The organism is Haloterrigena salifodinae, assembly GCF_003977755.1.
In the GTDB taxonomy this organism is placed as follows: Archaea; Halobacteriota; Halobacteria; order Halobacteriales; family Natrialbaceae; genus Haloterrigena; species Haloterrigena salifodinae.
The window spans coordinates 173,015-230,685 of record NZ_RQWN01000006.1; the positions used below are offsets into that span (position 1 = coordinate 173,015).

The window sequence follows — 57,671 nt, forward strand, 5'->3', positions numbered from 1 at the left end:
GAGGAAATCGACGACCGGTGGGGCGAAGCAGACGGTTTTCCCGCGCAATGTTCGCTGAATTCAGCGGGAGATCGGGTTCGCCTCTGGGGAACAGACTTATATAGCTAAAACCCGCTATGTCTTGATATGGCAAACACCCCCCAGGAACGAACCGAATCCCGGATCAAATCAGTCGAGATTGCCTTTACCGTTCTCGATACCGTGCGGAAAAACGACCGACCCAGCATAACCGAACTCGCTAACGAGCTCGGCCATTCGAAGAGCACGATTCACAATCACCTCCGGACCCTCGAGAGCGAAGAGATCATCGTCCGTGAGGACGACGGCTACCGGCTGAGTCTCCAGGTGCTGGACATGGCCAACGACGTCCGAAATCAGGTCGCCAACTACGACGTGATCGTCGACGCGGTCGACGAACTGGCGAACGAAACAGGGGAGATTGCACAGTTCGGAATCGAGGAACACGGGCAGGTGTCGTATCTCTACAAGGCGATGGGGAACCAGGCTGTCGAAACGGCCTCGCGCGCCGGCGGGAAACAACCGATCTACTCAACCTCGCTCGGGAAGTCCATCCTCGCGTTTCTCCCCTCAGATAGACAAGAAGAAATCGTCAGCGAAACGGCTTTCGAGCGGAAGACGCCGAAAACGATCACGGATCAGGCCAGTCTCTACACGGAACTCGAGGAGATCGCCGAGCGGGGGTACGCGATCGACGACGAGGAGAACATCGAGGGACTCCGCTGTGTCGCCGCGCCCGTCCGAAACGGAACGTCGGTCGTCGGCGCCGTTAGCGTTAGCGGTCCGGCTAGTCGGATCACGGACGACTATCTCTACGGTGAACTCGCCGAGAGCGTCCAGCGCGCGGCCAACGTCATCGAACTCAACACCAAATTCTCGTAACCCGCCACGGGGGTGTCAACTCACGTCCTTGCGTTCGCGAGAGATGAGAAGCCACATCTATCATACAGGCTAAATCCATACGTTCATTTTCGATAATAGTTGCCGATAGACCTTAGGGAGTGTACGTTCAGCGAAGAAAGATATATCACTGGAGATATTGTCACCTTGATTGGTGTAATACCATGACACACAAGCGACGATCCTTCCTGCGAGCGATCGGTGCAGGGGGTCTTGGACTGACGGCAGCAGCGTTTACCAGCGGCACGGCCGCGGCAGCGACCAGCGTTACGATTCGCGGCGGTGGTGCGGACATCTGGAGTACGGCGGACGCGTTCCACTACTACTACGATACCGTTAGCGGAGACGTCGACGTACAGGTACGAAACACCGCGCTCGAGAACAGTGACCCCAATGCGAAGACCGGCATCATGATCCGGGAGTCGCTGGATCCCGCGGCGAAGAACGTGATGCTCCGGCGGACGCCCGACGGCGAGGCGTCGCTCCAGTGGCGGCCGGAAGCGGGCGTCGATACGCTCAGCACGACGTCGGGCGGCGAAAACGAGAGCGAGGTCGAGGGCGGAAGCCTCGAGGCCGAGTGGCTGCGCCTGCGGCGGAGCGGCGACGTCTTCGAGGCGTACGGCTCGAACGACGGGGAGAACTGGACGCTGATCGCCGACGTCGACGCGGAACACGTCGAGTTGAGCGACGACGCGTACGTTGGCCTCCCCGTGACGAGCCACAACGTCGGCACGCTCTGTACGGCCGAACTGCGCGATCTGACGGGACTCGAACCGACCGCTAACCGCGATATCGGCGACGTCGACGTCGCCGGAAGCGTCGACGTCGAAGAAGGCGTTCCGTTCGTCTCGACCGGCGACGTGACCGACGTGACGGCCACGGGGGCGACGGTACGCGGCGAACTGACCGATCTGGGCGGCGCCGAGTCGGCCGACGGCTACGTCGAGTATCGGAAGGTACCGACCGAGTCCTGGACGGCGACAGCCGCGCGAACGCTCGAGGAATCGGGGGCGTTCAGCGTCCGCCTCGACGGTCTCACGAGCAGGCGGTACTACCAGTACCGCGCGGTCGTCGAGACGAGCGACGGCGATCGGGCGACCGGGTCGACCAGAACGGTCGGGACGTCCGGTCGGTCGAACGGCCGGACGGTCCGGAACGGGCCGCGAAGCGCGTCGCACGTCGATCTCGCCGACGGGTTCGCGGATCCGGCGCCGTGGCTGGACGACGACACGCCCGTCATCGAGATCACCGAGCCGACGCGGCGCCAGCTGTCGGCCGCGGTCGGGGTCGACGGGCCGCGCCTGGTCGTCTTCGAGACCAGCGGCGTGATCGATCTCGCGGAGCAGCGCCTGACAGTGGTCAACGACGAACTCTACCTCGCGGGACAGACGGCCCCCTCGCCGGGCATCACGCTCACGCACGGCGATCTCTGGATCGACGCGGACGATTGCGTCGTCCAGCACCTGCGGGTCCGGCCGGGTGACGCCAACCTGAACGAGGAGAGCGACTGGGAGCCCGACGGGATCAGAACGGGGGACCGAACCGAGAACAACGTCATCGACCACTGCACGACGACGTGGGCGGTCGACGAGAACCTCTCGGTCGGCTACGACACCGAGAACACGACGGTCTCGAACTGCCTGATCGCCGAGCCGCTGCAGGACGCGACCCACCACAAGGGGGACCACGGCTACGGCTCGCTGATCGGTAACAACGCGGAGAACGTCGCGCTCGCGGGCAACGTCTGGGCGCACAACTACGATCGGAATCCGCGCCTCAAGGAGGGGACCCGAACCGTCGTCGCGAACAACGTCATGTACCACTACCGGGACGGCGCGTGGATGGATCCCGACACGAAAGCGAGCATCGAAGGTAACGTCTTCCGGCGGCCGGTCAGCGACCAACCCAACGTCTTCGGCGACGGCGACGCGTACGTCGCCGACAACGTCCTCGAGGGCAGCGACAACCCGATGGTCGGCGACGGGATCACGCGACTCGACTCGCGGCCGCTCTGGACCGAGGACCTCGAGGTCCTCGATTCGGAAGACGTCGGCGCACACAATCTCGAGAACGTCGGCGCGCGGCCGGCCGATCGCACCGCCCACGACGAGCGCGTTCTCGAGCAACTCCGTTCCGGCGACGGCTCGTACATCGATAGTCAGGAGGAGGTCGGCGGTTACCCCGATCTCGAGGTCAATCGGCAGCGGCTGGACGTTCCACAGAACGGGACGCATGCCTGGCTGCGCGCAAAAGCACGCGACGTCGAATAGTCGACTCCCAATTACACGGGCGAGGAGTCGCAACGCGATTGGAGTCGGGTGCGGCCCGACCGATCTGCGCGCGAGGAATCGTTCGGCTGCGGACGATCGGTCTTTTTTCGGTGACTCGAGATCCGTCATCGAATCGGGCCGGGACAAGAAACGGGAAAGAACACATCATTTATCCCTTCGTGACCTATGGCTTCAGTTACCACACAATGACGGACCAACCCCGATACGAACCGCGGATCGACGACGGGACGCTCTACCTGGAGCGAGACGACCACAGCCTCGAGATCGGATCCATGGACCACATCGTCGAGTTGGCCGGCGGGGAGACGTACACCATCGAGTACACCGACGAACAGAGCGCGGCCGCGTGGCTCGATACGGACGACGAGAACGCGATCACGTTCGAGGTCCGCGAGGTCGTCGGGAGACTTCCCCACACCCCGGATCTAGTGACGAACCTCGAGAACGCGCCGCTTGAGGAGACGACCGACGACGGCTATCCGAAGCGGACGTCGCTGTTCGTCGACCTCTTCACCGAGATTCTGGACTCGAAGGGGAACCTCGAGGCGTAGTCAACGCTGAACGACGGGATCGTCGTCGACAGACTGAGCGGTTCGCCCACCTTTACTTCGGCAATGCGGACGGAAACAGCTATGATAACGAAGAACAGTTCAGTCGAGCCTTCGGCGGCTACGGCTCTGACTACCGCTTGGCGAGCCGCGGGTTTACGTGGCGAGACACGAAGTTCGACGAAGCGATTAAACGGTTCTTCGAAATTTATAGTAAACGTTGTTCTCGACGAGCTAATCTATCGATTCTCGGTATCTCGGGCCGAATGACTGATATCATTCCGCCATCGACGATGGTCAGTAGCGGAAGTGGACGGGATACCGTGAGGCCTATCGCAATCGAACCGCTGAAAGCGTCGGTTTCGTCCCCAATAACAGTAAACTGCCTGGTGGGATCGGAGCGTACACCGATAGAAAGTGGTGCGGAAACTTCTACGAGGGTCGTGGAACGACTGACACTATGCCGGCATCAAACCGACGCTACTGCGGAGAACGTTGTTCTTCTTAAGCGTGTTTCGAGTCCCAGATGTCCGGCAAATGGACTAATTCAGAACGGAACTAAAGTAGACAGGAATTTCGTCCGCAGCACGCGTGCACCACAAGTACGACGATGCGAGCAACTGCCACATCGATATCTCGGGCTGCTCCCGGCTGTCTGAGTCCGGGCCGAGAGGGTGAGACACATCTCCTCCAACCCGCTTGGACATGGGCTCGACGCGTTCGCTTTCCAGTCATCACCTCAATCTACTGTGCGTCCTCGAGAGATTGTTTCGTCTCCGTTTACGTCGTCCACTCCAATCAGGCCGATACCAGTGGGCGGTTCTCGCTGAATTGTAGCGAGAATCCGATCCAGCCAAGTCCACGATCAGTTCTCCTACACGGGACGTTTACAGTAGTATGTCTGTAATTAGTTTCGGGAGGAAAATGCGAATAGAACCCAACCAATCCAATCCGAGTATGAACCGCGCCGCGATATGATATAGATCAACAATAATTTGACCGAAATATGGTCGAGGGACGACTGAAGCTGACGATTCCTGATGGCCGAACGCGAGATGTCGAAAAAGCCACTTCAAAGTGACAATGACAAACGACAAGGATCAATTCCGATAGTTTAGACACTAATCACTACCCGTCCAGCGGAGAATTAGGAGGAAACACGGGATAAGCGGTCTCCAGCGTCGTATCACAAGCTGTAGAGCAACCGCCGTGTGAACTCAATCGGCGTCCATTTCGTTGATTGCGGCTGAAACCGTTCCTCCCTGAGGAACGAAATAGTGGTGATCGCGTGCCGTCGTACGGATCGAACCCGAACGTGCTAGCGAGTAGCAGCTACGAGACGTGAGCAGTTCTGCACAGCGACAAGAGTGGCTCGCCCTCGTCTCGTAACGAACTCACACTGGCTGCAAAACGGAGGCGCTTAGAAACACTCTGCTATCGGCCCTGTTTGCTTCGGGTATCACTCTCGAGTTAGTTGATGAGGGATTCGATCTCGTCGTCAAGTTGATCGTACAGCCGTTCGGCCTTCCGTTCCTCTTCGGGCTGGAGCGTGCGGATCGGTTCGCGGACGTTGCCGCCGTGGAGACCGGCGAGTTCGAGCCCTTTCTTGACCGCCGAGACGCTGATCGCGCCGGCGATTGCGTTATCCTGCCCGGTTTCGTCCCGGAAGTTCTGGTAGGGCAGGCAGATATTCCGGAGTTCGCAGGCGCGCTCCCAGTCGCCCTCGGAGAGCGCGTCGAACAGTTCGAGCCCGACCTCTGGGCGGAAGTTGCTGACGCCCGCGGAGAAGCCCTCCGCCCCCTCCGCCCAGTACGAGACAGCGTAGGGTTCCGCGAGCCCGTCGACCCAGACAACGTCGTCGGCACCGGCCTCGACGGCCGCGCCGAGCTTGACCGGATCCTTCAGCGCGTACTTGATCCCGACGACGCCGTCGACGCGGGTGAGGCTGGTGAGGTAGTCGACGGACGGGTCGAAGCCGCGGACGTAGGGAACGAGCGGCGTCTCAGTCGACGAGGCGAGGTTACGATAGTACTCCAGCAGTCCCTGTTCGTGAAGATATGTGTGGTCCGGCGGCATGATCATCATCGCGTCGACGTCGATACGATCGTACGCCGCAATCAGTTCCGTGGCGTTGTGCGTGCTGCCGCCGACGCCCGCGAGGACGCAGGCGTCCGACGGGAGCGCGTCGACGCTCGTCTCGGCGACGTCGACGCGCTCGCTCGCCGACAGCGAGTGGTACTCGCTGATGTTCGCGGTCGCAAGGAACGTCCGAATCCCGGCGTCGTACAACTCCTGTGCGTTTTCCGCGATTTTCTCGTGTTCGATCTCGAGGTCGTCATCAAATGGTGTCAACAGACCGACAGCAACGCCACGGAGACGGCTCCGTACCTGCTCGACTGGCAATGACATAATAGCAGGAAGTATTGCGCCCAACATAAACCCATCGGCTAAAACTGACCCCGCACGGCACAGGTATCTCGAAGTCAGTGGATCTTGGCGTCGTTTTGCCGACAAAAACCGGCGATCGATCGTTTCGCGTGACGATACAAAGCCAGCGATAGACGAGCCCTCGATCAACCGGCGTCGAATACTGACATCTGCACCGAAGACAGTCCGTGAGGAAAGGGGATCGGGTAAGGGCCATCCCATACTCGTCAGTACATTTGGTGCACCAGGAACGAGAAAATCGCCGCCCGTTCCGGGACGGGACCCTTGAGGGACCGGTTAACCGATACCGAACGGTGCTGGCGTCGGATCGAACAGCGAATCGACCGCCGAGAAGAATTGAACTCGAACTGCGCGCTACGGGAAGGGGCGACGGCGGATCAGTAGTTCATGTAAACCGTCTTCGTCGACGTGAAGAAGTCCAGTCCGGCGTCGCCCTGTTCGCGGTAGGTGTCCGTCGAGGACTCCTTATAGCCGCCGAAGGGCACGTGGAGCTCGAGGCCGGTGGTCTTCTCGTTGACCTTCGCGACGCCCGACTCGACGTTCTCGGCGAACTGGTTCGCTTCGGTGAGGTCGTCCGTAACGATGCTCGCCGAGAGGCCGTAGTCGACGTCGTTGGCGAGCTCGAGGCCTTCCTCGAAGCTGCTGACCTTCAGTACGGCCAGCACCGGCCCGAAGACCTCCTCCTGGGCGATGCGCATGTCGTTGTCCACGTCCGAGAAGACGGCCGGCTCGACGTAGTAGCCGTCGGCGTACTCGTCGCCGGTGAGCCGCTCGCCGCCGGTCTCGAGGGTCGCGCCCTCGTCTTCGGCGATTCCGACGTACTCGAGCGTGCCCTCCAGTTCGCTGTTCGTGACGTGGGGGCCCATGTCGACGTCCTCGTCGCCGGGACCGATCTCGATGGTCTCGGCGTACTCGGTGACGCCCTCGACGAACTCGTCGTAGACGTCCTCGTGGACGATCGCGCGGGAGCAGGCGGTACAGGCCTGCCCGGTGACGCCGAACGCGCCGGCACCGACGATGTCGACGGCCTCGTCGACGTCGGCGCTGGGCATGACGACCGTCGGGTTCTTCCCGCCCATCTCACACTGGACGCGTTTGAGGTCGTCCGCGGCGGCCTGGGCGACGGCGGTTCCGACCTGCGTGCTCCCGGTAAAGGAGACGCCGTCGACGCCCTCGTGGTCGGTCAGCATGCCGCCCACCTCGCTCCCGGAGCCAGTGACATAGTTTGCGACGCCGTCGGGCAGTCCCGCTTCGTCGAGCGCCTCGAGGAGTTTCCAGGAGACGGTCGGCGCCGCCGAGGCGGGTTTGAGGACGGCCGTGTTGCCCGCGGCCAGCGCGGGGGCGAGCTTCCAGGCTGGGATCGCGATGGGGTAGTTCCACGGCGTGATCAGGGCGACAGTGCCGAGCGGCTCTTTCTTGGTATAGAGCTCCGTGTCCGTGCTGCTGGATGACTTGACGGTGCCGCCGAGGTCGCTGGCCTTCTGTGCGTAGTAGTAGAAGATGTCGATCGCACGTTGGACCTCGCCACCGGCTTCGCTGAGCGTCTTCCCCTCCTCCTGGGTCAGCGTCTCGGTCAGGTCCTCCTTCTGGTCCTCGAGGATCTGGGCGGTTTCCTTGAGGATCGCTCCTCGTTCCGGGCCGGGCATCGACGCCCACTCATCCTCGGCGGTGACTGCGGCCTCGACCGCCTCTTCGGCGTCTTCGGACGTCGACGACTGGAACTCGCCGACGACCTCGGTCGTGTTTGCGGGGTTCAGTACCTCGAACGTCTCTCCGGAACGCGATTCGACCCACTCACCATCGACGTAGTTACGATGCGTTGTCGGCATTCGGGCTAGTCGTTTCGTCGTCCACTATACGAAGGTTTCTTTCCCGGCAATACTATCACTGCCAATGACGACAGTCTCATCGGCAGGGGCCCACCATGACGAGTCCTCAGTAATATAGAAAAGAAACCGATGCGATATCGGTTCCGCCATCGCTAGGGATTGGGAACTCATATTGGTAGATCGGCGACTTCCTTCCGAGAACGTTGTCGCCGGGTCGGTTCGCCGATCGACGGATGGCTGATACGGCAGTTAAGTGGCACCGCCGCAGCGCTACTACGGGAACCACTAGTACGGCGAGCGTGACCCCAGCAGCAACGTCTTCACGAAGCAGGCGATCCGCTTGGTCTATCCAGTCACTGACTAACAGAATTGAGTGAAGGTCGTCGCACGATCTGTGAAACCACAACTCGATCGTCAGCGGTCAGGACGCCCGCGACGTCGACGCAGTCGTCCTTGCCGCCGATATCCAGGCAATCCTCGATCGGCTCGTAGACATCAGCGTATGTGTGGCCTGCAGAACACACGTGACAAGACGGAGTCCATCTGGCAACCATCATTCGAAAGGCAGTCGCGGAGCAAGGCGAGATAATGGCAACACACTGACCCGGAACATGCCACATAGACCGATGTCAGTACGGCAGAGTCCACGATGGTCAAGGAGGCTGGACTCGTCGATCGAGAAGTTCGCGATTGAGTTTCCGTGTTGTTGGCAGGCAAGTGGTGTCTCTCGCCGGGAGTGAACACAACTCGGGACGTCATGCGTGCGCGCTGGTTATATTTTAAGCTGGCCTGTCATCGAATTGTCCGCAAAGACAGCGACGCTATTGTGATACCGACTGAGGGCGTACACTCACCGATCAGACAGATATATTGGTTCAAATGGCTGTTAATAATGATTAGATTTATACCCCTCCATTACAATGGGTTGAGTATGTCTGGCAAACAGACAGCTGGGAATGAGAGCTGTTTAGATAGTGTGACGCGTCGTCAAGCCGTCAAGATGGGAATTGGTGCATCTGGGCTAGCGACTCTCGCTGGGTGTATGGGCGGAGACAGCGGTGGAACGACTATCACCATGGCAAGCGTAATGGAGGAAGGTACCTCTCTGGTCTACGCAGGGCAACAATTCAAAGAACGCATCGAAGAGGAATCGGACGGAGACATCAGCGTCGAGTTCTCCTACGGCGGTTCGTACGGATCAGAGACCGAGACGTTCGACCTGATGAATCAAGGCGCAGTTGATATGTACACCGGAGGGTCAGACGCGTACGACATGCACGCACCCAAGTACTACTTCTTCAACTCGCCGTACGTCCTCGAGAGTTTCGAACACCAGCAGAAGATTATGGAGTCGGACGAGTTCCAAGAAGAAGTGTACCCGGCTCTCGAGGAAGCAGGGATCAAGGTCACCGGTCCCCGGGTCTACCGAGGAATGCGACATTACACGTCGAACAAGCCAGTTCGGACTCCCGAGGACGTTCAAGGGATGGACCTACGGCTTCCGAGTCACGATTCGTGGGTAAAAGCGTGGGAAAGCGTTGGTGCGAGTCCATCGCCCGTCTCACTCGACGAACTCTATTCGGGTCTTCAGCAGGGCGTCGTTGAGGCGTCCGAAGGCCCACCAGCCCAGATCGCCTCGCTTAGCCTTTGGGAGGTGCAGGACTACTATAGTATGACTAGTCATCTCCCGCAGAGCGGGCAGATGTACGTGAGTACCAGTTTCTACGAGGGACTGGACGAGTCTCAGCAGGATATGATCGACGAAATCGTCAACGAAGTTGCCGAAGAGGCAACGCAGTGGGCTCGAGATTCGGAAGAAGAACTAATCACGGAGGCCGAAGAAAACGGCATGGAAATCATTGAAGACGTTGATACAGACGCGTTCTACGAGGCAGCAGCCCCCGCTGTCGAACAGTTATTCGAAGAGACGTATGCGGGTTCGTGGGAGAAGTGGCGCGACATGGCGTGACACTAAATCAGCATAATAGTTGAGTGGTACAGCTACACCGAACCGGTGCTATTATACTATAGCGACCATTATTATTGTATATGGATATCGACCAGTCGCTAGGGTTAAAAAGAGATACATGGTACGATTGGATCGTGCTAAACGTGGCAACATTCATTTTTATTCTAATGTTGCTTCTGACGGTGTTTCAGATAACCGTCCGTGTACTCGATCTCCCGGTCAGCGGGGGTGCGTGGTGGACGGAACCGCTCGCACGGTATTTGCTCATCGTCGGGACCTACGGAGGGGCTGCAGTCGCCTCCAGAAACGGAGAGCACATCAAAATGACAATCGTCTCTACCCAGCTCGAAAAACGATCTCCGCTGATCGGGTCGATCGTCGATATCCTTGCACAGGTTTTGACGATCGTCTTCCTGATCATGTTGGGGTATGCCGGCTTACGTGCAACGCTTCAGAACTGGGATACGCCGATGATGGCAGTAGGGCAGGTACGACAGGGATGGATATACGGGTCGATAACGGTATTCATCGGGATGATGGTGTTCTATGAACTGGTCAACCTGCGCGCTCTACTAACGACGACCGACTTCAGTCAACAACTCATGAACAAAGAAAACCGCGCGAATAAGGAGGGAGAATAGGATGGAGCTATTACTGATTGGACTCATCTTTCTCGGCGGATTGCTTCTCCTCTACGCACTCGGCATGCCCGTCGCGGTCGCGATCGGATCAGCATGCGTCCTCATCATGCTCTCTCCGTTCGGCCCGTCCCTCAATTTCGGCTTGATGTCGAATCAGTTGATGCACGGCCTGAACTCGTTTACGCTGCTCGCAGTTCCGTTCTATCTCATGTTAGGTCGATTGATGAATAGGACGGATATGACCTCGGAAGTCTTCGACTTCGCGAACGCGATATTCGGTCGGATTCGAGGCGGAATTGCACAGGTCAATATCGGTGCGAGCGTCATTTTCTCCGGGATGTCCGGACTGGCGGTTGCTGACGCCGCGGGGCTCGGCCGAGTCGAGTACAACGCGATGCGCGACCAGGGATACGATAAAAAGACGGCAATCGGTGTCACTGGCGCGTCGTCGATCATCGGGCCGATTATTCCGCCGAGTGTGCCGATCATTCTGTACGGCGTATTGGCCGAAGAGTCCATCGGGGCGCTGTTCCTCGCCGGAATTGTACCTGGACTGCTACTTGCGGGGGTCCTTTCCATATTCACGTATCTCGTCGTCCGGTGGAAAGGATACGGGAAAGGCGAGGCTGTCGGACTCCGAACAATCGGTGAGGAGTTCGTTAACGCTCTCCCCGCGCTAGTGATCCCCGTATTCATCGTCGGCGGTATTCTCTCGGGGATGTTCACCGCGACGGAGGCCGGCGCGGTTGCAGTGCTCTATGCAATCGGGCTGGGCTTCTATCAGGGCTCTCTCACTGGAGAGGTACTGCTCGAGGAATTCCGAGATGGAATGGTCGAGACGTTCTCTATCCTCTTCATCATCTCTCTCGCGATGCTCTACGGTCTCGTCGCACTGCAACTTCGAATCCCAATACTGTTAGCCGACGCGATTACAGGCTTTACGACGAATCCGACAGTGGCAATCCTGATCTTCGTTCCGCTGTTCATGCTCATCGGGACGTTCATGAGCATCACCGCAACGATCATGATCATGGTTCCGATCCTCATGCCGATCATCGAGACGCTCGGAATCGACCCGATCCACTTCGGGATCGTGATGATCCTCTCGCTCATGACCGGCGTCGTGACGCCGCCACTGGGATCTGTCCTCTTCGTTCTGGAGAAGGTGACCGACGCCTCGCTCGAGACCGTCATGCGTGCGATGATCTTGTTCTACATTCCGTTACTAGTCGTTATCTTGATTGTCGCCCTCGTGCCGGAAGTCTCGACCTTCGTCCCGAACAACTACTTCTTCTGAGCTAATTTCCTCGCTTTCAGACGTATAGGGGCGAAAATAAACTCCGGCAACATACAACTGTATCCGAATGGCGTCACGCTGCAGGCTGAGTTTTATATATCTTCACAGTAGTATAGAGAGTATGGATACAGTGCTTGTTGTCCAAACAGGGGATGAGCCGGACCAACAACTGCTACGTACAGCAAAGCGGCACGTTTCCGGAACGGAGACAGAGATCGTATTCTGCAGAGCCGTCGATGAAAAGAGATTACAGAATAACCTTCAACGGCAGGCAAACTCGGAGCGGGAAGTCGAAGGTGTCGACGAAATGGAAGAGATTGCAAAGACCGAAGCAGAAGATATTGCAAGCGATGCGTTCGGTGAGGAGATTCCGTACCGAGCGGTGGGTCTCGTCGGGACGATCCCGGACGATGTCATCCAGATGGCCGAGGAAGAGGGATGCGATCACATTTTCATCAGCGGAAAGAAGCGTTCGCCGGCTGGGAAAGCAGTTTTCGGCGATGTGGCCCAATCGGTTATCCTCCAGTTCGATGGACCAGTTACCGTCACGACAATGTCGACCTAACGCAGCGGAACCAGACGAACATCACGGATTGGTTTCTCCTAGCTGTTAATATAGTGTTTGTCTGAAAATACGACCATATTATAATGATTTTCACTGCAATAGAGGATGAATGGCAGGGTTTATGTTACTGAAAGGTGGCCAAACGTATGGCGCAATTGAGTAAGGTAAGTGCCCGAATCGGAAGTCAGCCATCGCTTAGCCTTGACTCTGCCCAAAGGAACATTGCGCCACTTGTCGTAGCTCTTCGAAAATGCTAGCTCCGTATTGCTGTCCCATAGCAAGCGGCCGGACCTAGCTTTTTCGTTCTCGTTACCTTGTAACCGATATTATACTCAGACGACATCCATCATATGTCACAATATCCGAACGGTTAGCGATCAGAATACCCACCCAGTTCGCGGTTGCTGCAGTCTTCGTAACAGTTTAGACATCTCAAGATAAGTAGAAAGCATGAGCCAGAATAGTAATGCTGATGTCCGTGTTGGTGTTCGAACACGATCGCTTTCAGACTCTCGGCTACGGTACATCCGTCAACTGGGAGCAACGGATATTTTCGTTGATCACGCCGATACGGAGGAGGAACCGGACGAATTCAACGACCGTGACGGGACGGACACGATTGTCGTTGGTCCAGACCAGATTCCGTCGGTTTCGGAACTCACGGCCGCTCGAGAACGGGTCGAGGACGCAGGACTGTCCTTTACGGGCATCCAGTCGCTCCCGTATTCGATGTACGGCGACATCATGTTCGACCGTGACGGTGCAGACGAAGCGCTCGATCAGATCACAACCTTGATTCGGAATCTCGGAGAGGCTGGCATCCCAATATTGGGTTATCAGTGGAATCCCCGCAGCGTCGTTCCGATGCGCACGTCCCCTGTTGAAGACCGAGGCAGCGCCGAATCTACTGCCTTCAATTATGACGAGCTCGACGAACCGGACGAGCTCGCGTCCGGTATCGACCGCGAGTACACCGAAGAGGAGTTCTGGGACAATTACCAGTACTTCCTCGAGAACGTTCTTCCGGTCGCCGAAGAGGCAGGTGTCGACCTGGCGCTTCACCCAATCGATCCGCCGAGTATCGAATCGCTCGGCGGGATTCCGCGCCTGTTCCGCAACGTGGAGAACTTCGAGAAGGGCATGGAACTCGTCCCGAGCGACAATCACGGACTGAAGCTCTGTCTCGGCTGTTTCTCACAGATGGGTGAGGATGTTACCGATGTCATCCGTCGATTCGGCGAGCGTGATCAGATTATCTTTATTCACTTCCGTGACGTCGTCGGTACGATGCCGAAGTTCCACGAGACGTTCGTCGACAAAGGCAACTTCAATACCGCTGACGCGGTGAGAACACTCCACGATGTCGGTTTCGAAGGGGCAGTCATTCCTGACCACGTACCGAAGATGGAGGGTGATGACGACTGGCGACACCGAGGACGCGGATTTACTATCGGATATCTTCGGGGTGTCGTCGATACGGTTCGCTCGGAACAGACTCAGACAACGCCAGCGCCCGAAGCCGAATAACTCCACTCATTGCTGCTTCTGAATTCCATCTTCCAGCATGAGCTCTATTACCATAATAGACGAATGTGGTAGTTATCTGGTGTTTGAATAAGCAAGCGGAAAACGTGGAATCTGAGCATGAGACTATACTGCCGGCTTACGCCGACTGTGATACGTTCAGCGGATATATCGTGTTTCAGATCTCATCTGCCGCCGTCGTAACGCCGATCGCAGTACCGACTAAAACTGGCTTGGGGTCGACAAGGATGGAAAAGTGGAAACACCGTAAAGACTGTCCCAAGCCCAAATAGCTGTTGTGGCGAACAGTACAATAGCGAATTCGCTGTCACAACGAGCGCGAGTGTGGCGGTAGCGGTCAGTGTACTCAGTATCAGGCGGATTCGTTTAACGGCACAATCGGTAAACCTCCTCTATGTAGTTGATCAAAATCCGTACACGTACTAGAGAACGATTGGTGATATAATGGAAAACTGTCGCAAACCACAGGTGCGGAAGTAGCGCCGGATACACCGTCCAGACGCCTATTGATATGATCGTCAGATACGACGGCAATTCGTGTCCCCCATTATCGAGCCAGAGTGTTTTCGCTACTCGTCTCAGAGTGGATGCCGTGCTAAAGGCAATTCCGTAGGTAACTATCGGTTGTTATTGTATCACATCAGCGACCGCGGAGTTGTTTTGCGCTCCACCAGTTCCTCCTCGCCGAACTTTACACTCGTACGTATGTATGTGAGAGAGCGCCTCTGATTACATTAATACAGTTGTAATTTCCAAGGGTTTCGGCCGATATATAGCGCGTCAGAAATTCAGTCCCTCGCACGACTATGCTTTAGAACAGGTGTATTCGAAAGCTACAGGGGTATTCTCGTATGAGGAATACTAAATCCGGTCTTGCGGGGACAACCAGAACCATTCGGAGAGTATCTGAAGAGCGGTAGTAGCCGGAACGTAACTGATAGCGGGTGTCCTACCCATATGAACCGGGAATTGTCGACGAATGGCGGCGTCAAACAAGCGGTTTTTATCACCCCACATTCAGTGAATCAAATGGTAGAGAGTTCCGCTCTGAGGAACATACTTATGTGGGAGAAACCCACTATGTCCTGGCATGGCAAACACCCCCAACGAACGCACCGGACGCCGGATCCAATCAGTTGAGATTGCCTTTACCGTTCTCGACGCCGTGCGGAAAAACGACCGGCCCAGCATAACCGAACTCGCCAACGAGCTCGGCCATTCGAAGAGCACGATCTACAGCCACCTCCAGACCCTCGAGAGCGAAGAGATCATCGTCCGCGAGGACGACGGCTACCGGCTGAGTCTGCAGGTGCTGGACATGGCCAACGACATCCGGAATCAGGTCGCCAACTACGACGTGATCGTCGACGCGGTCGACGAGCTAGCGAACGAAACAGGGGAGATTGCACAGTTCGGAATCGAGGAACACGGGCAGGTGTCGTATCTCTACAAGGCGATGGGGAACCAGGCTGTCGAAACGGCCTCGCGCGCCGGCGGGAAACAACCGATCTACTCAACCTCGCTCGGGAAGTCCATCCTCGCGTTTCTCCCCGCCGACAGACAAGAAGAAATCGTCAGCGAAACGGCTTTCGAGCGGAAGACGCCGAAAACGATCACGGATCAGGCCAGTCTCTACACGGAACTCGAGGAAATCGCCGAGCGGGGGTACGCGATCGACGACGAGGAGAACATCGAGGGACTCCGCTGTGTTGCCACGCCCGTCCGAAACGGAACGTCGGTCGTCGGTGCTGTTAGTGTCACCGGTCCGGCTAGTCGGATCACGGACGACTATCTCCACGGTGAACTCGCCGAGAGCGTCCAGCGCGCGGCCAACGTCATCGAACTCAACACCAAGTTCTCGTAACGTGGACTCGCTTTCGTCGCGTCCGTGAGAGGAAGTATCGCGCTCGTGGGAACAACGGGGGGAACGGTTCTTCCATCCGTCCCGATAGAATCAGAATCGGTCGCGGTCCGAGGAACAAATCGAACTGTTGGGTAGCGGTTGAACTGATCAGACAAACCGGACTGCCTGCTTACGGACCAGTCGTTTAACCGCGTCGATCGATCTTTTTCGGTGATTTAGGGTATCGACACCAGTCCGAAGCGAAAAAACACAGTAGTTTGAGCTGCTCGAGGAGAGGACTGACGACGGCTATCCGAAGCGGACGTCGCTGTTCGTCGACCTCTTTACCGAGATCCTGGACTCGAAGGGAAACCTCGAGGCGTAGCCGCGTCATCGGCTCGAGCCACCGACACCCAAATATTAATCCGTCCGAGAGACACTCCACCGAGTATGTACGAGATTCGGGCGAGCGAAACCTTCAGACGACCGCCGGAATGGGCCACATTACAGCGCGAACTGTTCGAGACGATGGCCGACGCCGTCGGCCGGTTCGCCGACGAATACTTAAACGAGAATGGCGAGCCCTACTGGCCGCCCGACGACCACGTCGGCGTCGACGGCTTCGACGACGTGATCGAGGGGTTCTACAACTGGCCGCTGGTGTACGCGATGGGCGGCGACGAGCGCTTCCTCGAGCGCGCGCGGGAGGCCTACGAGGGCGCGCTGAAACGGGGCAGCGAGACCGAGACGCCGTTCGGCCATCCGATGGTTGTCGACGAGTTCGAGCAGTGTCGCGACTGGTTCCACCTCGGCGAGGGCAACCTCTTCACCTACAACATGGGACTGGCGGCGCCGGACGACGAGACCGTCGTCGACCGGGCCGAGCGGTTTGCGGAACTCTACTTCGACGACGCCGAGGCGAACAACTACGACGGTGAGAAGCGGCTCGTTCGAGCGCCTCAGAACGGGAGCATGGGCCCCGAATACAGCGATCTATCGGCATTCGGGGATCAGTCGACCTTCGGTGGCTACGGCTCCGACTACCGCTGGGCGAGTCACGGACTCCCGTGGCGGGACACGGGGTTCGACGAAGCGGCCGAATTACTCGATCCGGACAACGAAGAACGACTCTACGAAATTTACAGTGAACGCTGTTCTCGAGGAGACATCCCACTCAACCTCGGGATCACGAGCCTGATGACCAACGCCTACCTCCATACCGGCGATGACCGGTACCGGGAGTGGGTGACGGAGTACCTCCGAGCGTGGCGCGAGCGTACCGCCGAAAACGGCGGGATCATCCCCGACAACGTCGGACTCTCGGGCGAGATCGGAGAGTACACCGACGGGAAGTGGTACGGCGGTTTCTACGGCTGGTCGTGGGGCGGCTGGCACTACGTCGGCATTGGTCCCACTGTCGCAGCGGAGAACGCCGTTCTGCTCGAGGGCGATCTGGAGTACCTCGAGTTCCCGCGCTCGCAACTCGACGTCCTCATCGAGAACGGGATCGAGGTCAGCGAGGATCCGGTCCACGACACGCTGTACGTTCCCCACAAGTACGGCGATCCGGGCGACTACCATTACGATGCCTCGGACGTACTCACGGAGAACGACGGTGAGGTACTCTGGCGCGACGGCTGGTACGAGTTCAAGCCCCACCGGGACGATCCGTACATCTTCCACCTCTGGTACATGTCCCTCTCCGAGGAGGATCGCGAGCGCGTCGACCGACTGCGCGACTGGGGCAGTCAAGACTGGAAACAGGTCGACTTCCGGGCGTCGAACAAACACGGCGCCGGCGAGGAGTACGCCTGGCTGTCGTACCTCGACGGCGACTTCCCCGCCTATCCCGAGCGGATCATGGAGGCCAACCACGCCCACGTGCGGGACCACCTCGCGCTCATGGGCGAGGAGGGCGGCGTCCCCGAGGACGACGCCCTCGACGAGGACTACCTCCGCGACCGGAATCCGGTCTTCCACCGCGGGCTCCTTCAGCTCACGATGGGCGCGCCCCAACCCGTCTACTACGGCGGGCTCGTGATGGCGCAGATTCGTCACTTCGATCCCGAGCGCGAGCGGCCGGGGCTCCCGCCGGGCGTCTCGGCGCTGGTCGAGGACGTCTCCGACGAGGGCGTCGACCTCACGCTGGTCAACGGCGGCGGCGCGGACCGCGACCTCGTCGTCCAGGCCGGCGCCTACGGCGAACACAAGTTCGCGGCCCTCGAGTACGGCGGCGAGCGCGGGCAGCCCGAGTCGAACGCGATCCGAGTGTCGCTTCCGAGCGGCTCTCGCGTCTCGTTGTCGGCGGCACTCGATCGGTTCGTAAACGATCCGAGCTACGAGTTCCCGTGGAACAAGTCGCACGCGCCGGCGCGCGAGTGAGCCGAAGAGGTACCAACTTATACCAGTCTTCAGTACAAAACGGACACTACTATCAATGCACCGACGTCTATCCGAACTCAGCGCCGCAGACGATCGCACGTCCGTCGTACCAAGAACCGGTCGTAACGGTTGCCGGCAGCCGCCGACTCCCGCACCCGGTGGTGACGCGTCATGACAGGGTTCGGGACGGCTCTCGTCGGCGCCATTACCGGTGGCCTGCTCCCGCCGGGTCTCGTCGCTCCCGCCGGCATCGGGGCGTTGCTGGTATTGCTGGTCCTGTCGGGGTTTTTCTCCTCGGCGGAAATCGCGATGTTCTCGCTGGCCCAGCACCGAATCGAGGCGCTCGTCGAGGACGGCACGTCCGGCGCCGAGACCGTCCAGACCTTGAAGGACGATCCCCACCGGCTGCTGGTGACGATCCTCGTCGGAAACAACCTCGTCAACATCGCGATGTCCTCGATTGCGACGGGCCTGTTCGGGATGTATATGAGTCAGGGCCAGGCGGTGCTAGCGGCGACGTTCGGCGTGACAGCCGTCGTCTTGCTGTTCGGCGAGAGCGCTCCGAAGTCCTACGCCATCGAGAACACCGAATCGTGGGCGCTGTCGGTCGCCCGCCCGCTGCAGTTCTCGAAGTACGCGCTGTTCCCGCTCGTAATCACGTTCGACTGGTTGACACGTGTGGTCAATCGGCTGACCGGCGGCGGTACGGCCGTCGAAGAGTCGTACGTCACCCGCGAGGAGCTCCGGAATCTGATTCGAACCGGCGAGAACGAGGGAATCATCGAAGCCGACGAGCGCGAGATGCTCCAGCGGGTGCTCCGGTTTACCGACACCATCGCGAAGGAGGTGATGACGCCGCGGCTGGACGTCACCGCCGTCGCTCGAGGGGCGACCGTCGACGAAGCCGTCGCGAAGTGCGTCGAAAGCGGTCACACCCGCCTTCCAGTGTACGACGGCGACCTCGACACTGTCGTCGGTGTCGTTACCCTCGGCGACCTCGTCCGCGACCGGCAGTACGGTGAGACCGAAGACGAAACCCTCGAGATGTACTTAGAGGAGACGCTGCACGTTCCCGAAAGCAAGCAGATCGACGACCTGTTTCGCGAGATGCGCCAGCAACGCGTCGAACAGGTCGTCGTCATCGACGAGTTCGGGACGACGGAAGGAATCGCCACCACCGAGGACATCGTCGAAGCGATCGTCGGCGAGATCCTCGAGACCCAGGAAGACGAACCGATCGAGGTCGTCGACGATCGAACCGTCCGTGTCAACGGCGAAGTGAACGTCGAGGACGTTAACGACGCCCTCGAGATCGACCTCCCGGAGGGCGAGGAGTTTGAGACGATCGCCGGCTTCGTCTTCAATCTCGCCGGGCGGCTGGTCGAACCCGGCGAAACGTTCGCCTACGACGGCGTCGATCTCACCGTCGAGAGCGTCGATGCGACGCGCATCAAACGCGTTCGAATCGTCGAGCCGGAACCGTCGACGGCTGATGACGCCAGCGCGTCCGCGGCGAGTTGAACGAGCAGGTGGCTTTTGCTGTCGATCGAGGTCGCAATTCGCTGACCTTACTGTCGCCCGGGTAGTATAATAAAATATCCGATAGAAAGTGTGATAACTAACACCAAAGAAAGAGCATGTGAGGAACGATGACAGGAGTATTCAGATCGGAAGGAGTCGATCGTCTGCGGACCGTCGGGCCAGCTATTCGAGGCGTCGCCGTGCTCGGAGTTCTGGCAGTTACGGCTCTCGCAGTGACGAACAGCGGGCCAGGTATCGAGCGACTGGCCGGAGGCGGTCACGGGATGGATCTGGTTGCCAGTTCCCTTGCGATCGGCGGCTACTTTCCCGCGGCGACCAGGGCCGTCGAGCGGGAGCGCGAGCAACTGCAACGGGAGTGCAAGGCGTTCGACCGATTCGCGTCGGCGGTGAAATCGATCACCGTACAGACCGATAGCAGAGACGGTGTTTCCACGGTTCTCGTCGGAAACGCCACTGCCACCGGAAGCAACCTCCAGAACGTCCGAGACGCCTACCGGTCAACCGTCATGGACGTCGATCATTACGAGAGCGAGTACGGGGAAGAGCTCTACGAGAACATGATGCTGGAACTGACCGAAAACGTCGCGTCGGCCCTCGCGGACGGCTACCAGTTCACGCAACCGCTCAAACAGGCGGTGATACAGCAGTCGCGACTGGCCAAGTCCCGCCGTGAATCGCTGCTGGACGCCATCGACGCCGAACGCGACGCGCTCGAGCGAGGTCGGGATCGACTCCGGGAAATCGACGAAACCGTAGCGGACGATTCGATCGGTTCGGAGGACGACTCGACCGACGCGGTCGAGTCGAGGAGCGACTCGCCCCTCTCGGAGTACTCCCTCACGGAACTCTTCGAGTACGAACGGCGACTGCAGCGCTGTCTCAGCCGATACGAGCAACTGCATCGGGACCGACAGCACGAGATCCACTCGAACGACGCCTACCGATCGAAGACCGGCTACCCGTTCTTGCAGCTCTACCTCTACGAGTCTCTCGAGGACGACTTTCCGCTGTTGGCGGCCGTTACGGAACGATTCGAAGGGCTTCGAGCGCGCCAGGAGATGGTCCGTCGAGCGATTACGTACCGGTGATCTGACGACGGCGGTCGAGGCTATCCTACCGCGGTTGGAACCGGTGGCTGCAAGCTCACTCGACCCGACCGAATTATGACCTCGTCGTCCGTCGAGCCGATATGGACGCTCCTGAGAGAGACGATACTCGAGACGCGATCCTCGATTGCCTCGGTTCGTTCCCCGACCGGCCCGATCCGGCCGTCGAAACCGTCTCGGTCGCGGCCGACGACGGGTTCGAACGCCGACTCCTCGAGTACGCCGTCGAACCGGATGAACGGATCCGAGCGTATCTGCTCGTCCCCGACGATATCGACGGAACGCGACCCGGAATCCTCGCCGTACATCCGCACGCGGGCGAGTTCGACGTCGGAAAATCGGATCCGGCCGGGCTGAGCGAGACGGAGCCGTACCACTACGGCGCCGAACTCTGCCGGCGCGGATACGTCGTCTGCTGTCCGGACCTGCTCGCCTTCGAGGACCGACGGCCGTCCGAGCGCGAGCAGGCGGCCGGGACGGCGCCCACGGGTGCCGACTACGAGAAGTTCGTCGCGATGGATCGCCTGCTGCGCGGCTCCTCGCTTCAGACGAAGTACCTCTCGGATCTCGTCGCCACGCTCGACGTCCTCGCAGCCCACGATCTGGTCGCTTCCGAGGCGTTAGGTGCGATCGGCCACTCGCTCGGCGGTCAGGAAGCCGCCTGGCTCTCGTGGTTCGACGATCGGATCGACGCCGCGGTCGTCTCGAGCGGCGTGGCGCGACTCGCCGCCGTCCAACGCGAGCAAATCACCCACAACTTTGCGCTCTACGTTCCCGCCCTCCTGACGGTCGGTGACCTGGACGACGTCCTGGCGGACGTCGCGCCGAGTTCGCTGCTAGTAACCCACGGCACCGACGATCGCATCTTCCCGCCGGAGTCGGTCCGCGACCTCGCCGACATCGTTTCCGAGGCCTACGCCGACGCTGGCGCCCCGAAGCAATTCGAGACGCTGTTTTTCGAGGGCGGGCACGAGTTCCCCGCCGAGGTACGAGAGAGCGCCTACGACTGGCTGGACCAGCAACTCGAGCGATAGCACCAGGGAGGTCTCGTCGAGAGATCCGTTTTGGTCGGTGTCGGTTGGTTGACTCGAGTGGTAGTGACTCGAGAACGAACGCCGCGCTATTCTCAGATCGAAATGTAGACATTCAACAATCATATCAGAGTTCGTAGTAAGTTATGTATCTAGTATTTACGAATAGAGTTAGATAGAGACGAATCAGAACTACGAATGTCTACGATTGAATTGCCAACGCAACAGGCCGTAGCAGGCCATTAGATCACTTTTTACGCCAGTAAAACGACACCTCATTCCGTTACCAGTTTCAAAAGACGCTGCATTACTTGTATTGTTCTATGTCGTGCTATAGACCAAATAAAGAGACAGAAGGGAGTTTTTAGAGTGGGTTATTTCTATAGATACAGTAATATCCGAATTGTATGCCTATATGATGAACTACTCGACAGAAGGACCTACTGAATAAAAAATATCTGATAATTAGTTAAAGCAATCAGAATGAAAGAATGACAGATAGACCATCGTCGTGCCCCTGTTTTCCGGCAAATATGTGATAGCGATATGAAAAAGACTGCTCGAGCTCGGTTCCGGTCAAATCGGGCGGGCAGAAGCAGTCGATACAGCGACGCTACGCTGCGGTTACTCGTCGTCGGTTTCGAGTTCGAACTGTTCGTTCTCCGAGACGGCATTGAGAACGATGCTCGTGTTCGACTGATTGATGTCGGGATCGGTCAGCAGCTGCTTGATCCGATCGTTCATGTCGTCGGTGTCCTTGAACTTCCCGATGGCGATAATGTCGTAGTCGCCCGTGACCTCGTAGACCGAGATCATCTGATCGTGATCCTTCAGCGTCTCGGTGATCTGAGGAAGCGCGTTCCCCTCAGCTTTGAGTTGCATGATCGCGGTGACGTCGTATCCGAGCGCATCGTAGTCGATGATGGGCGTGTAACCCTGAATAACGCCCTCGTCCTCAAGAGCGGAGAGGTGGTTCGAAATGGTCGTGACGGAGACGTCGAGTTCTTCGGCGAGGCTCCGAAGGCTTGCACGTCCATCGTTCAATAGTTCGTTCACTAAGTCTTCATCCAAGTTTTCGTAGGCCATTGTAGGGTATGAACTACTCCTTATACTAGGAGTTTTCGAATATCCAGTTTCAATGCTTGTGGTGGCACAGTTTGTTCTCAACCGGGCGCAGCACGGTGTTCTCGGAGTCGATACGATGGTCGCTGAAGACCCGACAGACCCCAGATATCACGTTGTTTTGGGAATTACTAGTTCCTTCAGAAACACGGTATCGGCGATCTGGACTCCGTAACACTCGTTACAGGACATAGATGGGATTTTATATAACAGGAGCGAGACTAGAGATGTATGTACGATCTCACGGGATTCCAGCGCGACCTGTTGTACGTGATCGCCGGTCAGGAGGAACCGCACGGGCTCGCGATTAAGGAGGAACTCGAGAACTACTACGAGAAGGAGATCCACCACGGCCGTCTCTACCCAAATCTCGATACGCTCGTCGACAAGGGACTGGTCGAAAAGGGGACCAAGGACCGACGGACCAACGTCTACTCGGTCACGCGACGCGGCACGCGCGAACTCGAGGCGCGACGGGACTGGGAGAATCAGTACGTCGATCTCGACTAAGCCGTCCGGATCGCCCACCATTCGCGGCAAAGACCGACAACGACCGTATTCGGGACCGACCGAACGGCCTTACGGTTCACCGGACCGGCGCCGCTCCTCGAGTACGAGTTCGGCAACCCGTTCCGGCTGTTCGTTCGCCAGACGGAGCACCGCATCGTGAATCTCGCGGGTTTCCTCGTCGAGCACCTCCGCTTGGGCGAGCGTCGGGAGGATCGTCGTCCGGATCGCGTTCTCGAATTCGGCTACCGTCTCGTTCCGAGCGTAGAACGGCTTCTGTTTGACCGCGCTGTATTCGAACGCCGGCCCCGTCTCCGCGGGCGAGACCGGTTCGGCGGCATCCGATTCGGACTCGGACTCGGTAGGTTCGCCGTGGTCAACGGGCGGGTCTACGGCTGGCTCGTCGCTCGTCTCCGACGTCGATTCATTGCTCGTACTCGTGTCGGGAGTCGCCGTCGTCGACGATTCGGCGGGCGTCTCCGTCGAGTGAGCGGTCGGAGCGTCCGCAACGTCGGTCGTCGACTCGACCGCGGTCGCGGATTCAGTATCGGATGTCTCCGAGTCGTTCCCGGTCGTTTCCGGATTGTCTTCAGGTGCCTCCGGATCGTTCTCAGGAGTCTCCGAATCGTCCGATTTAGGCGACTCCGTTTCGGTTTCCTTGAGATCGTCGAACGGGTTGCTCATCGCTCGATCCCTCCGGTGGCGACGATTTCAGCGAGTTGCTCGTAACAGGCGATTTGGTCGTTCTCCGGGTCGTAATCCTGCAGCGGCTGGTTGTGCTGTAAGGATCGCGACAGTGCCGACCGATGACGGATGCCCGGCTTCGGTGGCGTCATCTCGCCGGCGTCGATCTCGTCGAACTCCTCCGCCGTGATCCGGGCGAACTCCGGCACCGCTTTCTGCAGCGGCTGGCCGGGATTAACCTCGTAGGTTGCTGTGTTCAGGTTCTCGAGGAGCTCTCGGTCCTCGGTCTGTTGATCGATTCGGTCGCCGAGTTTGTTCGGCACGACGGCGAGGACGTCGACATCGATGTACTCCCGAGCCGGCTCGATGAGACGTTCCATCGTTCGCTTGTAGCCACCGATCGCACTCGAGCCGGGTTCAATCGGGATCATCACGTTCCCCGTCGCGACGAGTGCATTGTTGTTGAGCATCCCCGGATACGCCGGACAGTCGAAGACCACGTAGTCGTACTCGTCGCCCAGCAGCGGATCGACGATCTTCGACTTGATTCGCGCCGAACCCTGCATCGCGCCCGCGAGGTCTTTTTCGACGTCCTCAAGCGTATCCGACGACGGGAGGAGATCGAACCCGTGATCGGTCGGACGAATCAGGTCGTGGGGAGTCGCCGTTCCCTCGAGAATGACGTCCCCGAGATTGGTCTCGCCCTGGTATGCGTCCTCGAAACCGAGACCGTTCGTCGCGTGACCGTTCGGGTCGAGGTCGGCGAAGAGGGTCGTTCCACGCTCGGCGAGTTGGCGAGCCAGATTCATCGAGGTCGTTGATTTGCCGACGCCACCTTTCAGGATGACCACGCTTACAGCGCGTGGCTCGGACGTTGTGTCGTTCATTATCGCGTTCACCCGCTGAGAGAATCGGAATAGGGACCTATTGTTCCGAATTGTTCTATTTCAGCCGGTAGAGATTAGATTCTGCTATGGAACCTTAATTCTACCTACTGGAACTAGGGTAGGTTGAATAGGTACAATAGGGAGAATAGGTACAATAGCTCAGATAGATCAGATAGTACCAATAGATGAAATAGGGAAGATGGGAGGAGAACCTATTGGAAGAAAGGTAGCTATTGGAAGAAAGGTAGCTATTGTAGGGAGAGATCCGTTCAAGATGGCAATAGTAGGTGGAGAACCGAACAAAGAAGCTATCAGAAGTGGTGACCGTAGCACTATTCCGCTATTAATTTTCAGATAATTACCCACAGGAGAGTAGTGGAACTCGAGGGAAATCTCGAGTGAGACTACCGACCTCAAGTCACTATTATCCAAGACGGAGATCAAACGGCTCGTCAGGGTGCCTGGATAGATACGGAGATCGGCGAGGATTACAACATAGTTGATTCCCACGTATCTAGGGAAACCTCCTTTCGAGGAGAACCCTTGGAAAGAGAGAAAGAGATGAGCGATGGAGGGGACACCCCCACCCCGTGTGCGAAATGAAATCGGTGAGACCGAGAGGGGACCGTTGATCGAGATCGAAGGGGAGGAAGTTGGAAAGGGGTCCTAAAATGACGCTTTAGCTGTTATAGGACGCTAAAACGTCGTGTCTGGGTTTGGTCACTCTAAGAGCTTCTTCCGGGGCGAGGTATTACCTACAATCATAGTTAATATCTGTTCTCTAGATCTAGTTGCAGTGCGGTTACTGTTTATAGGCTGGCATTATAAATCTTCCCTAGTATATAGGCTAATTCTTATATCTAGTGTAGAGCCTCTCCTTCTCATAGATTCCCGAATTGCGCCCGCTCATGCTGCTAACACCGCCACCCCCCACCCCCACCTTCGAACGGATTTCATCTCGCACACGGGGGGAGGGGGTTCGACCCTCTTCTCCATAACTATGTTTTCCCCTCTGGTCTACTGTTCTCCCCTTATGATCCGCTTTCGGACTTGCGCCCAATCGGTCGAGACGGATTTCATTTCGCACACGGGGTGTGTCGTTCCGCATTCAGTCCGGTTTGATTTCGCCCACGGTTATCGGCACTATCCAACTATCTATCAATAGATGGTCTCTATCCCGATATCACACTACATTTAACCTCGCACACGGTATCCCACATTTATTTATGGGCTGGGCGTTATTCCGATACTATGACTGATGGCAACGACCAACAGTCTCTCTCCCAGTCTATCAAAGGTCGTCTTCAGGAGGGGGTGCAAAACTCCGTCTTTCGAGAGAAGGCGTTGCTCGATCCCGATACCGTCATCGATGAGGATCGAATCGTCGGTCGCGATCAACAGCTGGACGATATCATCACGTATCTCCGACCGATCCTTCAGAGCAATCGCCCGCCGAACATGCTCCTCTACGGCCCGTCGGGAACCGGCAAATCGCTGATCATCAACGCCGTCTGCGAACAGGTCTCCGACCTCGCGACGGCCCAAGACATCCGGTTCGGCGTTGTCCAGATCAACTGTCAGACCATCAAATCCCACGACCGTGCCGTCTATCGCCTCGTCGAAAACGCCGCCGCCGAGGCCGGAGTTGCAGCCGAGATTCCCGAGAGCGGTATCTCCACTGATCAGAAACTCCGTCGGTTCTACGAACTGTTGAGCGAGTATTTCGATTCGGTTATCATCATTCTCGACGAGGTCGACCTTCTGGTCGGTCGCCAGCGAGACCCGAACGACGAACCCGCCTACTCGAAACTCCTCTACCAGCTCTCTCGAGCCTCGCAACTCGGTCGGATCGAGGGCGATATCTCCGTCGCTGCGCTGACGAACGACCCGCGGTTCATGGAGAACCTCGACGGTCGAGCGGAGAGTTCGTTCAATCCGCAGGACGTGGTCTTTCCCGATTACGACGCGAATCAGTTGCAGGCGATCCTGGATCGACGCCGCGACGCGTATCGCGACGACGTCCTCGCAGACGGGATTATTCCGCTCAGTTCCGCGTTTGCGGCACAGGACCACGGGGACGCGCGGAAAGCGATCGATCTCTTCCGAAAAGCGGGCGAACTGGCTGACCGACAAGGCGAGGGGACGGTCCGCGAGGAACACGTTCGAGACGCCCAGAAGGAAGCCGAACGCGACCGGACGCTCACGCAGATGCAGGGGCTTTCGACGCAAAAGAAGCTCTCCCTTTATGCAACGGCGATCGTTCCGGTCTATTCGAACCGGAACCTCAACGCCGTTCCCAGCACAGTGGCATTTCGCGTCTACCAGTACATCGCGGATCTCCTCGATGCTGATCAGAAGTCTCGCGACTCGTATCTCCGGTATATGACCGAAGCCGAGACGTACAACTTTGTCACCTCGGAGAAACGCGGCCGCGGCTACGGAAGCGGCGTCCACAAGGAGTACACCTTCGTGGACGATCCGTCGGTCGTCGCGGAAACGCTGCAGGAGGATATCCGCCTCGAGGAAATCGAGAACAACGAAGAATTGATCGAGTCCGTCGTCAATGCACAGATCAACGACTTCTTCGAAGGGGACTGACTGCTGTCGAGTAACAAGTGATTCTATCTCTCACACAGTAGTCGTGGACCTCTTACAGTAGTTGGGAAGAACAGGTCATCTAATTCATATCGCACACGGGGCCTGCCCTGAGCGAACCCCGGAATTCATCTCGCACATGGGGTCTCATTCGTTCGCCCGCAGTCGATTCATCTCGCACACGGGGTCTCATTCGTTCGCCCGCAGTCGATTCATCTCGCACACGGGGTGTTACCCTTACAACCGAAGCTAATTCATCTCGCATACGGGGTCTCCTTTGCTCGATCGCAACCAATTCATCTCTCACACGGTGTCCCATCCGTTCAACCGCGGCCAATTCATCTCGCACACGGGGGGTGGGAGGGGGAACGAGTTCGCTGTCCGTCGATTTTCGTATGGGCCCCCTGAATCGAAACAGACGAGCGTATCAGAATTGATCCGCTACATCAAGGAAGAAATTCGCAACTGATTCCGGTCGGAGTTCAGGGCGAACCTGATAGTGATGGTGCTGGGAAATCCACTCTTCGAGATCACGCCCCTTCCAGAGCATACCAACCCGAGAAAGGTGCCCACCCCACCTCACCTCGTGGATGGACAGCACACTCGGCTCGTAAGGTGTGGACTCCTCGTACAATAGCATTTTGTGACCACGTCGCGGAAGCCACCGACCCGCTCACCGTCAGCGTATACGTTCGCGAGACGCTGTGTCATCCGTTCATGATCACTAACTCGGTTGACCGCCTTGAGGACGTCGTGGATGATTGGTTAGAGACATTCAGCGTCACGGCTAGTGCCTCGTGAACGGTGCCGTGTTTGTAGCATATCCCCGACGACGGCCCCCGGTGAGGTAAACTATATCCGGGTAGGTTCCGTTTCCGATTCTGACGTCATCCGTTAGAGTTCCATGGGAACGCGAGGCCAATAGCAGTAATGTCGGACACTGAACGCGCAGACGATCGGTTGATCGCTGTCGCACTTACCGAATTCTCAGTCCAGTACGAAGCCGCCGATCCTGAATTCGCCGAGATCTCCTGGCAGATTGCAGCTGACCAACTCCTCAAGTAGGAACTCCTCTAATTTCTTCCTTTCCAGTCCTCGCTGGCGCATGTGCGTCATTCTGCCAATATGCCACAACTGTAAAAGGAGTAGTTCTCTGTGCCACAACTCCTCAGATTTTTTGTAGCGAAGCATTTGATTGCTGAACTAAAATTAAAAACACCAAACTATTTTCATATTCCTCACCCCCAGTACACTCTCCTTGACACGAAACTCAAACATTCATGCAGTGAATGATGTCGAGGGGAGAAAATCTACAATCTTATAAAAATTTGAAATATGGGTTTGACTATCTGATTTACCATGAGCTACGTTATTGCCCATGCCCTAAATACCACACAGTGTATAGAATAGACACAATTTAAATATATTATAATATGATAAAAATTAAGGTTTATACCAATAGTCTATATCTATGGATCAAGCTGGAAAACAAGTAAATAATCAAATGATAAGAATCTCATTCTACCTTTTCATAACGGGTATATTTCTATATATTATAACACGTGATCTTTCTAGTTCTATTTTACCACCCCTGTCCGTGTTATTTGTAAACATTCTATACGTTATTGCCTACCGTAGAAATATTAATACTTTGAAGGTCAATTTACCCCTTTTCATTTTTGGTGTTGTTGGTGGTGTTATAATGTACTTTAGCTCCCAGATACCTTCCTGGTTTGGACTGGCTACTATTGTAGTTTCAATCATATTGGGATTATACACATACATTTTAATAAAGAGAGTATCATAGAAGACCTCTCACACCGTAACCACGGCATTTTCCAGAATTCCACTCTATTATATGTAGGTAGATATCGATGAAACAGTCGGCCAAGTCATCCACGTTATCGAGAGTGACGACTTGATTCGACGAGTCACTCAACACCTCCCTATACCTACAACCGGTCCGACAGGCAATTAACCGACTCAAAGATGCAGGATTCATCTACTATGATGACGGCCTTTCCGTTACTCGCGTCAAAGCGAATAGGAGTACCTGCTTTGATCAGTGAGGCGTTTGCTGTCATCTTTGCAGTCGATGATCGATTTCCTACCACAACAGCATTAGAAACGGTTGTCTCTACAGAATTGCCAGCGTCGTCAACGGCTCTTACAGCTACGCTAAGAGATCCCCGGTAGGAGCCTAACTCGAGAGTTGCCGTATAGTTTTCCCATTTGTTTTTGTGAGAGGTACTTGTTTCCAGCCGGTTTCGTTGGCAAACGGCGTCGTTGACGGAACTCCGTTACTGCCACGTTTGGTAGTGTAGAGTGTGACGTTATTGACTGAACCGGCACTGTCTAGTTGAGCCAGTTTGAGAAGTGAGCAGGCCGTTGAGTTGATTTGGACTAATGCTTGCAGACCTGCTCAGCGAGAGTTACGACGCGGATTTGGAAGAGCCTTGGGAGCGTGAGCGGACGGCGACGTTCACAAGAGCGTAGCTCTTGTGCAGCCCATCAGAACGCGGAGCGTTCTGAGGACGCTCGTCAGGGTGTTCGCCGTCCGACTCCACGCGACCGGCGGTTCCCTTCGAGAGACACACGCGATTCTTCGCTTGCTTGGCGTTGAACGCTCTCATCAAGCAATCTGGACTAGATACATCGTCTGGCTGATAGCGTGCCAAACCCGCCGACGTCCACGAGAGCGAAGCTCGCGTGCGGCCTCTTGGAGCGCTTTGCGCTCCAATGGTCGGCGAATCGAAGATTCGCCTCGACAGCAGAACGCGAAGCGTTCTGCGGACGGCGACGCCGTCGCGGGTCGCCATTGATGAGACCACTGTCAGGATTAACGGTGACTGGTCTTGGGTGTACGCTGTAGTATACATAGACTCTAGACTCATTCTTGATGTCACAGTGTTCGGACGACGAGGTACCGATCCAGCCGCTGCGTTCCTGCATCGAGTGACCGAGAAACACGATCTCTCCGATACCGTGTTTCTCGTCAATGGCTACGGCTATCTGACTGCCCTCTCTCGACTAGGGTTGAGCGGCAACGGGCGAACACCAGCGGAGGTGCTAAACTAGACTGTTCCTAACTATTCTTCCCTCTTCAGGTTTGAGGTGTCCATCTTCTATTTTACGATCCAATCGCTTCCGCATGACCGAGTTACCACGCTGGAGGATCCCGCAATGGGTCGAGAGATCCCGCCGCAAGCGGACCCACCAGATCAGTAACTGCCTCGAGATCGTGAATCACCGGGTCTACGTAGTCGATTCTGAGTGTGTTGGAATCGTGGCTGGGTTGATAGTACTTGCGCCGAACATAGCTACTGTCGCGTACCTCTCCCACGCGACATAGCGATCCAACCATCCCACCTACCCTTGACCGCGAACTCGTCGCTCAGCTACCGTGGGTCTACCCCGGCCCACTGGGACTTTTGATTCTCTCAGACGCTTAGTGTTCCTATCCAATCTCGAGCGTTTCATCGACCTGTTCGTCGCGATGGGCAGCCGTCAAACAGTCAGTAACGCAATTCGCTGATTCGTCCGATAGAAGGATATCACCTGCATTCAGCCGGACGGGTGGACGAGCCGTTACCCGCCGACAATCCCGACGGAGTCGAGCCGGGAGAATGTGCAAGGCCTGTGCATCCGACGAAACCGTTATCCATCTATGTGCAGAATACGCACATAGAACGAGCGTGAGTGACGATCTACGGCGGGTTCACTTCCAGTCACCCGAGTATCTCGTTGAACGTCTCGATGCGATCGCAGAGCTCTACGACACGAACCGAACGGACCTGCTCGTCGAGGCTATCCGCGAGTATCTCGAAGAGACCGCCGACAGTGAGACCTTCCAAGAGTTAGTCGCGACGAAGTACTACGATGACCAGCTCGAGTTCGAGACCGTCAAGCAACTAGTGGGCGCTGAGACCGCCCAGCGACTACGCCTGCTCAAGGCAGACCTCGAGGACGAACCGCTCGATCTCTCCGCACCCGATGATGTCGATGTCTACGAGAACGACGCGACCACAGTCGACACCGCAGACGACGATCGATGAGCGGTCCGCGACTGCGACCGGTCGTCGCCGACACCAGTGCACTCGTTAGTCTCGCCGTGCCTCGTGCGGACGCGGCCGCCGACACCGATGATGTCCCGGACCCGCTCCGGTACCTCCTTACGTCGTGTGACGTATTCGTGCCACCGGAAGTCGTCGCGGAACTTCGCGACATCACGCAGTATCAGGACATCCACGCCGCCGCTGCGAGCAATGTTCTCGCGGCCCGCAACCACTACACGATCGCGGATCCTTACGAGCGCGACGACACACCGAACACGCGACCGACGTTCGGCCTCGATGACGGGGAGACCGATGGGATTGTTCTCGCGAACGCACTCGACATCGACGACTTTCTGACCGACGAATTTGGGGGAACGAACTTCCCGCTTATCCACGCGGTGCTCCAGGGGCCGCGGATCGTGCCGACGCCGCGGCTCATGTGTGACTACGCCCGGACCGGACACATAACCCAAGAGGAAGCGAGAACGCTGACTACGACGATTAGCCCGCATCGAAGCTGGGACGACAGTCCATACGTTGCCCAGTTGCTACAGCGTCTTGAGGAATAGCCGTACTGCGAGTGCCTCGGAAAACGTGCTAGACTCAGATCCATATCTACTGACGGGTGAGTAGAGCACCCAGTTGCGGAGACGGCTCTTGAAAGCCCTCGGCCGCCCGGCCTCCCGCGACCGCGCGAGACGCAATCTCGCTGATCCTCATTCGCTTCGCTCGCGAGGACGCCGCTGCGCTCTTCGTTCCTGGGTGCTTGTGGGTCGGGGATGACCGAGACGGCCTTGCCCTTTCTAAGTCCACGAGGATAGTGGCTACTTTGCCGAGCGCTGTAGCCGGATAACCCGCAGTGCGCAACGACCCGTCCTGCTCGTCGCTTCCGCTCCGCGTCGCACATGGATCCCGATGGTCGCCGTTTCGCGACCGCCCATTCCGGGCGGATCCGTGAGATCCACTCTAGAAACAATCCGAGCAGCAAGGTCGTTAGGATCGATGAACATCGCGGACGCGAGCGAGGACCGGATCCACGGCGTCACTCTCGAGCAGGAAGAGCGCATCAAGGCCAGAGAGGAAGAACTCGAGCGGATCAGTGTCCAGGCCGAGTTCGGAGAGCAGACGGGGCGAGCGTGGCGCACGCGAAACAAAATCGAGAAGATGCGTCGTGACGATCGGACGCTTCGAGGAGATCGATCGCGGCGAGGTCACCGTCGAGGGCCGTATCGTCGAGGTGTGGGACTCTGCAAGTCCGGCGATTCAACAGGTCAGGCTGATCGAAGACGAGACGGGGCGAACGAAGTTCACGGTCTGGACGAAGAGCAAGCAACCGACGGTCAACGGCGGTCAGCGGGTACGATTCAGGGCCGCGGCGAAGAACTGGTACAACGGTCGGTGCTCGATTGCACTGATGCGCTGGTCCGAAGTCGTCGCCCCGGAATGCGGCCAGTGGTGCTGTTTTGCTGGCCTTGTCCGAGTATGGCCAAACCACGTTTTTCAAGATAACGTCGATAACCTGTCTTCCTCGGAGTAACTTCAGTTGAGCAGGGACAGAATTCAGTTTAACTCGAACTCTCCCTTGTTTCCTGCGAACTCTGAAGAAGCGGAGCCGTAGAAAAATTCTCCCTATAGGGCACGGCATTGTTCAGATTAGCTGGTTCCAGCAGTATGCGTAGCTCTGTAACAATGTTTCAGCGGTTGCTGGATCAGCGTTTCTGAAATAGTTTCCAAACTGTGAAGTACGTCGTTTTATCTCTTGGAAAAGATGTTCGATGGCGTTTCGATTTCCATGTTTCTCGTATCGCAATCGGAGCCCGAGCTGATGGAGTGCTGCTTTGAGCCACGGTGTGGAATCGACGAGAAACACGGCGTCTTCGACATCGTGTTTCTCGTCGAGTTCACGGAGAAACATCTCGGTAAGTGTGGTTATACGCGTTGGATGGTGTCTGACGTGGCGGTATTCGTTTGTCTCGGGATCGACAGCAGCGTACAGCCAGTAGCGTCCATCGGTGAGTTGGATCACAGTTTCGTCGACCGCAACGTGATCCGGCTGTTTTCCAGTTGTTGGCTGTAGATCGGCTTTCTGCACCCAATTATGAACCGTCGATCTCATCCGGTTACTACTGAAAATCTATAACACAGAAACAGTATCCGACAATGATGATTCTGCCAGATGGAGCTGGATACGCAATCGCATCAGCTCGCGCGGTGTCGACTCACGCTCCACAAAACCTAACTGGATCTCGGTGCTAGATTCACTGAGGCGGTCGAATTCGGGTATGGGTACCTAGAATCCACCGCCTCGCTCCTTCAAACTCCAATCTGAACAGCGCCCCGTGCACCGGACTGCTTTCTACCGGGTTCACTTATATAGACAGTGTCGTGTAACGACACCGGATACTGACGTATGAGTACATATTTCTAGGGCTTCTCCTTCTCGGAAATTGACTCAACTGTGATGGCGCTTGTGCCACGACGAACGAGGGGATCCGCAACTCGGGCTGACAAGTATACCGTCGTGCACCGAACATTCTCGTCCAACTCGACTTTGGCCTTGATAGTCTTTTTTTCATTCGAGATTGCAACGAGATCCTGTTCTTCGATATCTCGATCGTGAGCGTCTTCTGGATGCATTCTGAGTCGGCGTTTCGTTTCGCTATCATCCCCCTGTGTCTCTCCGACCCGTCCGCCGGCGATCAAGGAGAGTCCACTTGCGGAATCGAAGGTGAATCTCGAGTGGTCATTACTGAAAACTGCCCGTCCGTCAGACGTTTCGAAGCTGTCGCAGTACAGTGTCGAATCGGAGTCAACTGGCCACTGTCGACCGGATGGTCCAAGCTCGGCGAAAGAAAGCCCCTCATACGTAGGTGCGATACGGGTCAATTCATCGAACACGTCGGCTACCGTTTGGTATTCAAAAGCGTTCGAGTCGGGGAGTAATAGTGCCCCGAGATCACGGAGTATTTCGAAATCCGAGCGGGCCGAACTAGGAGGGAGTGTCGTTGGCGAAACGCGTTGGACCCGTCGTTCGAGATTTGTTCTAGTTCCCCGTTTCTCGAACCCAGCAGCGGCCGGGAGCACAACATCCGCGTTGCTTGCAGTCTCGCTGAGAAACAGGTCAAGGACAACGAGATGGTCGAGTGTGTCGAGCCGATTACGAGTCCAATCGGGATCGCGCTTCGAAATAGCCGGATTCTCGCCGACGACAACCGCTGCGCGGATATCCGTACCGCAGGCCGTAAGCATCTCCCGCATATTCTTCCCAGGGATGGATGGTGGTATCATACCCCACTCCTCAGCGATCCGTTCACGAGCGTCGGTCGCAGTCACCGATTGGTGACCGGGCAGACGATCCGGGACACAGCCGGTATCGGTCGCTCCCTGCTCGTTCGCGAGGCCGCGGAGCACGTACAGTCCGGCACCGGGTCGTCCGATATTCCCAGTGAGAAGGAGAAGATTGAGGAGCGCTTCAGGAGCGTTCGTGCCGTCGCCCTCAATACCTGTTCCGACTAGCGCTGCGACCCCGTCCGCCGTCGTGACGAGTTCCGCGAGGCGATCGATTTGTGCCTCGTCGACACCCGCCGCTGACACTGCTTGCGTTGGAGTAAGACTTTGCAGAGATGCTGCGAACGATTCGAACTGCCGGGTGCGCTCATGGATGAACTCCCGGTCGATGTCGTTTCCGTCGAGAAGCCGACTACTCAACAGGTCGAACACCAGTGCGTCGGTTTCTGGACGAGGAGTTATGTGGATCTCTGCGAGGCGAGTCGTTGCATTCCCGATCGGATCAATGTGGACGAGCGTCGCACCGTTGTTGACTGCCGGCCGGACGAAGCTATTGAACGCGATTGGCTGTCGTTTCGCGGGATTAGCCCCTGCGATTATAATTACGTCGGCGTCGCTCAGTTCAGCGAGCCCGTTCGTTGATGCTGGCCATCCAACGCGGGCCTCGAGACATCGAGTCGTCGATTCGTGGCAGAGTCGGGCCCGATTATCGATGTTGTTCGTTCCAAGCATCCGTGCCAGCTTTTGGAGGAGATAATTCTCTTCGTTGGTACAGTGTGGCGCACCGAAGAACCCCATTGCGTCGGGGCTGTACCGGTCGAGCGTAGCTTCGATTCCGTCGACGATCCGTTCATAGGCTTCGCCCCACGACGCTGGCCGAAGTTCTCCCTCATCTCGGAGTAGTGGTTGCGTAAGCCGATCTTCCGCGTCGACATCAAGTGCGCCGATGCCCTTTCGGCAGAGCCGACCGTTCGGATTCATTGGACCCGAAACACCGTCAGCACGCGATCCGTCACCGGCTTCCAACCGACAGCCGACCGCACAGAGTGGACAGACTGTCGAGTGGTCGAGAGCGTCGTCGTTGGTTGTCACTGTTCAGGATCGGTCTCTAATGCGCCGTCCTTTGGCCTTCAGGAAGCTGACGAGGTATCCGAGGCCGAACCGAATGTCCCGATTTAACAGCGCCGACAATGTCCCCATCAGGCCAATCGGCTCGGAATCCCGCTGGGCATCGCCGATCGCGCCGAAGAACTCGTTCATACCGCGGGCGGCATCCTCGTCGATCTCCAGCACCGAGAGCGTCTTTGCCGTCTCGACGAGGTCGTCGAGATGGCCCTCGCGTTGGAGTTCCAGTACAGTCTCGAGGATGGCGACGAGTTCTGACCCGTTGTCTTCGAGCAGTGTCGACAACTCCTCGATTTCTTCGGGTGAGAGCGATTCGGAGACCGAGGCAGCGACGGTCACGAGGTCTTCAAGGTGGCCCTCGCGCTGGAATGTGAGGATGACGTTGAGCGACTCCGAAAGCGTGTCGGCGTTCTCACCTAACTCGTCTGCGAGCTCCGCTGCGCCGTCAGTCGAGAGGCCGTCAGCGGCGGCGACGAGGTTAGCTGCCGAGTCCGTGACGTGGCCGACCTCTTCGTCGTCGGCACTTGCGATCACGAGGATTGCGGTTGTGATCGCGTCCGCGAGTTCGTCGCTTTGCTCGATCGCTGCGGCGATGTCGTCACCGTGGGTTGCGAGGGCGTCCTTAACGGCCGCTTCGCCGTTGCTCTCGGGACGTTCTTTCCGCGCTCCGTTGGTCGCTGACTCGGGGTAGGACGACTGTGGCTTTGCCATCTCAGTCGTCCCCCGTTGTCTCGACCGCTTCAGTTCCAGTTCGGTCGATATCGTCCTCGACGGCCGCGATCCTCACGGCTGAAACCTTAAATTCCGGCGTCGATGCGGCCGGGTCAAGACGGTCTTCGTCGGTCAGACGGTTCACGGCGCTCTCGGCGAAGTGGATCGGAACAAAGAGGTTCTCGGGGCCGACGCGGTCCGTCACCTGCGCGGGGACAGTCGTTTCGCCGCGTCGGGACTCGATCCGAACCGGATCACCGTTCTCTATTCCGTACTCGGTAGCGGTCTTAGGGTTGATTTCGACGAAGTCACTCCGGTTGTACTGCATAATGCCCTCTTCGCGGTGGGTCATCGTTCCGGTGTGATACTGATACAGGACGCGGCCGGTAGTGAGCGTGAACGGATACTCATCGTCCGGCGTCTCCGCAGGTTCGCTGTATCCGACAGCGTGGAGGTTTGCCATTCCGTCCTCGGTCTCAAATTCTTCCGTATAGAGACGCTTTGTACCGGGATGGTCTTCGTCCCAGCATGGCCACTGAAGGCCACCCTCAGCTTCGACGCGCTCGTGAGTGACGCCACCATACAGTGGTGTGAGCGAGTTAATTTCGTCCATAATCTCGGCCGCTGAGTCGTAGTCCCACTCGCGCCCCATTCGGTTTGCGAGGTCTTGGAGAATCTGCCAGTCCGGCCGGGCTTTGCCTTTCGGTTCCATCACCTTGTTGACCTTCTGAACCGTGCGGTCTGTGTTCGTAAACGTCCCCGTCTTCTCGACAAACGAACAAGCGGGGAGAACGACATCGGCGTATTTTGCAGTCTCGGTCATGAAGAGATCTTGGACCACGAGGAAGTCGAGATCCTCGAGAACTTCTTCGGCATGGTTCACCCCGGGCTCTGAGAGCGCTGCGTTCTCACCGATAATATACATCCCACGGACGTGATCGTCGTCAGCTTCGAGGAACATTTGGGTGGTATAGTAGCCGTACTCCGGTGAGATTTCGCAGTCCCAAGCGTCCTCGAACTTGGCACGGACTTCGTCGTCGGCAATGTCCTGATACCCCGGGAAACTGTCCGGGAGCGGTCCCATATCGCCGCCCCCACCTTGGACGTTATTCTGACCGCGGAACGGCGAGACTCCCGCACCGGGCGTTCCGAGATTGCCAGTGATCGCTGCGAGGTTTGCCATCGCCATTACGTTCTCGGTGCCGTGTGAGTGCTCGGTGAGTCCGAGCGTCCACCCGAATATACACCGGTTTGCCTCGGCGATCGTCTCCGCGGCGGAAGCGATCTCTTCGGGGCGGACACCCGTTATCTCCTCAACGCGCTCCGGTGTGAACTCCTGGACTGTCTCCTTGACATCCTCGAAACCAGTGGTCCGTTCCTGAACGAATTCCTCGTCGTAGAGGTCATTGTTGATGATGTAACGCGTAATTCCGTTGATCCAAACGGCGTCGTACCCGGGTTTGATTTGGGTGTACTGCGTTGCGTACTCGGCGATCTGGATCTCCCGCGGATCGAACACGATCAAATCGCCACCGTCTCTCACGTTCTGTTTGATCCGCGTTGCGAGGACGGGGTGGGCCTCGGTGGTGTTCGACCCAGTCAGCAGGATGCAGTCGGCGAGTTCGAGATCGTCAGTGCTGATTGACGCTGCCCCGTATCCATAGGTTTTCGCCAGCCCAGCGACCGTCGAGGAGTGACACAAGCGATTGCAGTTGTCGACACTATTGGTGCCGAGCACCTGTCGGGCAAACTTGCCCATCAGGTAGTTATCCTCGTTCGTCGCCTTCGAGGAGGCGATAACCGACAGTGTCTCGCCGCCGTGTTCATCGCGGATACTGCCGAGTTCTTCGGCGACCCTCGAGAGCGCTACGTCCCACGTCGCATCGCGGAACTCGCCGGATTCGTCACGGACCAGTGGCGCGGTCAGCCGGTCGTCGGAGTTTACGAAATCGTAGCTAAACTTCCCTTTCACGCACGTCGAGATTCCGTTGACGGGTGCGTCCTCCTCGTCGGTCGGACGCGCTGCGAGGACCGCTTCGCCGTCGGTGTAGAGATCAAACCGACAACCGACCGCACAGTAGCCACAGGTGGTGTCTTCGACGTTCAGTTCTTCCAGCCGTTTGTCACCGATCGACTGCGCGATCTCGAACAGTTTGCCTTCGGGAAGTGTCTCGGCGGCGACACCCTCGGCGACGTGTTCAACGTTCTCTATTGCCTGGTTCTTAGCTTGCTGCATATATCCCGCGACACCGTCGAGGTCATCGTTCACAACCAGTCACCTCCGCTCTGGTCGTCGTCCCATGTATCACTCGATATTCCGTCATCACTCGGAGAGTCGGTCATTTCAGTCGTGGGTGTCTCGAGCGTGTGTTCGGTGCGCTTCTTCGGCGTCATCGGTCCCTTTGACGTTCCAGTGCTCTCGTCGGTCTTCCCAACGCTGTTCTTCTGTGTGAAGCCGGGGAGGGGGATCGTCGTTGCGTCCTCGATCCCTTTCTCAACGAGTGAGCCAGTCGGACAGACGGTCACGCAGTGTCCACATGAGACACAGGTTGACTCCTCCATCGTCTCTGCGTCGCTCTGGAACCCGATTCGGGTGTCTTGTCCAGAGCCCTCCATGCGGAGGACACCTTCGACCTGCACATCGTTGCAAGCTTCGACACAGCGGTTACAGAGGATGCACTTGTTGCGGTCGATCTGGATGAACGACGAGGAGTCGTCGATCGGCTCGTATTCGTCGCGGTCGTCAAGGACGCCGTATCGTGGTTCTTCGACGTCTTGTTCGATAGCCGCGTCCTGCAGTTCACACCGCCCGTTCTTCCCACAGGTTGTACATCGAAGGTTGTGATCTGACAGGACGAGATCGAGGTTAACGTCTCGAGCTTCGGCAGCATCGGCTGCGCCGGTCTGAACGGTGAGGCCGTCCTTGGCCGGGAAGCTACACGCCGGTACGACGCCGTGTTCGTCAGTCCCAACCATACAAGTTCGGCATTCACTTCGTGGACCGATCTCTTGGCGGTCGTAGCTACATAATGCTGGAACGGAATCGTCAGTCTCGACTGCCTCGATCGCATCTAGCAGCGTTGCACCGGCCGCCACGTCGATGGTGGCTCCGTCGACGGTCACGGTCGCCACGTCGGTACTCCCAACTGGGGGATCCGTCGCCGTTCCGGGCGCGATTTCCTCTGTCAGCGGCGGTGCATCGATCTGTTGTGGGTTTTCCGAACTCATAGGTTAGGCCTCCAGTGGCTCGAGACAGGTCCCCGCGGGACAGCGACCCTCCGCGTGCGCCTTGAACTCCGATGTGAACGCTTCGATGGCGGTCCGGACGGGTCGACCTGCCCGCTCACCGAACACGCAGATGCTGGAACTAGCCATCACACGATCCAGTTCCGCAATGGCTTGAGCGTCGAACTCGCCGTCGTAGACGTTCCGAAGCAACGACGCCAACTGCGCCGTTCCCTCCCGACATGGCACGCATCGGCCGCAGTTCTCCTCGGCGGCGAAGCTTGCACGCTGGCCGACGAACTCGACCAGACACCGGGCGTCAGAGAGGACATCGACGATTCCATCGGTTCCGAGGTCGGCGTTATTGAGAGCTTCTACTCCAATCCCGACATCAAGATCACGGGTGATCCCGCCGAATCGGCCGCCGACGCAAGCGGCCTTGAACGATCCATCAACACCGACAGTATCGACTAGTTCCGACAGCTTCTGTGTCTCCGAGAGTTCGACCGTCGCGACGGAATCGACATCGCCACGGACGGTCATCACGCGCGTTTGTTCGTCAATGCCCTCGCGCAGACCCACGGCGAGGTGTGCAAGCGTCCGCGGCGTATGAACGAGCGTCGGCCGACCGTCGAGCCCTACGCGTTCAGGTCCTGGAGGCCGGAGACGAGCCTCCAGTCGGTGGTTCCCTTCTATGGCTTCGATCGCCATCGTCGGCTCGGCTGCCCGGTACTCCTCGGGACCGGTGACGACCTCCATCGGGGCTGCGGGATCCGGGTAGGTGTCGACTGCTGAACTAACTGTCTTGACCGCATTATCGTCCTCCGACGACGCGTAGACGATGATTCGGTCGGCGGCGACGGTGCTCGCAAGAACCGACGCGCCGTCAAGGACCTCGAACGGCGCGCTGGAAAGCAAAAGCGTGTCAGCGGGTGATCCGTGTCCATTCACCACGACAACCGGATCGCCATCTGTCGCGCGGGCTGTTCGCCACGTCTCGGCGAGGGGGTCGTCCTGACACAGATCACCCCACCCGCGACCGTTCAGGGAGTTGCCGACCGTCAATACCGTTTCCGCATCACTCGGAGCGAATCCGCCGGCGGCCTTGTGGTCTGCGACGCTCGTCGGACGTCGCCAGCTGCATGCCCCGAGCACGCGTCGATCGCCAGCTCGCAGTCCCGGTAACGGTGCGGTCGGCAACCGGTTTCGATCCGGGGCGTGCGAAACGACGGCATCTGGGTCTGCACCATCGACATCCCCAGTTTCCTCGACGCTCGCTGTGATCGACTCGAGATCGGCCGTCGAACAGTGTGTGTAAAGCGCAGTCCGGCCCGCGGCAGTTACTGCGATAAGCGGTTCGAGTGCGGGCACTCCCGTTGGGCCGACGTTGACGATTGGACCGTCGAAGCCAGCGGTGGACAGAGAGGGGTCTCTGTCTGGATCGCCGGCAGCGACCCGGATAACTAGATGATCGCCTGTTGTGATGGCCGTCATTTGCTTTGTTCTCGGTTGCCCATTGTCGTTCTGTATGATAAATCACTGGGGTGCGAGGAGTTTTTGTTAACTATTTCTGGTTTCTCTCTCCAACATAGAACATAAATAGTTTGGATATTGTAACTGGTATCGGTAACCGCGTGAGATGGATTATTATCTGGGTGCGTAGACACTGACTAGTTTAGCACCTCCATTGACATCTGTTACTTGAGTTATTGGTACGGTTGTTGTGTGTTGTAGTGTACAAACTATTCAAGGCATTCTCTGACGCTCACACGACCGTCCACCCACGAGTTATGAAAGCGGTCAACCCGAACCTTGACGGTTTGCACCCACTTTTCGATCAGATTCCTCTCGACATAACCGAGTTGACCGCTCAATCCTACTCGAGAGAGGACAGTCAGATAGCCGTAGCCATCGACGAGAAACACCATCTCGAAGAGATCGCGTTTCTCGATCAATCGATGCAGGAACGCAGCGGCTGAATCGGTGCCTCGCTGTCCGAACACTGCGACATCAAGAATTAGTCGCGAATCTATGTCTATTGCATCGTATACCGAAGACCAGTTGCCGGTAATCTTGACAGTGGTTCCATCAATGGCGACCTGCGACAGCGAAGCCGTCCGCAGAATGCTTCGCGTTCTGCTATCGAGGCGAATTTTCGATTCGCCGACCATTGGAGCGCAAAGCGCTCCAAGCGGCCACACGCGAGCTTCACTCTCGTGGACATCGGCGGGTCGCGTCCGCTGTCAGCCAGCCGATGAACCCCGTTCCAAACTGCTCCGTGAGAGCATTCAACGCCTAATTCAGCGAGAATCGTCGTTGTCTCTCGAAGCGAACAACCGGTCTGATGGAGGCGGACGGCGAACACCCTGATGCAACCGCCGTCCACTCGTTCTCCCAAGATTCTCCTAAATCCGTCTCATAGCTCGCAATGAGCAGGTCTGCGAGCATTGGTCTAAACAAACTCTGTGACCTGCTCTCTCCAGCGGTTCCTCAAGCACGGATCGTCTTCGCCCAGCGGAGTGTCAGTCTTTGCGCTGTGACTCCTCGTGGGATTTCGGTGACTCCTCGTAGGGTTCCAGCCTGGACGACTCTTTGTCCGTCGCAGAACGTTCGAATATCGGCGCGACTTTCCGAAATTCGATGCTTGTGGCGACGATAGCGAGCATCGCAATCGCGACGAACGGAAGTCCCGAAAGAATTGCTAACGATCGCAGTGCCGGGACCCCCCCTCCAACGATGAGTAGCGACGCAAGAATGCCCGTCAGTGTTCCCCAGATGATGCGGTTGAGACTAGACGGCGATTCTTTCCCACCGGTCGTTAACATCCCAAGTGCAAGCGTCGAGGAGTCTGCGGACGTGAGAAAGAACGTGGTGATAAGAACCGGGAACAGACCTCCCAGTAGCGGTCCCAGAGGTAGTGCATTAAATATCGGAAATCCGGAGATGGCGATGCCGTGTGCTGAAATCTCTTCGAGCAGGTTGGCGCGCCCAGAGCGTTGGAGCCAGATAGCTGTACCGCCCATCGTGTAGAACCAGGGGAGCGTCCCTGCTGTTGCCCCGAAGATGGTTGCGGCAGCCACTTCACGTACGGTTCGCCCGCGAGAGATGCGCGCGACGAACAGGCCGCCGAACGGCGCCCACGAGAACACCCATGCCCAGTAGAACACAGTCCAGGAGCCGATCCATCCGTTGCCCTCTCCCATTCCGGTGTACAGGCTCATCTCGAAGAAGTCATCGAGATACCCTCCTGTCGCTTGTACTCCTAAATTTATTATAAAGTTAGTCGGCCCTACGAGAAACGTGAGCACCCCCAGAATCGAAAATAGGATAACATTAAACAGCGATAATCGTCGAATCCCTCGTTCGATGCCCAAGACTGCCGAGAGCGTAAAAACGACCGTTAACCCGGAGATGAGTAGGATCGTTTCCGTATTTCCAAATGTTATCCCGGTGGTGTATTGAACGCCGCTTAGGAGCTGGCTCCCGATGAACCCCAGCGTCGTCGTGATCCCACCGATAGTGACAAGCACCGCAAAGATATCAAGTAGTTTTCCCCAGACGTTGTCGAGTCCGTCAATGCCGACGAAAGGCACGAGAAGCGTCGATATCCGCAACGGCGCGTCGTGCCTGTACGAGAGGAACGCGATCGGGATCCCGATTATCGTGTAGGGTATTAGATAGTAAATTCCCCAATGAAAGAGCGTGTATTGGACCGCTCCTGTCGCCGCTGCAGGCATCTGCGACTCCGCATCGATCAGCGGCGGAACCGTGTCGTAGTGGAAGATCGCCTCTGCTGGGCCCCAGAACACGATGCCCGCCGCGATGCCTGCCGAGAACATCATCGCGAAGAATTCAAAGAGTGTGAACTCCGGGTCCTCTGCCGGCTTTCCCAGCGTAATGTCTCTCCACTTCCCGAACAATAGGAAGAGAACAAACAGTAGCATGAGAAACATGGTGACGACGTAGACCCATGTGTAGTTGTATCTAATATGATCCGTAACCGCAAGAACCGCTCCTACCGACAATTGAGGATACGTGAGAAAGGTTACTATGGCTGTAAGAGAGAGGACAAACCCTGCGACAAAAACTGTCGTGTCGAGCTCGTCAACGAATCTCGATACGCTCGATTTTCCCTCCCTGATGCTATCTTTTGATCTCATATTTAATTACTTTCGACAATTATCGTAGATTCTGAGCTAAACGATACGAGTAGTAGATAGTCTGTGCAGTGGGTTCTAGCGAGGTGCGGTTAGCGGTGGTTCTGAATTCCAGGCGGCGCGAACAACGTCAGTTACATTGGAATTCGGGGTGCTCTCACGGATAGAGATCTTCCCACGCTCGTCGACAGTTATTCGATGGTCCGAGTGGACGAACTCCAAGGAAACAGGGGAGGGTTCGTCTCGCTCGTCAGCATAGTCACCGAGTATACTGAGGACTTTTGGATCAATACTCTCGTAGAGCGGGGTAATTTCCGTAGGTCGAGTGCCTTTGATTGCGGCGAGAGCCTTGACGAGCCTGACTGTGAGAGAGTGATCGGCCTCGAAGTCGTGATGACAGGTGAATTTTCCTGACGACTCCTCGAGCAAGCTACTCTCGCTGGACGGGCGGATGAAAGAGAGGGCCGAAGAACTGGTCTCGTCTCGGCTCAAGACTATTTTCCCCGTCCCGTCGACGGTTATCTGGTACCCCTCGTGGGAGAAGGTGAGGCTCACCGGTGGTGATCCGTCGCTCGCGTCTGCACACTTTGAGAATGAATTGAGTAGCTTCGGCTCGATACTACCGTATAGCGGATCGATATCGGTCGGGGAGCGGTTTTCGGCGCTCGCTATCGCATTGATGACCGATACTAACAGCTCTTCTTCACTGTCAAAATCGTGATGGAATGTACTGCAATCGTGATAGAATGTGTTTTTTATCCTTCTCAAATTCATCATTACGTGGTTCAGAGAACGACTGAGGAGAAAATACTTTTGTATACTTCCTAACATTTTTAGTTTATCAACTTATAACTTAGGCTATAATAAAAGATCATGATATTAAACTAAGACTTCCAAAGTCTGTCTTGTAACTCGATGTTACGTGTCTTCAGGGGACGTTCGCATGTGAGAAAATTGATGTTTTGATATTATTAACAAGACGACATATTCTTGTTAGGGATGCTCCCAAGAAAAAGTCGGTAGCTTGACCAATCGAGTGACACCGAGACTCACTATCTCGTGAGATCCAGTCCAGGCTACGACAGCGCCGATAGAGATCAAAGATCAGACCACCTATCCTGGAGAGTTCGTCAGAGGTAGGTGCGCCAAGACTTGCGCGTAACCAGTTCCCGGGTGAGACGAAACAGATCTCCGAAATTATCGCGAACCCTTCCGGATCGAAACGAGCGGTGCCGAACACGCTGAGTCCACCATTTGGGCGATCGGATCCAGGGGAGACACGGTCGAAGATGTGAACCGAAAGTGGGAGTGAACGTACAATTAGTGGACGGCCCACCGCGAAAAGGGACGCCCTCCTAATTTTTGACAGAATATGTTTGATAATAACAGCTCCGGTGGGTTTATATCTCATCACGGAACGTTAGGAGATAGGATAGTCGTATGCTAACTCGAGACACGAGAGCCGCGCAAGCGGAGAGAACAGGAGTCGAGGACGTGCGAGGGGAGAACAGTGTCGCGAGATCGTTCGAGTTCACGTCGACGCGCACAGCGCACGACCGGGACAACTGACTTCGTATGGGTGACTCTAATCCAGACGGTCGCTTCGCTCGGTTCGCGAACGAGCTTGACGTTCCCGTGTTTCTCGTCGGGTTCCTCACAGCGCTGGTAGCAGTCGTCGCCTTCGCTCTGATGCCGGACGCCGCAGCCAGCGCCGTCAAGCGTGTGAACTCGTTAGTGGAGGAAAAAGTCGGCTGGATGTACCTCCTCGCGATGTTCTTCGTCGTGGCGTTCGCGCTCTTCCTGGTGTTCGGTCCGTGGGGGAACGTCAAGCTCGGCAAGCCGGACGAGGAGCCACAGTACAGTTTCTTGTCGTACTTCGCGATGCTGTACTCGGCCGGAATCGGTGCAGGGATCGTGTTCTGGGGCCCAGCAGAGGCGATCTTCCACTACGACACGGTTCCGCCACTCGTCGGCGCCGAGTCCCAGACGGCCGACGCAGCGGTCGGTGCCGTCCAGTACACGTTCTTTCACTGGGGGCTTTCTGCGTGGGCCGCGTACGCTATCATGTCGCTTCCCATAGCGTTCTACACGTACCGGCACGACGCCCCCATGCGCGTCTCGACGGTGCTTACTCCATTCTTGGGCATCGACAACCTGGACAGCGTCTGGGCGAAACTGGTCGACATCCTCGCGGTGTTCGCCACCCTCGGCGGTATCTCGACGACGCTCGGGTTCGTCGGGAGTCAGTTCCTGACCGGTATCGAGTACACTACCGGGGTATCGGTCGGTGACGCCGGGACGATTCTGGCGATCGTCGGCCTGACGATCGCGTTTACGCTGTCAGTGACGGTGGGTATCGAGAAGGGTGTCCGTCGGGTGTCCCGGTTCAACATGGGACTATTCGTGGTAGTCATGCTTCTGACGTTCGTGCTGGGCCCGTCAGCGTACATCATGTCGGTCACGACGGAAGCGCTCGGACAGTATATCAATCAGTTCGTCGCGATGAGTTTCTTCATGAACGCGGGCAACGGTTCGAGCTGGGTCGGCAACTGGACCATCTTCTACTGGGCCTGGTGGTTCTCCTGGACGCCGTTCGTTGGGCTGTTCATCGCCCGCGTTTCGCGGGGCCGTACGATCCGTCAGGTAGTCGTCACCGGCGTCTTGGCGTCGACGGCGGTGACGATCCCCTGGTTCGGGATCATGGGTAGCATCGCGATTTCGGAACAATCGACCAACGCGGCAGATATCCTGGAGGTCATCTCCGAGTACGGCGTCGCCGGCTCCGGGTACCCGCTGTTCGAAGCATTACCCGCCGGCGACGTACTGAACCTCCTTTTCCTGTTGCTGATCACGACGTTCTTCGTCACATCGGCGGACTCCTCGACGCTGGCGCTGGGAATGCTCACGACCGGCGGCGAACTCGAGCCGTCCACGATCAACCGCGTGATCTGGGGCGCTCTGGTCGGGGCACTGGCGTCCCTGCTGATGGTCGTCGGCGGCGTCGACGCGCTTCAGGCGGCGTCGATTATCACCGGCGGTCCCTTCGCCGTCATCACCATCCTCGCGGTGTTGGCGATCAGCTATCCCTGTCACGATATCTACCCGGTGTTCTTCGACACTGATCGTTCGGATTCCGTGTCGGATCAGTCCACGAGACTCGACGCTTCAGGGGGGACAGCAGCTCGAGAGTCGGATGATGATTGATCACCCTCGGACTTGCTGTGCCCCGCTTCTCGCGGTTGCAGCGGGATCCACAGAAGCACGCCTGACGACGAGAGCGGTGGTTCCGAGAGACACAATTGGCCGAAATCGAGAGTAGGCCGTCCGGTCGCGGCGACGGGAACGCATCGGTTCATCAGTGCAGACGACGTCGCCTCAGTTCTCCTTCTCGTTGTACAGCGATCTGTCCTCACTGACGTTGCCGCCTGTTCACCTCACTCCGCTGCCGATGTCGCGGGACACGATAACTGGACTGCACGGCGGCAAACAGTGTCGCGCAGTTCGGTCAGAGCGCCCGTCGATCGAGGCGGCAGGCTCGAGTCATCGTGTACACGATGTGCCCTCGAACGCAGTCCGGAGTCACGATTGGTTGCTGACCGTCTCCTCTCTCGAAAAGACCGACCGTAACGGCGTTACTGGTCGAATCGCGTAAAAAGAGCAGCGCGTACTTGAGGACACTCGAGGGACGATACCCTCCCGCTACCCGTAGATGGGAAACTCCTGGCAAAGGTGTTCGACCGTCGAGGCGGCTCGGTCGTGAACGTCCTCGTCCTCGGGATTGTCGAGCACGTCCACGATGAGGTCGGCGACAGTCTTCATCTCTTTTTCTCCGAATCCCCGGGTCGTGAGCGCCGGCGTGCCGACGCGGATCCCGCTGGTCACCATGGGCGACCGCGTCTCGCCGGGAACGGTGTTCTTGTTGACGATGATGTCGACGTCGGACAGTAGCTCTTCGGCCTCCTCTCCCGTGATGTCAGGGTGGGAGTCGCGGAGGTCAACGAGCATGAGGTGCTTGTCCGTTCCACCGCTCACCAGCGAGAGTCCTCGGTCGTCGAACTCGTCGGCGAGCGTATTCGCGTTAGCGATGGTCTGTACGGCGTAGGACTGGAACGCATCGGTGTTCGCTTCTGCGAACCCTGCGGCCTTGCCGGCCACGCTGTGCATCAGCGGCCCGCCCTGCGCGCCGGGGAACACCGCGGAGTCGACATCGTCCGCGAACTCCTCGTCGCACATGATGATGCCACCGCGGCCGGCGCGGATCGTCTTGTGCGTGCTCCCGGTGACGAACTCCGCGTGTTCGACTGGCGACTCGTGAACGCCGGCCGCAATGAGGCCGGTCACGTGGGCGATGTCCGCGAGGTGGTAGGCGTCGACCGCATCCGAGATTTTGCCGATACGGTCGTACTCGAACTCGCGGGGATACGCCGAGGAGCCGCTAACGATGATGTCCGGGTCGAACTCGCGCGCAAGGCTCTCGAGTTCGTCGTAATCGATGTACCCCGTCTCGGGATCGACCTCGTACTGTTCGACGTCGTAGAGCTGTCCCGAGAAGTTGACGTTGTGGCCGTGCGAGAGGTGTCCACCGTGCGAGAGTGACAGCGACAGTATCTTGTCACCCGGTTCGAGCACGGAGAAGTACACGCCCATGTTGGCCTGCGTGCCGCTGTGGGGTTGCACGTTGGCGTGGTCGACTCCGAACAGTTCCTTCGCGCGTTCGATAGCGAGTTCCTCCACCGTATCGACGTGTTGGCAGCCACCGTAGTATCTCCCGCCGGGGTATCCCTCGGCGTACTTGTTCGTGAGGACGCTCCCCTGTGCTTCGAGCACAGCTTTCGAGACGTGATTCTCGGAGGCGATCATCCCCAGCGTCGATTCCTGCCGCTCACGCTCGAGGTCGATGGCCTCGGCCGTATTCGGATCTATCTGCTCGAGCGATTGTTTGAACGCCATATCTAGACGTCGATTATGGACGGTAAGTATCTTGCGTGCAGCGGATATTCAACCTCAAGAAATAATATCTCTGACGTTATATGCTGGTAAACCCGCACACTACCTGCCTTTAAGATAGAGGAGCGGATATCGGTGTCTATGAAGCGTGCAATCAGTACCGACGATGCTCCGGCAGCCGTAGGCGCGTACAGCCAGGCAACGACGAACGGTGAGATGCTTTTCACTGCGGGTCAGCTTCCGCTCACAACCGACGGCGAACTCCTCGACGATGCGCCGGTCGACGAACAGACTCGACAGTGTCTCGAAAACGTCAGCGCGATCCTCCAGTCCGAAGGGGGATCGATGGACGACGTCCTCAAGACGACCGTGTTCCTCGACGATATCGACGACTTCGACGAGTTCAACCAGGCGTACAGCGAGTTCTTCGACGAAGAGCCGCCCGCCAGAAGCGCCGTCGAGGTCGGCCGCGTTCCCAAAGGCGCCGCAGTCGAAATCGAGGCGCTCGCGGTAACCGAGTAGTCTCAGTCGGCCACGAGGAACCGATCGTCCACAGCGTGACGTGTTCGCACGGATGCCGTCTAACGGCGTTCTGCCAGTGAGGCTATGACCGGGTTGACGACTCCGGGACAGTCGGCCGTTGCTCGGTTTTACCGATACGCCTTTTCCGTCCGGCGTGGTATGGTCGTCCATGTGCCAATACTGTAGCTACCGGTACCACGACGGCTGGACGCAGTTATTACAGTACGACGACGTGTACCAGAACACCATCAGTACGGAGTCGGAGGCGACGTACGGGTTCCACGAATCGTGGGACGAACTTCGAGAGGAAGTCGGCTACGGCGCGTCCTGATGGGGCCAACTCGGCTGAGGTTTTCGCAGGCGAGACCCGCACCCGATCGAAGCTAGTTCCGGTCGGGCCGCTTCGTCGGTCGGAGACCGATCTAGCCCGTTAGCACTGGCCGCGGGCGACTGCTGTGCGCGACCTATCGCAGTCGACGGCGAACAACGATCGTTCCGGAGCACTCGGTTTTCCGTAATAAGCGCCAGACGGAGTCTTGCGGACCGTGCGAACGGGGACAAGCCGCCGTGAACAAATGACAGATATCGCCGATGGTGTGACCCTCCCCCTTGTCTCCGAGACAATCGACCGGAGAACCGTCTCCTCGATGACGCGAACTTTCGGACGCACGTAGCAATCTACGTGATCGGTCCGGTCGCCGGCGCTATCGCCGACGAGAAAACCGTTCTGACTCCATACCAGACGCGGGCCAGGGCCGTACGGGGGCGAACGAACCGATAGACTGATTCTCGGCGATACGGACGGCGAGCGGTTCAGTGGTCGGCGTTCGTTTTTCGGCTCGTGCGCTTCGAGAGCGTCCGAACCGGGCGGTGATTCGGTACCTTCGTGATGGCTCCGAGACGAGAAGTTCGCTCGAACAGAAGCAGTTGACGAGCGAGATGCCCGCGACGATCAGTCGTCGCTGACTACGGTTCCGCCGTCGCTATCAGCTCCGGCGTCGGGTGCCTGGAGTACGTCCGGATCGGCGTCCGATCCGAGCGGTTCGACGCGGACACTGGACACCTTGTACTCGGGAATGCCGGTGTGCGGGTCGAAGCTCTCCTGGGTGAGCTTGTTGACCGCGCCGGCAGCGAAGTGCATCGGGATGAATAGCGTCCCGTCACCGACGCGGTCGGTCACGGTCGCCTTGACGACGATGTCTCCGCGGCGAGACTCGACCCGAACGTACTCGCCGTCGGCGACGCCGAGTTCGTCGGCCGTCGAGGGGTTGATCTCAACGAAGCTCTCGCCGACGTGGCTCATGAGCCCCTCGACACGTCGGGTTATCTGGCCGGTATGCCAGTGGTAGAGCACCCGCCCGGAGGTGAGCGTGAGCGGATACTCTTCGTCGGGTAACTCGCCGGGATGTCCACCGTCCGCGGGCACGAAACGCGCCATCCCGTCGTCGAAGTTGAACTCCCCGTCCTCGTAATCGTAGAGGTACGGCGTTCCGGGGTGGTCTTCGTCCCAGCAGGGCCACTGGAGTCCGTGCTCGTCGCCCGACTCGAGGCGGTCGTAGCTGACGCCACCGTAGATCGGGACCAGGTCGCTGATCTCGTCCATGATTTCCCGCGGATGGTCGTAGTCCCAGGTATACTCGAGCCGGTTGGCCAGGTCCTGCGTGATCTCCCAGTCTTGGCGCGCCGCTCCGGGCGGCGTCGCAGTTGGGCGCACCCGCTGGACGCGGCGCTCGGTGTTAGTGAACGTACCGTGTTTCTCCGGCGACGTCGCTGCGGGCAAGATCACGTCCGCGTGAGTCGCCGTTTCCGTCATGAAGATGTCTTGGACGACGAGGAACTCGAGTTTCTCGAGCGCCGCTTCGGCGTGCTGGATGTCGGGTTCGGACAGCGCGGGGTTCTCCCCGACGACGTACATTCCACGCAGGTTGCCTTCGTGAGCCTCTGCGAGCATCTCCGGTACCTTGAGCCCTGGCTCTTCGGGCGGGCGCTCGCCCCACGTTTCTTCGAACTTTTCGGCGACCTCGGCGTCTGCCGGATCCTGATAGCCCGGAAGGCTTCCGGGAAGCGTTCCCATGTCACCACCGCCGCCCTGCACGTTGTTCTGCCCCCGGAAGGGTGAGAGCCCGGCGCCGGGCTTACCGACCTGGCCGAGCGTGAGGGCGAGATCGGCCATCGCGAGGAGGTTCTGCGTGCCGTGACTGGACTGGGTCATCCCCATCGCCCAGCCGAAGACGACGGTCTCGGCGTCGGCGAGCGTCTCGGCGGCGGATTTCAGCTCTTCGGGCGGAATGCCTGCCAGTTCTTCGACTTTCTCAGGCGTAAATGCCTGCACCTTCTCCTTGACTTTCTCGAACCCCTTCGTGTTGCGCTCGATGAACGCCTCGTCGTGGAGCTCGTTCTCGACGATGTATCGAATGAGACCGTTGAGCCAAGCGACGTCGTACCCGGGCTTGGTCCGCGTGTATTGGTCTGCGTGCTCGGCGATGCCGACTTCACGGGGATCGAAGACGACCAGGTCGGCCCCGTCTCGGACGTTTTGCTTGATTCGGGTCGCCAGAACAGGGTGCGACTCCGTCGTGTTCGACCCGGTGATGAGGTAGGCGTCGGCCTCGCCGATATCCTCGTTGATGCGGTTGGTCATGGCGCCGTATCCGAGGGTCTGTTGCAGCGCTGCCACCGTCGTCGAGTGACAGAGCCGCGCGCAGTTGTCGATGTTTTTCGTTCCGAGAACCTGTCGGGCGAACTTCTGGACGAGATACGCCTCTTCGTTGCTCCCCTTCGACGACGCGAGACAGCCGACGGCGTCGATGCCGTGTTCGTCCTGGATCGCGCGCAACTCGTCGGCGACGCGGTCGAGCGCCTCGTCCCAGGACGCCGTCTCGAACTCGCCGTCGTCGGTGCGCACGAGCGGTTCCGTGATCCGCTCGTCGCTGTTGGCGAACTCGTGGCCGAACTTCCCTTTCACGCAGGTCGAGAAGTTGTTGGCGGGCGCCTGGGCGGGATCGTCAACGGGTTGGACGCCGATCGCATCGCCGTCTTTGCCCCACATCTCGAATCGGCAGCCGACCGCACAGAACCCGCACGTCGTCTCCTCCTTGTCGATCTTGCCGAGGCGGTAGTCGCTCACGGTCGACGCGACGTCGAACAATCTCCCCTCGGGGAGCACCTTCGTCGCGATGTTCTCGGCGGTGTGTTCGCCCGCCAACATGGCTTTGTGGCCGTACTCGGTGGCGAGGTCCATCGCACGGCGCCTGCTCTGGGACATAAACCGTGCGACGCCGCTTCGATCGTCCGGACTCACGCTGGGGCTGGCTCCGATCCGACTCTCTCCGCCGGGGTCGGGCGAGCGATTCGGTGCCGTCGTGTCGTCGAGCGTTTCGGCAGCCTCGTGCCCGATAACCGTCCCGATGGAGTTGCGCTGAGTGAACCCTGGAAGCGGAAGTGTCGCAGCGCCGCCGATGTCCTTCTCCGTCAACGCGCCCGTCGGACAGACGGTCGCGCAGTGACCACAGGAGACGCAGTCGGACTCGGCCATCGTCTCGGCGTCGGACTGGAAGCCGATTCGGGTGTCCTCGCCGTGGCCCTCGATGCGGAGGACGCCCTCGACCTGCACGTCGTTACAGCCCTCGACACACCGGTTGCAGAGGATGCACTTGTTCCGGTCGATCTGGATGAACGACGAACTGTCGTCGAGCGGTTCGTACTCGTCACGATCGCCGAAGACGCCATAGCGCGGATGGTCGACGCCCTCGCTGATTGCAGTATCCTGTAGTTCGCAGCGGCCGTTGCCGTTGCAGGTCGTACACCGGAGGTTGTGGTTCGAGAGGACCAGATCGAGGTTGACGCTGCGTGTCTCTTCGGCATCGGGAGTGTCCGTCTGCACGGTAAGCCCCTCCTCGGCCGGGAACGAACACGAGGGAACGAGGCCGTGCTCGTCGGTCTCGACCATGCAGGTCCGGCACTCGCTGCGCGGCCCGATCTCACCGCTGCAGTCGCCGTCGCGGTCGTAGTAACAGAGCGCGGGGACGTCGGCGTCGTCATCAATGCCGTCCGCGCCGGGATCGACACGAACCGTCTCGTCGTCGACGGTCTGCATCGCGTCGATGATGGTCGACTCGGGTGGAACAGTCACCGGTTTGCCATTGATCGTCACCGTCGTCGGCCCGTCGCTGCGGGTGCCGGCCTCGGGATCGTTCGCGGTCCCTGTCTCGAACGTGGCGGAGACCGGCGTATTCGGTTGCGAGTCTTCGATATCGGGAACGCCCGGAAGTGTGTCGTCAGTGCTCATAGTTTCTCAGTACAGGTTCCGCTGGGACAGCGACCGTCGGCGTGTACGTGGAACTCCGGTTCGAACTCGTCGATCGCGGTCGTCACGGGGCGAGGCGCGTGAGCGCCGATCTGGCAGTTGCTCGACCGTACCATCACTCGACCCAGTTCTCGGATCGTGTCGGTCTCGAGCGATCCCTGGTAGACGTCTCGCAGGAGTTCGGTGAGCTGTTTCGTCCCTTCGCGGCCGGGCACGCAGCGGCCGCTGTTCTCGGTGGACGCGAATCGAGCGCGCTCGCCGACGTCGGCGACCACGCACCGGTCGTCGTTCAGCAGTTCGACCACGCCGTCGGTTCCGAGACCGACCGCTGCGAGCGACTGTGCGGTCGGGGCGACGTCGAGGTCCCGTGTGATACCGCCGAGGATCCCGCCGACGCAGGCCATCTTGAACGATCCTGTCAGTTCGACGGCGTCTCGTACCACCGAAAGGCTACTGTCTGACGGGAGTTCGATGGTCGCCGGATCGGCGACGTCGCCGGCGACGGTGATCAACCGGGTGCCCGGATCGGCGGCATCCACGTCGAAGGCGTCCGGATCGCGGATAGCCCGCCGTACCTGTGCGAACGTCCGCGGCGTGTGGATGACCGTCGGCCGTCCGTAGAGACCGTGCGTGGCGGGTGACGGCGGCTGGAGACGCGGTTCGATGCGGTCGGCGCCTTCCATCGCCTCGAGCGCGGCCGTCGGGGCGCCGGCGCGGTACTCGTCGGGGCCAGCCACCAGCTGCGGAACGATCGGCAGTTCGCCCGCGACTGTATCGATCGCTTCGCGAAGGTGTCGATGCAGGTGGCTATCCTCCTCGTTCAGGTAGACGACGGCGTCGTCGGCACCCACGTACTCGGCGACGGCGGCTATCCCGTCGAGGACGGCTATCGGCGCTCCGCCGAGCAGCACCTCGTCCGCTCGCTGCTCGTCGCGCGTCTCGTTCGCATTGGCAACCACGACCGAATCTCCGTCCGCGTCCCGCGCGGTCTCCCACGCGTTGGCGACGGGGTCATCGGCGGCGGCGTCGCCGCGACCCCGACCGAGGAGTCCGATATCTGTCACCGACTCGGCGGTTCGTTCGGACGCGACGGTCGACCACTCTTTCGGATCGAGCGGATCGACCCATCCACACCGGCCAAGCACCGACCGTCGACCGATCGAGAGCGGCCCCGTGTTCGGAACCGGAAGCGTCGTCGTCTCGGGCCCGTGTTCGGCGGCCGCATCAGCGTCATCCGCTGGGATGGGTCCGTCTTCCAGTGTATCGACGACGTCTCGAGCGGTCGACGGCTCCGGTTTGGCGAAGAACGCCGTCCGGCCCTCGCTCGTCGCCATCACGAGTGGTTCGCTCCCCGGCACACCGACCGGTCCCGTGCGGACCACCGGTATCGAATCGGCTTCGTCTCGCATCGCCGTCATAATCTGTTCGTCACCGTTTGCCGCTACGTCGGTCGCGACGCGGACGAGCGGTGAGCGATCAGCGGTACTTGCGCCTCGTTCCATTGGTTATACCGTTGAATCGCAGGGATAAAAACTCTCATGACCGAATTACTATACTTATTTTTTACGTGATATCGGGATTAAACCCACGGCCGACGTTGTGGGTGCATCACAATCGGGTTGTTGGTGGTCCCTGTTACAGATCCTTCTCCCGTACCCGCTCACAGCCAATCTGGTTTCAACGGATCGACGCAAGTCGGCCCCCGCCGATCATTCACTTAAATTATCAAAGAGGTGAGGAATCTCTGAACTACTATTAGGTGTGATGACGAACCCCCGATTCCAGAAAGCCAAAACGGAAGCTGCGGCGGCAGCCTCCGGTAACGATCTCCGTCCGGTGTACACCGGTAATGTCCACGAAAACGGCCGCCACGAGCATTATTTCGGTACCGATACCGAGGAAGCAACGAACTTCGGGAAGCCGTAGCGGTTCAATTCGGCATGCTGGTGCGCGTACTCGTCGACCATTCCGACAGCCCTGTCGAGGAGATAGGCGATCCCGCGGCCGAGTGTGCCGAGTAAACGGAGTTTCGGTGAGCGCTTGACAGCCGAAATTTCGTGACTGAATCCGCTCGCTTCACGCGGCCACACGCTGTTCCGTGGTGTAGACTACAAAATATAAGAACACCAATAATACTTGCTTCCCCAATACTTTATTCGGGTACAGGTAAATCAGAAATCTATTTCACCAATATATTTTAGTATAATACAGAAGTACGTGATTGTAATGCCGGACGACACCCCCTGTTCGACTGCAGCCCCGGGGCCGGATCCCACCGATATCGAATCAATAGCAGCGGATACCGCGCTCGAGGCTCTGTCGAACGAGCGCTGTCGGTGCGTGCTTCAATGCCTGCTACCGGTCGACAACCCGATGGCGTTAGCGGACCTGGCAGATGAAGTCGCCGCTTTGGAGAACGGCACTGGGACGACCGATGTCTCGAAAGAGGACGTGAAAGACGTCTACATGTCGCTCTATCACGCAGACATTCCGAAACTAGCAGCTGCAGATATCGTCGAGTACGATCAGGTCCAGAATACAGTCACGCTAACACAGAACGCTGCGGAACTACGTCCGCTTCTGGACGTTGTCGACGACTGGCCATCGTAGTTACCAAACGACCAGCTTCGTCCGGACTGGTGCCGGATGAGCGCCGAAACGGTTCGGCTGCGACTACTGGCCGAGCCGGCCTGGCGTTCTGACGGAGCAGTGGCCGTTGTGACAATCATTTCCGTTCCATGGGTTGCTCGGCCAGCGGCGTCTCGTCGTCGACGACCTCGTCTAACCCGAGACGATCGACAGTCTCGCGGGCCGGTCGACCGTCGGCTCCCCACCTGCGCTCCGCGTAATAGGCGTCGAGCATCGCTTCGAAACGGTCCTCGTCTACCGCCTGCCCGTCGTTCGGCCCCGACTTCAGGGGTTTTCGGAGCGCGGGCGGTAGTTCGTCGTCCGCTCGAGCGATCCCCTCGCGAACGTTGAACAATCGGGTAAGCGTCCAGATGCGCTCCCCGATCGTCTGCAGGTCTCCGTCGGTGTCCAACCCCACGGCGTCTAGCCACTCGGCGCCGAGATCCTCGAAGACGTCGCCGACGAAGTCGTCGACGATCAGGCTCCAGAGAATCGATCGCTGATCCTGTTCAGTTACGACGGCGCGGGCGGCCCGCCCTGGACTCCAGTTCTCGAAGACCTCCCGCTCGATCGGGATCGCTCGCCGGTGGCAGGCGCCGCGATCGCTCGTGGCATAGGCCAGCGCCATGCTTTCGGCGCCTCGTGGATCGTACGCGGGCAGTTCCATCGCTTTGACCGTCGGCACGAGATCGTCGCCGCCGAACCGCTCGGCCGCCACGTCGACTCCCTCCGCCAGTGCGTCGCCGAGCGTCGTCTCTCGGGTTGCGATGTCGCGGAGCAGTGATCGTGCGTCGTCGGGATTACCGAACGAAAACGAGTGCTCTAGCAGGCTCGCCTCGCTGGCATGGATGGCCCACGCGACGGTGTTTCCGGCGCTGATCAGATCGAGACCGAATCGGTCACACGTCGCTCCGAGTTCCGCCACAGCGTCGAAATCGTCGATTCCAAGTCCCGCGC

Annotated in this window: 37 protein-coding genes and 7 pseudogenes (1 of these 44 cut by a window edge); 25 read left to right on the forward strand and 19 right to left on the reverse strand. The window is 58.3% G+C overall.

Annotated elements, in window-relative coordinates:
* Nucleotides 1-126: 126 nt before the first annotated feature.
* From EH209_RS21980 to EH209_RS21990, 3 genes are all read left to right on the forward strand, one after another.
* Nucleotides 127-900 (forward strand): IclR family transcriptional regulator, encoded by a 774-nt coding sequence (locus EH209_RS21980; protein ID WP_126664951.1) that lies wholly within the window; start codon nt 127-129, stop codon nt 898-900.
* A gap of 182 nt (nt 901-1,082) precedes the next feature.
* Nucleotides 1,083-3,188, forward strand: coding sequence for a pectate lyase (locus EH209_RS21985; RefSeq protein WP_126664952.1), 2,106 nt, complete (start codon nt 1,083-1,085; stop codon nt 3,186-3,188).
* A 206-nt stretch (nt 3,189-3,394) separates the two neighbouring features.
* Nucleotides 3,395-3,760, forward strand: a complete 366-nt coding sequence (locus tag EH209_RS21990; protein WP_126664953.1) for a hypothetical protein — start codon at nt 3,395-3,397, stop codon at nt 3,758-3,760.
* Between the two features lie 1,467 nt (nt 3,761-5,227).
* Here the strand turns inward: EH209_RS21990 and EH209_RS21995 are convergent.
* On the reverse strand, nt 5,228-6,166 hold the full coding sequence (locus EH209_RS21995; RefSeq protein WP_126664954.1) for a dihydrodipicolinate synthase family protein: 939 nt from the start codon (nt 6,164-6,166) through the stop codon (nt 5,228-5,230).
* A gap of 416 nt (nt 6,167-6,582) precedes the next feature.
* Complete coding sequence (gene xacF / locus EH209_RS22000) at nt 6,583-8,034, reverse strand: 2,5-dioxovalerate dehydrogenase (protein WP_126664955.1); 1,452 nt, start codon at nt 8,032-8,034, stop codon at nt 6,583-6,585.
* Nucleotides 8,035-8,965: 931 nt separating this feature from the next.
* On the opposite strand from xacF, the gene EH209_RS22005 reads away from it, so the two are divergent.
* The 10 genes from EH209_RS22005 to EH209_RS22050 all read left to right on the forward strand — a co-directional run bounded on the left by EH209_RS22005 (nt 8,966) and on the right by EH209_RS22050 (nt 21,958).
* Complete coding sequence (locus EH209_RS22005) at nt 8,966-10,003, forward strand: TRAP transporter substrate-binding protein (protein WP_239641901.1); 1,038 nt, start codon at nt 8,966-8,968, stop codon at nt 10,001-10,003.
* 80 nt (nt 10,004-10,083) lie between these two features.
* The gene (locus EH209_RS22010; RefSeq protein ID WP_126664956.1) at nt 10,084-10,644 is read left to right on the forward strand and encodes a TRAP transporter small permease; all 561 of its coding nucleotides are present in this window, start codon (nt 10,084-10,086) and stop codon (nt 10,642-10,644) included.
* 1 nt (nt 10,645) lies between these two features.
* Nucleotides 10,646-11,941, forward strand: a complete 1,296-nt coding sequence (locus tag EH209_RS22015; RefSeq protein ID WP_126664957.1) for a TRAP transporter large permease — start codon at nt 10,646-10,648, stop codon at nt 11,939-11,941.
* A gap of 121 nt (nt 11,942-12,062) precedes the next feature.
* The gene (locus EH209_RS22020) at nt 12,063-12,506 is read left to right on the forward strand and encodes a universal stress protein (RefSeq protein WP_126664958.1); all 444 of its coding nucleotides are present in this window, start codon (nt 12,063-12,065) and stop codon (nt 12,504-12,506) included.
* A 450-nt stretch (nt 12,507-12,956) separates the two neighbouring features.
* Nucleotides 12,957-14,033 (forward strand): mannonate dehydratase, encoded by a 1,077-nt coding sequence (locus EH209_RS22025; protein WP_126664959.1) that lies wholly within the window; start codon nt 12,957-12,959, stop codon nt 14,031-14,033.
* 1,108 nt (nt 14,034-15,141) lie between these two features.
* On the forward strand, nt 15,142-15,915 hold the full coding sequence (locus EH209_RS22030; protein ID WP_126664960.1) for an IclR family transcriptional regulator: 774 nt from the start codon (nt 15,142-15,144) through the stop codon (nt 15,913-15,915).
* Between the two features lie 429 nt (nt 15,916-16,344).
* Entirely contained in the window at nt 16,345-18,276 is a 1,932-nt protein-coding gene (locus EH209_RS22035) for a hypothetical protein (protein ID WP_126664961.1), read from the forward strand.
* A gap of 171 nt (nt 18,277-18,447) precedes the next feature.
* The gene (locus EH209_RS22040) at nt 18,448-19,797 is read left to right on the forward strand and encodes a hemolysin family protein (RefSeq protein WP_126664962.1); all 1,350 of its coding nucleotides are present in this window, start codon (nt 18,448-18,450) and stop codon (nt 19,795-19,797) included.
* A gap of 284 nt (nt 19,798-20,081) precedes the next feature.
* Nucleotides 20,082-20,906 (forward strand): DUF7260 family protein, encoded by an 825-nt coding sequence (locus EH209_RS22045; RefSeq protein ID WP_126664963.1) that lies wholly within the window; start codon nt 20,082-20,084, stop codon nt 20,904-20,906.
* 101 nt (nt 20,907-21,007) lie between these two features.
* Complete coding sequence (locus EH209_RS22050) at nt 21,008-21,958, forward strand: alpha/beta hydrolase family protein (RefSeq protein WP_126664964.1); 951 nt, start codon at nt 21,008-21,010, stop codon at nt 21,956-21,958.
* Nucleotides 21,959-22,579: 621 nt separating this feature from the next.
* Here EH209_RS22050 and lrp read toward each other — a convergent pair.
* Entirely contained in the window at nt 22,580-23,041 is a 462-nt protein-coding gene (gene lrp, locus EH209_RS22055) for an HTH-type transcriptional regulator Lrp (protein ID WP_008895852.1), read from the reverse strand.
* Between the two features lie 267 nt (nt 23,042-23,308).
* On the opposite strand from lrp, the gene EH209_RS22060 reads away from it, so the two are divergent.
* Entirely contained in the window at nt 23,309-23,587 is a 279-nt protein-coding gene (locus tag EH209_RS22060; RefSeq protein WP_008895851.1) for a PadR family transcriptional regulator, read from the forward strand.
* 69 nt (nt 23,588-23,656) lie between these two features.
* Here the strand turns inward: EH209_RS22060 and EH209_RS22065 are convergent, their stop codons facing one another.
* Both EH209_RS22065 and EH209_RS22070 read right to left on the reverse strand, forming a co-directional pair.
* Complete coding sequence (locus EH209_RS22065; protein ID WP_126664965.1) at nt 23,657-24,268, reverse strand: hypothetical protein; 612 nt, start codon at nt 24,266-24,268, stop codon at nt 23,657-23,659.
* Entirely contained in the window at nt 24,265-25,155 is an 891-nt protein-coding gene (locus tag EH209_RS22070) for a ParA family protein (protein ID WP_211338408.1), read from the reverse strand. The genes EH209_RS22065 and EH209_RS22070 overlap by 4 nt, the downstream gene beginning before the upstream one ends.
* Nucleotides 25,156-26,406: 1,251 nt before the next feature.
* On the opposite strand from EH209_RS22070, the gene EH209_RS22075 reads away from it, so the two are divergent.
* From EH209_RS22075 to EH209_RS22095, 6 genes and pseudogenes are all read left to right on the forward strand, one after another.
* On the forward strand, nt 26,407-27,753 hold the full coding sequence (locus tag EH209_RS22075) for an orc1/cdc6 family replication initiation protein (RefSeq protein WP_126664966.1): 1,347 nt from the start codon (nt 26,407-26,409) through the stop codon (nt 27,751-27,753).
* A gap of 2,403 nt (nt 27,754-30,156) precedes the next feature.
* Nucleotides 30,157-30,436 (forward strand): annotated as a pseudogene (locus tag EH209_RS24435) (hypothetical protein); the annotation flags it as partial.
* Between the two features lie 107 nt (nt 30,437-30,543).
* Nucleotides 30,544-30,795 (forward strand): annotated as a pseudogene (locus tag EH209_RS24440) (DDE-type integrase/transposase/recombinase); the annotation flags it as partial.
* 581 nt (nt 30,796-31,376) lie between these two features.
* Nucleotides 31,377-31,805 carry a hypothetical protein gene (locus EH209_RS22085; RefSeq protein WP_394343713.1) on the forward strand — a complete coding sequence of 143 codons (429 nt, stop codon included), beginning with the start codon at nt 31,377-31,379 and terminating at the stop codon, nt 31,803-31,805.
* Nucleotides 31,802-32,374, forward strand: a complete 573-nt coding sequence (locus tag EH209_RS22090) for a hypothetical protein (RefSeq protein ID WP_126664968.1) — start codon at nt 31,802-31,804, stop codon at nt 32,372-32,374. The genes EH209_RS22085 and EH209_RS22090 overlap by 4 nt, the downstream gene beginning before the upstream one ends.
* A 439-nt stretch (nt 32,375-32,813) precedes the next feature.
* A pseudogene (locus tag EH209_RS22095) lies at nt 32,814-33,261 on the forward strand (hypothetical protein); the annotation flags it as partial.
* A 192-nt stretch (nt 33,262-33,453) separates the two neighbouring features.
* Here the strand turns inward: EH209_RS22095 and EH209_RS22100 are convergent.
* From EH209_RS22100 to EH209_RS22145, 10 genes and pseudogenes are all read right to left on the reverse strand, one after another.
* Nucleotides 33,454-34,089, reverse strand: a pseudogene (locus EH209_RS22100) (IS6 family transposase).
* Between the two features lie 140 nt (nt 34,090-34,229).
* Nucleotides 34,230-36,074: a molybdopterin oxidoreductase family protein gene (locus tag EH209_RS22105; RefSeq protein WP_249038888.1), complete on the reverse strand. Its 1,845-nt coding sequence runs from the start codon at nt 36,072-36,074 to the stop codon at nt 34,230-34,232.
* Nucleotides 36,075-36,188: 114 nt separating this feature from the next.
* On the reverse strand, nt 36,189-36,929 hold the full coding sequence (locus EH209_RS22110; RefSeq protein WP_126664970.1) for a DUF1641 domain-containing protein: 741 nt from the start codon (nt 36,927-36,929) through the stop codon (nt 36,189-36,191).
* 1 nt (nt 36,930) lies between these two features.
* Nucleotides 36,931-39,165, reverse strand: coding sequence for a formate dehydrogenase subunit alpha (gene fdhF / locus EH209_RS22115; protein WP_394343714.1), 2,235 nt, complete (start codon nt 39,163-39,165; stop codon nt 36,931-36,933).
* Nucleotides 39,166-39,194: 29 nt separating this feature from the next.
* Nucleotides 39,195-40,157 carry a 2Fe-2S iron-sulfur cluster-binding protein gene (locus EH209_RS22120; protein ID WP_126664972.1) on the reverse strand — a complete coding sequence of 321 codons (963 nt, stop codon included), beginning with the start codon at nt 40,155-40,157 and terminating at the stop codon, nt 39,195-39,197.
* A 3-nt stretch (nt 40,158-40,160) separates the two neighbouring features.
* On the reverse strand, nt 40,161-41,648 hold the full coding sequence (locus tag EH209_RS22125; RefSeq protein WP_126664973.1) for an NADH-ubiquinone oxidoreductase-F iron-sulfur binding region domain-containing protein: 1,488 nt from the start codon (nt 41,646-41,648) through the stop codon (nt 40,161-40,163).
* Nucleotides 41,649-41,896: 248 nt separating this feature from the next.
* Nucleotides 41,897-42,268, reverse strand: a pseudogene (locus tag EH209_RS25210) (DDE-type integrase/transposase/recombinase); the annotation flags it as partial.
* Nucleotides 42,269-42,378: 110 nt separating this feature from the next.
* Nucleotides 42,379-42,602: pseudogene (locus EH209_RS25215) on the reverse strand (IS6 family transposase); the annotation flags it as partial.
* A 74-nt stretch (nt 42,603-42,676) separates the two neighbouring features.
* Entirely contained in the window at nt 42,677-44,314 is a 1,638-nt protein-coding gene (locus EH209_RS22140) for a BCCT family transporter (RefSeq protein ID WP_126664974.1), read from the reverse strand.
* Nucleotides 44,315-44,389: 75 nt separating this feature from the next.
* On the reverse strand, nt 44,390-45,088 hold the full coding sequence (locus EH209_RS22145) for a HalOD1 output domain-containing protein (RefSeq protein ID WP_126664975.1): 699 nt from the start codon (nt 45,086-45,088) through the stop codon (nt 44,390-44,392).
* 798 nt (nt 45,089-45,886) lie between these two features.
* Between EH209_RS22145 and EH209_RS22150 the strand changes: the two genes are divergently transcribed.
* On the forward strand, nt 45,887-47,515 hold the full coding sequence (locus EH209_RS22150) for a BCCT family transporter (RefSeq protein ID WP_126664976.1): 1,629 nt from the start codon (nt 45,887-45,889) through the stop codon (nt 47,513-47,515).
* A gap of 495 nt (nt 47,516-48,010) precedes the next feature.
* On the opposite strand, the gene EH209_RS22155 is transcribed toward EH209_RS22150, so the two are convergent.
* Entirely contained in the window at nt 48,011-49,261 is a 1,251-nt protein-coding gene (locus EH209_RS22155; protein WP_126664977.1) for a serine hydroxymethyltransferase, read from the reverse strand.
* Between the two features lie 138 nt (nt 49,262-49,399).
* On the opposite strand from EH209_RS22155, the gene EH209_RS22160 reads away from it, so the two are divergent.
* A complete protein-coding gene (locus EH209_RS22160; RefSeq protein WP_126664978.1) occupies nt 49,400-49,780 on the forward strand; it encodes a Rid family detoxifying hydrolase in 381 nt (126 codons plus the stop codon).
* A gap of 169 nt (nt 49,781-49,949) precedes the next feature.
* Complete coding sequence (locus tag EH209_RS24300; protein WP_164722107.1) at nt 49,950-50,111, forward strand: hypothetical protein; 162 nt, start codon at nt 49,950-49,952, stop codon at nt 50,109-50,111.
* Between the two features lie 621 nt (nt 50,112-50,732).
* Here the strand turns inward: EH209_RS24300 and fdhF (EH209_RS22165) are convergent.
* Both fdhF (EH209_RS22165) and EH209_RS22170 read right to left on the reverse strand, forming a co-directional pair.
* On the reverse strand, nt 50,733-54,068 hold the full coding sequence (gene fdhF / locus EH209_RS22165) for a formate dehydrogenase subunit alpha (RefSeq protein ID WP_126664979.1): 3,336 nt from the start codon (nt 54,066-54,068) through the stop codon (nt 50,733-50,735).
* A complete protein-coding gene (locus EH209_RS22170) occupies nt 54,065-55,588 on the reverse strand; it encodes an NADH-ubiquinone oxidoreductase-F iron-sulfur binding region domain-containing protein (RefSeq protein ID WP_126664980.1) in 1,524 nt (507 codons plus the stop codon). The genes fdhF (EH209_RS22165) and EH209_RS22170 overlap by 4 nt, the downstream gene beginning before the upstream one ends.
* 262 nt (nt 55,589-55,850) lie before the next feature.
* On the opposite strand from EH209_RS22170, the pseudogene EH209_RS25220 reads away from it, so the two are divergent.
* Nucleotides 55,851-56,107, forward strand: a pseudogene (locus tag EH209_RS25220) (hypothetical protein).
* A 205-nt stretch (nt 56,108-56,312) separates the two neighbouring features.
* Nucleotides 56,313-56,696: a DUF7344 domain-containing protein gene (locus EH209_RS24855; RefSeq protein ID WP_229380303.1), complete on the forward strand. Its 384-nt coding sequence runs from the start codon at nt 56,313-56,315 to the stop codon at nt 56,694-56,696.
* Nucleotides 56,697-56,811: 115 nt separating this feature from the next.
* Here the strand turns inward: EH209_RS24855 and EH209_RS22185 are convergent, their stop codons facing one another.
* Nucleotides 56,812-57,671 carry the 3' portion of an aldehyde ferredoxin oxidoreductase family protein gene (locus EH209_RS22185; RefSeq protein WP_126664981.1) on the reverse strand. It continues 907 nt past the right edge of the window, so 860 of the gene's 1,767 nt are visible here — the last part of the coding sequence; the start codon falls outside the window, past its right edge — the gene reads right to left on this strand; its stop codon occupies nt 56,812-56,814.

What these genes read in the sequence shown, in the direction of transcription:
- EH209_RS21980 (WP_126664951.1), top strand. Translation starts at nt 127, where the DNA reads ATGGCAAACACCCCCCAGGAACGAACCGAATCCCGGATCAAATCAGTC.
- EH209_RS21985 (WP_126664952.1), top strand. Translation starts at nt 1,083, where the DNA reads ATGACACACAAGCGACGATCCTTCCTGCGAGCGATCGGTGCAGGGGGT.
- EH209_RS21990 (WP_126664953.1), top strand. Translation starts at nt 3,395, where the DNA reads ATGACGGACCAACCCCGATACGAACCGCGGATCGACGACGGGACGCTC.
- EH209_RS21995 (WP_126664954.1), bottom strand. Translation starts at nt 6,166, where the DNA reads ATGTCATTGCCAGTCGAGCAGGTACGGAGCCGTCTCCGTGGCGTTGCT.
- xacF (WP_126664955.1), bottom strand. Translation starts at nt 8,034, where the DNA reads ATGCCGACAACGCATCGTAACTACGTCGATGGTGAGTGGGTCGAATCG.
- EH209_RS22005 (WP_239641901.1), top strand. Translation starts at nt 8,966, where the DNA reads ATGTCTGGCAAACAGACAGCTGGGAATGAGAGCTGTTTAGATAGTGTG.
- EH209_RS22010 (WP_126664956.1), top strand. Translation starts at nt 10,084, where the DNA reads ATGGATATCGACCAGTCGCTAGGGTTAAAAAGAGATACATGGTACGAT.
- EH209_RS22015 (WP_126664957.1), top strand. Translation starts at nt 10,646, where the DNA reads ATGGAGCTATTACTGATTGGACTCATCTTTCTCGGCGGATTGCTTCTC.
- EH209_RS22020 (WP_126664958.1), top strand. Translation starts at nt 12,063, where the DNA reads ATGGATACAGTGCTTGTTGTCCAAACAGGGGATGAGCCGGACCAACAA.
- EH209_RS22025 (WP_126664959.1), top strand. Translation starts at nt 12,957, where the DNA reads ATGAGCCAGAATAGTAATGCTGATGTCCGTGTTGGTGTTCGAACACGA.
- EH209_RS22030 (WP_126664960.1), top strand. Translation starts at nt 15,142, where the DNA reads ATGGCAAACACCCCCAACGAACGCACCGGACGCCGGATCCAATCAGTT.
- EH209_RS22035 (WP_126664961.1), top strand. Translation starts at nt 16,345, where the DNA reads ATGTACGAGATTCGGGCGAGCGAAACCTTCAGACGACCGCCGGAATGG.
- EH209_RS22040 (WP_126664962.1), top strand. Translation starts at nt 18,448, where the DNA reads ATGACAGGGTTCGGGACGGCTCTCGTCGGCGCCATTACCGGTGGCCTG.
- EH209_RS22045 (WP_126664963.1), top strand. Translation starts at nt 20,082, where the DNA reads ATGGATCTGGTTGCCAGTTCCCTTGCGATCGGCGGCTACTTTCCCGCG.
- EH209_RS22050 (WP_126664964.1), top strand. Translation starts at nt 21,008, where the DNA reads ATGGACGCTCCTGAGAGAGACGATACTCGAGACGCGATCCTCGATTGC.
- lrp (WP_008895852.1), bottom strand. Translation starts at nt 23,041, where the DNA reads ATGGCCTACGAAAACTTGGATGAAGACTTAGTGAACGAACTATTGAAC.
- EH209_RS22060 (WP_008895851.1), top strand. Translation starts at nt 23,309, where the DNA reads ATGTACGATCTCACGGGATTCCAGCGCGACCTGTTGTACGTGATCGCC.
- EH209_RS22065 (WP_126664965.1), bottom strand. Translation starts at nt 24,268, where the DNA reads ATGAGCAACCCGTTCGACGATCTCAAGGAAACCGAAACGGAGTCGCCT.
- EH209_RS22070 (WP_211338408.1), bottom strand. Translation starts at nt 25,155, where the DNA reads ATGAACGACACAACGTCCGAGCCACGCGCTGTAAGCGTGGTCATCCTG.
- EH209_RS22075 (WP_126664966.1), top strand. Translation starts at nt 26,407, where the DNA reads ATGACTGATGGCAACGACCAACAGTCTCTCTCCCAGTCTATCAAAGGT.
- EH209_RS22085 (WP_394343713.1), top strand. Translation starts at nt 31,377, where the DNA reads ATGTGCAAGGCCTGTGCATCCGACGAAACCGTTATCCATCTATGTGCA.
- EH209_RS22090 (WP_126664968.1), top strand. Translation starts at nt 31,802, where the DNA reads ATGAGCGGTCCGCGACTGCGACCGGTCGTCGCCGACACCAGTGCACTC.
- EH209_RS22105 (WP_249038888.1), bottom strand. Translation starts at nt 36,074, where the DNA reads ATGAATCCGAACGGTCGGCTCTGCCGAAAGGGCATCGGCGCACTTGAT.
- EH209_RS22110 (WP_126664970.1), bottom strand. Translation starts at nt 36,929, where the DNA reads ATGGCAAAGCCACAGTCGTCCTACCCCGAGTCAGCGACCAACGGAGCG.
- fdhF (WP_394343714.1), bottom strand. Translation starts at nt 39,165, where the DNA reads ATGCAGCAAGCTAAGAACCAGGCAATAGAGAACGTTGAACACGTCGCC.
- EH209_RS22120 (WP_126664972.1), bottom strand. Translation starts at nt 40,157, where the DNA reads ATGAGTTCGGAAAACCCACAACAGATCGATGCACCGCCGCTGACAGAG.
- EH209_RS22125 (WP_126664973.1), bottom strand. Translation starts at nt 41,648, where the DNA reads ATGACGGCCATCACAACAGGCGATCATCTAGTTATCCGGGTCGCTGCC.
- EH209_RS22140 (WP_126664974.1), bottom strand. Translation starts at nt 44,314, where the DNA reads ATGAGATCAAAAGATAGCATCAGGGAGGGAAAATCGAGCGTATCGAGA.
- EH209_RS22145 (WP_126664975.1), bottom strand. Translation starts at nt 45,088, where the DNA reads ATGATGAATTTGAGAAGGATAAAAAACACATTCTATCACGATTGCAGT.
- EH209_RS22150 (WP_126664976.1), top strand. Translation starts at nt 45,887, where the DNA reads ATGGGTGACTCTAATCCAGACGGTCGCTTCGCTCGGTTCGCGAACGAG.
- EH209_RS22155 (WP_126664977.1), bottom strand. Translation starts at nt 49,261, where the DNA reads ATGGCGTTCAAACAATCGCTCGAGCAGATAGATCCGAATACGGCCGAG.
- EH209_RS22160 (WP_126664978.1), top strand. Translation starts at nt 49,400, where the DNA reads ATGAAGCGTGCAATCAGTACCGACGATGCTCCGGCAGCCGTAGGCGCG.
- EH209_RS24300 (WP_164722107.1), top strand. Translation starts at nt 49,950, where the DNA reads ATGTGCCAATACTGTAGCTACCGGTACCACGACGGCTGGACGCAGTTA.
- fdhF (WP_126664979.1), bottom strand. Translation starts at nt 54,068, where the DNA reads ATGAGCACTGACGACACACTTCCGGGCGTTCCCGATATCGAAGACTCG.
- EH209_RS22170 (WP_126664980.1), bottom strand. Translation starts at nt 55,588, where the DNA reads ATGGAACGAGGCGCAAGTACCGCTGATCGCTCACCGCTCGTCCGCGTC.
- EH209_RS24855 (WP_229380303.1), top strand. Translation starts at nt 56,313, where the DNA reads ATGCCGGACGACACCCCCTGTTCGACTGCAGCCCCGGGGCCGGATCCC.